The sequence below is a fragment of the Roseovarius sp. MBR-51 genome (assembly GCF_053628575.1).
Genome location: NZ_JBRJGQ010000019.1, coordinates 1 through 57,671 on the forward strand (window position 1 = coordinate 1; position 57,671 = coordinate 57,671).

Genomic DNA, 57,671 nt, shown 5'->3' on the forward strand with positions numbered 1-57,671 from the left:
GAAACCCATCTGCGTCATTGCTGCATCCCCTATATGCCGGTTCACCAAGTCACGATATCGCAGCGCCAAGGTCAGGGCAATTTTTAGAGATGCCCAAGTGACGATACGCGATTGAGCAGGTCACCGCCTACCTCATGTCAGCACGACCTGTTAGGCGACTTCTCGCCGAGCCGGACGATCCTCCACAATTCGAACAAATTCTCAGAATACTACCTAAGGGTGCGTGACGTGCCCGTTCGAACCGACCGCGCATTGTGGAGGGCATAGAGAATTTGATGAGAGTATGTAGAGGCGAGGCATCATATGAAAATCATAGCAGTAGACGATGATCTTGTATCGCTGAACTTGCTGCGCGATTGTCTTCAAAGCGAGCGATACCACGACGTAACCTTGAAGCCTTCTGCGTTGGACGCGCTGGCAACTCTTCAAAAAGAAGAAATCCCTTTCGACTGCATCCTCCTTGATATCGAGATGCCGGAGCTAAGCGGAATAGACTTATGCAGAGAAATTAGAGGCCTTGCGGCATACCATAGCGCACCCATCATAATGATTACCAGGCGCAGAGACCACTCGTCTATCTCGCAGGCTTTTGCGAATGGTGCCACTGACTACATCAAAAAGCCCTTTGATGCATTCGAGGTGGTAACACGGATCAATGTCGCGGAACGTCTTGTCCAAGAGCGGCAGGCTGCGATGGATAGCTACACTGCCGTGAGAAACGTGTTGGGTTATACGCCGCCGGTCTTATCCGCCAAGCAAGTAAAGAAGAATGACGCGTTCATTGCATCAGGAGCTATGCAAATCAAACTCGACGGGCTCTTACCCCTGTCGGTGTTCAAGAATTACCTCGAGCAGGTCGCTGAAACTGAAGTAGGCGACACGCATCTCTTTGCCGTCAGGATCCAGAGCATAGATAGGATCTTTGCAAGTATGGACGCAGCTGATTTCTTGGAATTCCTCGAAGCGTTTATATGCGCGGTTAAAAGCACGTTTGGCGCTGAAGGTACGTTTCTTTCTCATGTTGGGAATGGGACCATGCTATGCGCGATGAAGACCGATGGTGGGTTTGCACCCGAGGAAGCGCAGCTATCCATATTTATGACGCTGAAAGACAATTATCCTCGGAAGTGGGATCTCGATTTCATGCCTGATGATATAGTTTCTGGCCATCCGATTGGCTTGAGCAAGACGCAAAAGCTAAATTTCAAGAGAGCTATGAAAGCTGCTATAGCGCGACTCGATCAGCACCAAGGGGACAAGATCAACTTGTACCCCTCCAAGCGCGTGGGTTAAAAGTCTTATACTTGTCCAGATACTTTCAGGCAACGTTTCCGGAAATGGGCTCAATCTATCATTTGGCCATCATTCATCGCTTCGATATGCGTCAACGGCCATAAGTTTATGCAAGCATGGATTCGTCGTTGAGAACCAGAAACATTAAAACCAACAAGTGGTCTGCGTGTTCGCGCATTTCACGAATGGCTTCTGATCCGCTGGTGCTAAGTGAGGCGACAAAATCATCAATCTCAGCTGCGACATGCCCAAGATCTGGAAATCCAAGGGTGGCTGCCGTTCCAGCAATCTTGTGGCAAATGCGACCGATGTCGCGGCAGGTCTGAGAGTGATCGGCTACCTCATCCAATTGATCGCGAAGCATTTCCACATCACGATACTGGTTTTCCAACTCATTAAGAAAATGCGTCCTAACCTTTTCCAGCCGAATCGAGATGTTCTGTTGGATCATGTTTTATTCCTAGAGCTTAATTCAACCAATGCCGAGCAGACGCTTGAGTTTGCTGGACGGAGCGCGATCCTGTGGAACTGGACATAGCGCCCGTGCCTCTGCGGATTGCAGTGCTTGAAAAAGTGCGTCTGATATGTCCCGCGAAGCCGTGAGTTCGAGCGAAATACTTTCCCCAACGACTGGCGTCTGCGAGATCGCCCGACCGTCGCAGAAATGAAGGTCCATTTCTCGGACAGTTCGGCTAAGCCGCGTTTCGAATGATTCTGGAGCGAAGTTGGAGGCATTGGTGAGCACGCAAACAAAACGACCCTCTCCAGCATGGCTTGCAAAGAATACCTCCGGTTTCAAGCATTCTGAGATAGCTTCAGCAAAGTCACTTACCGCTGCTTCAAATTCAAACACACTGCTTGCGCGAAACGCCTGAGCCATATCAGGTACCACAACGCCAAAAGTGATCATGTCGTATAAAGAGACACGTGAAATCTGTAGAAGATAGTTTTCCAACGCTAGGAAGTCGATAAAACCGTCAATCCCACGCAGGGAGAGCCGTTTCTCAAGGTCTGCCGCAGTAACTGTTGATGCTGGCGAATTCAATTGAGGAGTGGGATTGCGTTCCTCGAGACTACGGTGCTCTGAGAGAAGCGATTGGATAAGCCGCAATCTGGAATGGATTTCCAACACGTCGAACGGCTTGGTTATGTAATCGCTGGCACCTGCATAGAACGCTCTGTCTATGTAGCTGCGGTCGGACATCGCCGTGATCATCAGTATCGGGCTGTTGCGATATTCATCGATCCGGCGAATTTGCGTAGCTAACTCAATCCCATCGACCTCTGGCATCTGGATATCAAGGAGGAAGCAATCGAACGGAACATTGACTCGATCGATCTCGGCTAATGCTTCGGTCGCAGAATTGCATACCGTCAGGTTACCAAAGCCAGCGGCGCGGAGCACCTCGGTCAGAAGCTCCAAGATGATCGGGTCGTCATCTACTGCGAGAATTTTCATCTTATTCCCTTGAACAAGAGACCAGTTTGGGATGCGATACGCGGCAGCGTCACCTACGAGAATGTTCTAAGAACCGGGCAAAACTAAGGCGGTAACTGTATGTAATTCGCGCAACCCTAGGTTTTTTGAAGGCTTTAGCCTTATGATCAGCGAGCAAGGTCGAAGAAAAGTCTACTGCCTCGCCGAGAGTCTAGGCGATGCTATACTTGGTTCAGTTCCTTTGAACAGGTCCGCGCCCTTGTGTACCTGATCGCGACCAACGCCACTTTCGCTTTGACTGTCGGGCTTTGGTTCCGGCGCTGTCGCATCGTCAAGGTCTTCTACGTGCTCGCTTCATCATGCAACGGTTGCGTTGACAATCCACTTATCCCAGCCGTTCGGATTTCCAGAACCAACTTTCTCAATTTTGTCCCACGAGGGCTGACGCCAGACTCGGGTCAATGTCGTGCATGTCCATCAGCCGTTGCAGATCGGCATCCGTTCTGGTCAGCACCCTGATCTCAGCAACGATGGCCGCATCCCGGTCATTGGTCACTGTCAGCTCTGACGCCATGTCAGAAAGAGTTATGATCGTTTGGCATGAAATTTCGCCGGTGCCCTCTTCGACTAATCTGGTCAGCTCCTTTTGGGAAACGTCGCGCCTCGTTCCGACCCGAATGCCGCGTTGCATAATGAAATCGCGGGCCTGAATGATCAGCCGCGTCCTGGCCAAATCCGACAGCTACCAAGGACCACACAGAAAAACAATTATCGTCCGATTACTGCCCCAATCTCGCCAGATGTGTAAGATAGGCAACGTGATGTAAGCGGTACGAAGCCCCATGCTTTTTTGACGGTTGGGAGACTATCCTTGGAAAATTTATTTGACAGAATAAAGTTAAAATTAAGAAAGATTTACGGTCTGCCTATCGCGTCAATTGCAATCGGTTTGGTTGCGGTGGGGCTCCTATTCTTCGTTAATGACGGGCTTTACTGGGGTTTTTCAGGTCCTCATTTCGCAATTGCCAGCTTGTCTTTTTTGCTGTTGGGCACCCTTGGCCTAGCCCTCTATCGTGGTAATCAGTTGCTGGAGCTGCATGCCGAGCTCGTGCAGAAACAGGGACAGGAAATCGAACTGATATATACAGCCCTGAACCGGCACGCTTTGGTCAGCCTGACAGATTCCAGAGGCGTGATTACGTCGGTGAACGAGAATTTTTCTGGACGCTACGGTTATTCGACTTCGGAACTTGTCGGAAAACCGATCTCCATCATCTATCCCGATGGCGCGTCGGATGCCGTATATAGAGCGGCGCGCAAGTCATTGGAAACAGGCGATATCTGGTCAGGTGAGAACGAAGAGATAGCAGCCGATGGCTCCAGAATCTACACACGGTGCACGCTCGTGCCGGTGATGGATGATCATGGGCACCTCGTCCGCACGGTGGAAATCCGCACCGATAACACCGATTTCCATCGCGCCGAACAGGCGCGGTTTCTGAAGTCCTTGTTCGATCACCTTCAGGACGAGGTCTATATTTTTCGTGTCGAGAGCCTAGAGATGGTCTACGCCAACCACGCGGCCCTTGGGGCCAGCGGTTGGAAAGCAAAAGATCTGGTCGACAAGACCGTTCTCGACGCTGATCCCAACATGAATGAAAAGCATTTCCGAGTTCATGTTGCTCCTCTGTTCTCGGGCGAGAAAGAGGTGGTAAGCATTGACGTGCGGCGCGGCGAGACCAGCGGCGAGATCAGCACCCGGATTGTCCGCGGCGAAGACGGCGATATGCTGTTCGTGTCGGTCCTGCGCGACTCGACTAAACGCAAGCAGATTGAGCGTGCAAAGATGGAGTCGGTATCCATCGTCAGCCATGAACTGCGCACCCCGTTAACGTCAATACATGGATCGCTGAGGCTGTTAAATTCCGGTACACTAGGAACCTTTGACCCCAAGGCACAATCGGTTCTGGATATCGCAGTGCGCAATACTGACCGGCTATTGCTGGTGGTCGATGACATCCTTGATCTTGAAAAGTTCCGTGCAGGCAAGATGCCGATTGAAAAGGTTCATGTCGACCTTGTGTCTCTTGTCGCCGAGGCTGTCGAGATTAACAAGGGCTATGGTAGCGAGCTACATGTGAGTTTCGCTTTTGAGACCGAACTGGAAACAGCGCCGATCTTTGTTGCGCCAGAGCGCATGATGCAAGTACTCGCAAATCTTCTATCGAACGCGGCCAAGTATTCCCCGACCTACGGCACCGTAAGGGTCGGGTTGCGTGAAGATGGCAGGTTCTGGCGGATTTCGGTGGCCGATGATGGCCCCGGCATTCCAGAAGAATTGCGTGCGAGCGTGTTCGAGAGCTTTTCAAAGCTGCCGAGTCCCGATGGCGTGGCTCGCAAGGGAACCGGTCTGGGCATGACGATTTCCCAGAAGATTGTCCAAGCCCATGATGGCGAAATTGGCTTCGATAGCGAGGTAGGCAATGGATCGACCTTCTTTATCAGGCTGCCAATGGACCCGGCCCACGCGGCGGATGCCGAAGACGATGTCAGGTGCTGATGGACTCGCTGAACGGGACATCGAGGGCAGCGGTGGCGGCGCGGCCTTCCCTTGTTTCGCAGTTCATTCTTCCTTAGTCCATTGACCAGCCGCCGTCCTCTACAGCTACGGCCGCGAAGGATGGCAACGGCGAAATGACGATATCCGTTGGGCAAGATCTGCTACTGAGTACTTTCGTTGATCGACTTCATCGCGCCTTATGGAAATATGTTCACTAATCTATTCCGAACGCGAATAACTCTTACGGCTTCGGCAGTGCAGATCCGCACACCATTCTTTGCCAACGGCGTATTCTACATTCATTGGCTTTCCCTATCCGGTGCGAGAATACGGGTTCGGTGACACGAAGTTTATCACAAGACATCTCCGCAATTTTCCTCGACAAAATCAAGTGCTCAGCTGTCAACGTCAGAATGGAACTGGTCCAAAGAGAAACGCAAAATGTTGCTCGCAACGAGATTTTCGCATCACTCCTTTAGTGTACTCTTTCACTGCCATTCTCTTTGCGTTCTGCAAGGTGTCAAGCTTGATCCGGTCGAAGGTCATAGCTTCCCTTCAGCGACCCATTTCTCCAAAAGATCACGGCCTACTTCAAAATGCATACTGTCCTCGCGGCCGAACGCTGCACCCCAATACCAGCCTTCGTTGCGAAAGAAATCGGCGAGGATCGTCAGGCCCAGTTGGGTCTTACCATCGCCCAGCGTATCAAGGCTGCCATCAATGTTCAGATCGACGGATAGGCCGAAGGCATGTGTAGACGTGCTGTTCCGCGCCCCCCTTATGTGGCGAACGCAAAGTGCGCCAGCGGTGTTGATCCGGTCATAGAGATCCTTGTCAGCGGCTTTGATCTTGTCAAAAATTACGGCAAGTGAATCAATTGCAGGCTGCAACATGGTCACCCTGATCGGGCCAACCTCCGCCGTCACGAGCTTGCTCGCCAGCCGCTCGTTGGTCATGCTTTGGCATTTGTCCGTCAGGCCCTCGCGGGGCTTTCCGAAAATCCCTTCGAGGAATCGGGGGGAAGCGATGTTGACCCCCTTGTTCAACTCGCGCCGGTTCGCAATCAGCACCACTTGGGCATAGGCGTCAATGATCTGGTTCGGCCCGTCGGTAGGAAAGGCGGTCTGCTCCTGGCCCTGCAATGGCGCAAAAGAAACCGGGGCGCGGTCGGCGATCGCGGCGATCTGCTTCTCTAGTTGTTGCAACTGTTCAGTCAGCGCGTCGATCTGAGCGCGCAGGCCTTCAATCTCGATCCGAGCGCCGCTGTCAACGGCAGGACCCGAGAACGTGGCGTCGCCGTCCGCTTCGTAGCGTATTTCGGCGTCCGACCGGAACTGGATCCAGATCAGAACGGCTACCCCGAAAAGGATCAGCACCATGACGCTGACGATTGCGGGAATGATGCGCTTGTCCATGTAAATGCCTGCACGACCTGAATAAGACAACATTGGGTCACAGCCGGTCTCAAGTCAATAAAGCGACCTATCAATGACGTTGTTTCAGTCCCGGAGCTGGTGTACCCTTCGGTTGTCCGATATTGGAAGGTTCATCAATGTATAGACAGATTTTCTTATTTCTGAGCTTGGCTGTGACTGGAGTCGCGGCACTGAGCGGGATCGCATACGCACAAGCAAACGATGCGAGTAACCTGTCTGCGGAACAGCTGGAAGAGTTTTTCAACAAGCAAAAGACCCGCGGACTGGTGCTTGCCCCGACAAACGCGCAAGATAATACTGGGGTGGGCGACACCCCCACCACTCCGAGTGCGACGCAAACCTATGTAGAGCTTGCCCCGGACGAGCAAGTAAGCATCCAGATCAGTTTCGATTTCGACAGTTCAGCCCTACGCGCGGACCAGAAGCCTAAGCTGGCGACGCTTTGCAAAGTAATGCAGACCGCCGACATTGGGTCCTTCCGGATTGTCGGTCACACGGATTCCAGCGGATCGGCGAGCTACAACGAACGACTGTCCCTGCTGCGGGCACAGGAAGTTAAGCGCCACCTGGAGACCGACTGCGGGATTAAACCCGAGCGGCTGGAAGCGGTCGGCGTAGGGGAGGCGTTTCTGCTCGACAAGGCGGATCCGAAATCCGATGCAAACCGGCGGGTCGAATTTCAGGCGCTCAGCTAAGGTGGTTACTCGCCCCTTGACCGTTGGCGGTGCGGCATGACTTCGATACAGCCCGGAGATATTTTTAGTCCAGGCGATCTGCTGAACAACACCTACCGGATTGAGGCAATCCTCGGACGTGGTGGCACCTCAGAGGTGTATAAAGCACGATCCGAGATCTCCGGCCGGGTGATGGCGGTAAAGGCTCTTCGCGCTGAATTTGCTAGCAACGAGGATTTCCTTGTGCTGATGACCCGCGAGGAAGACGTGCGGGAGATTCAGCACGATGCGGTCGTGCGGTATTTCGACACCCAGCGGATGCCCGACGGCGTGGTTTATCTAGTGATGGATTACGTGGATGGCCCCGGCCTTGACCGCAAACTGGCAGATGGCGGCATGCCGGCAAGTGACCTGTTGGTGGTGGGCCGACGCGTGTGTGAAGGCCTGATCGCAGCGCATGCGCGCAATATCGTGCACCGCGACCTATCACCCGACAACATCATCCTGCGAAATAACAAGGCAGATCAGGCCGTGATCATCGATTTCGGCATCGCCAAGGACACCAATCCAGGCGCGCAGACCATCGTGGGCAACGAATTCGCTGGAAAATACGCCTATGCGGCGCCCGAACAACTGAGTGGCACAACCGATGCCCGTTCGGACATCTATTCTCTGGGAGCACTGTTACTATCCACCTTCCGTGGCAAGAAGCCAGATATCGGGGCGAACCCGATGGAAGTAGTGAAGAAAAAGGCCGAGCCGCTGGACTTGGAAGGCGTGCCTGAGCCGCTGCGCCGGCTGATCGCTAGGATGTGTGAACCGAACCCCGACCTGCGATTCCAATCGGCCGAGGCGCTTCTGGAAGCGTTCAAGGATCCCGACAGCATGAAAGAGGACGATCTGGCCTCGGTGATGCTGGACGATGCGACCGTGATTGCCCCGGTCACGGCCCGCGTCGCGCCCGCCCCACCTGCCCAGGGTCCGATCTCGGAAGCACCTCGGGACGCCGCGCCCAAACGGCAGTCACTGCTGCCGATTCTGGCATTCGTCGCCCTCTTGGCGATCGGTGCAGGGGCCTATTTTGGTGGGGTTTTCGACGGGTTGACCGGGCCGCGCTTTCCTGTAGCCGATCCCTATTCGATGATTATAGAAAAGAGCCCGACTGGAAATGCACAGGCGGTAGGGTACGTGCCGTCAAAAGAGGTCGAAGCAGCCTTGACGAAACGGATGGAGGGGTTGGGAGGTTCTGCGCAGCTGACGCTTGCCAGCGGTGACATTTCGCCGACTTGGGGTATGGGGCTGTTACAGATGTTCGAGACCCTCCTGCCGTTAGAGGAGTTTCGCATCGCGGTGTCCGACGATCAGGTGAATGTGAGCGGACTTGCCGCGAACAGGTCCGATCAAGCTACGGTGCAGGCAGGCTTTGCCAATGGCTTTCCAGAAGGCTTCAATGGAACCGCCGAGATCGGCCTCGGACCACGATTTCTGCTGCCCAAAGACGTGCACCCGTTGTTGGAAGAGCACGCCGATTGCGGCCCTCTGCAGCTCATGGCACCGCCACCGATAGGGTACGGGCTTGAAGATAGGGTGATCGTCAATGGCAGGTTCGCCAACGAAACCAGTCGTTCGGCGCTGCAAGCGGCCATTTCCGATATTGCAGGTGATAGGCCGGTACGTGTGGAGGGTGAGGTGTTGAACGCCAGTCTGTGCCGGATCGACGGGGTTTTGCCCACGGCTGGTCCGGGCGGTTTCGACATCCGCCTCGGATATGGAGATCGCGAAGGCGACAACCTTGCCGGGCGCTATCGGGTCGGGGAGAATCCGACAATCGACGTCAGCCTTCCCGACGAGCTGACAGAGGGTTACCTTTGGGTCTCGGTGGTGGATGTGCAGGGCGTCGTATTCCACCTGCTGCCAAACCGGACCCGCCCGGACAACAGCTTGACGGCTTTGCGTGCAGAGGCGGCGGATGGCTTCGTGCGTGTCGCTTTTGGCCTGGAAGACGCGCAGGCAAGCGGGAAGTTGGCCTTCACCGTCGATGGCTCGGTGCTGGGTAAATCCAAGATCATCGCGCTACATTCCGATGGTTCCCTGTTCGACGACCTGCGCCCGACGACGGAGTCCGTGGAAAGTTATGCCGAAGCGCTGATCGCGGCCCGCGAGGCTAGCGACGTCACCGTGACCTCACTGGATTCAGCGATACTAACCACGGAAGAGTGACGGAAAAGTTGCGTGGGCAAAACGCCTTCGGGTCTTCGGAGACATTGGTGAGAGAGGGATTTTGCATTAAAGTCCTACTCTTACATCGCCCGCGCTTTAACTGCGACTTACTCGGAAGTGTTAAAGGACTTCCAGAACTCGTCCGGTGAGCAGTGGTCGCAGATCTCGGCGATTGCGTCGAACATGTCGGCGAAGATGCCTGCGCCGATCCGGATCTGATGTTGTTTGAGCTTGGAGAATGTCATCCGAACGGGCCTGAGGTCTGGCCTCTAGGAGAGCAAGAATAGTGATCAGCATTCTGTCCACCGCGTTGTTTCTTCCACATCGGCTTATATGTGTAGAGAGACCTATCAGATTGACCAAGGTTTGGGGCGAGATGCATTAGATCACGTCAATCACTATGATCGAAATATTGTCGGCCCCGCCGCCATCTAGAGCGATCTGCTGCAGTGCGTCGGCAACCGTCTCTATCGGTTCGCGAGATAGGACGCGTTCCAGAGTGTCGAAGGTCGCGTATTTCGTCAGCCCGTCTGAACACAGCAAGAACCGGTCACCGGGCAGGATTTCGCCACGGATCTTTTCAAGTTCGAGCGTATCACCGACGCCGACTGCACGGGTGATAGCGTTCGATTGCGGGTGCTTCTCGGCTTGGTCCCAAGTCATCTGCCCCGCCAACACGAAAGCCGCAACCATGGAGTGATCGGTGGTCAACATCTCGATCCGCTTGTTTTGCAAGCGATACAGGCGGCTGTCGCCCGCCCAGAAGGCCGCAAAGTGGTTATTCGCGATGGCCAGAGTCACGACTGTGGCCCCGATCGTGCCACTGCCTCGGGCCTCTGCTTCTGCTCGGATCGCGTCATGGGCACCGTTGATCGCGTCGCGCAGGGCACGGATCAGCTCCTGGGATGGCAGGTCTGGGTGTATCATCGCAATTCGGTCCACGACCACCTGCGAGGCGAAATCACCCGCGTCGTGGCCGCCCATGCCATCCGAGACGGCCCAGAGCAGCTGATCCGGCAAGGCTAAGATGCTGTCCTCGTTGACCTTGCGTTTGTGGCCGACGTGTGTGGTCGCGGAATAGCGGACGTGTGTCATGCAGAAACCGCCAGCCCGCCGGAGTGCCAGAATGGTGCGGACAAGTCGAACAGTGCAGTCAATTCGGCACCTGCTGGCAGGCCGGGAATCGCCATCAGCCTGTGGTCGCCGCCCAGACAGGTTGACCAGAACGCGCTGTCGCCGTGTCTACGGGAGATCACTTTGGCGGCGATGATCTCTGCAACCGGCAAGGCCGTCACATAGGGCGTCCCGCTAAGCGATTCGACGGCAGGCTCAATTAATGTGACGTCTTTCAGTGCCGCTATAAGGCTGTCGCGGCTGAAATCATCCTCCAACGCCGCCAGCGCGATGTCCTCCAGCGCCTCGAAAACGGTGCCGTTTGCGAAATGAACCAAGGCTGTGGCCGAGGTCGCGTGGGCACAAGCCAAGGTCAGAGGATATTGCCGTCCCACCCGATCGACTGACGGCATCATGATACCCGAAACCGCAGTTGGCCCTGCAACCTGAGGCGGTAGGGTAAACCGCCATATCCGTGCCGACATGTAGGCTGTATCCCAGCCTTGCCCCAGCTTGTCTCGAACTGAAACGATGCTGCGCTGAAGCCAGTCGTCCCAAGGGCTGAGAAACGACGCCGGAAGATCGAGCCGCAGAAAATCTCCCATGCTGGGGATCTTGCCGAAGGCGCCGAAACCCTGCCCCATCAGAACGAGCTCGGGCAGCTGAATTGGCCGAGTGCCGGGAGGGCAAAGGGGTTCAGCACCGATCCAGACTGTAGCTGGAAAATCGAAATTCGCCCACCCACGTTAAAGATCACGCGGTTGCGGTCCGAAACGTTGGTACGCCTGATCTCCGCGGCGCTCAGCAGTCGAAACCAAGCCCAAGGACCGTCTCGGGTTATCGCGTTGGACGTGTTGTTTACCACGGGCTGAAAGATCACCCGCGCCGCCCCGACAGAGCCGGGCCAGGTGATCGCCACAGGTTTGGGCGCGTTATTGTGAGCAAAGACGATCTCTTGCCCGTCGATGTCCAGCGTAACCTCCTGCGCCGATGGATCCAGCGCTTCGGGTGTGATTTGGAACCTTACTGCGGGCTGATCCCCTCCTGTGAAAAAGGCGTCGCGGATTTCGGTGGCATGTTGAAACTGCTGCAAAACGGCCTGGGAAATCCCCAGATCTGCATCGTTGACCTTTTTCCAAGCCCAAGGCCGTGCGCGCGTGTCGACATATTCACGCAGGTTCTCGGTGAAAAAGCTGTCGATCATACCGTTCGGCGCAAAGAGCTTTGCAAAGTCGGCCATTGCAACGTCAGCCTTCGCCTGCCGGTCGAAAGGATAACGTCCGCCAAGTGCCTGAGTACAGAAAGGCAGCACTTGCGACTGCCATTTGGCATTGATCGAGGCCCGCGTACCGTCGGCCGTGATCCCCGACGAACCGCTGGTTATCTGGGTCGACCAACGCTGGATCGGTCCCGGTAGACGATTGGCCAATTCCTGGAACCGCACGATGGCTGTCGCGTCGCCCGTCGTCGCCCCGACACCGCCCGCGAAGCTGAGCTTGTTGAGCTCTTGGTACACTTCTGTCAGGCGTCCCGTCAGCTCCGACAGTTGAGAGGGCTGCCCGTTCTTGTCCTCAACCAGCTCATGCAGCCAACTAAACCTATCCTCGACATAGGCGCCGGGTTGTTTGGGCGCAGGACCCTGCTCGGTCTGCACATTGCTGCGCAGCGCCTGCAGAAACAGTTGGCTGCGGCTAGACAGCGACGATTGCAATTCGATCTCTCCAATTTCGGAGACCCCAGCAGCAAGGCCATCGGTGCTGGCATTGCTGCGTTCTTCGGTCAGCTTGGTTTCGTCCGAGATCGCATTGAGAATGTTCACCAAGGGCGAGGTTGGCCCTGACAGGACGTTGGTGACTTCGACCGCGTGGCTGAGGCTTTCCATCGGGATGATGTCGATATCGCCGAGAATTTGGTCATACCGCGTGATATAGTCGTTGTAGTACAGATCAAGGACGTCGCGGCTCATCGCGATCAGAGCCGCTTCCGATTGCTCGGTTTCGCCGCGAGGGCCAAGCACCCAGCTCTCGCTCTGAATGCGCTGAGCTACGCCAAGAGCTTCATCCAGAAAGACGGAATTGAATCCGTCGTAAGTGAATATTCCCTCCACCCCTTCATTGAGGGGTTTGCCGGAGGATCGCACGATCACCCGGCTGATTGCAGGCCCGCCCACATCGGTCAGCCGCCAGTCTGCCAGTTCCTTCGCGCGGGGGGAATTGATGATCCCATTATAGACCCTCTGCGCAAGCGGCATCTCCGACAGCAGCCCCTGGATTTGCTCGACCAACGGACCGTTTAGGCTGATCGTGTCCATTGGGTTGTCAAGCAAAGCGGCAAGGTGCACGGTCAGGTCCCCGCGAAGGGCTTCGCGGGCGGGGCCTTCGAATGCGACAGACCAGTCAAGCGCCATCCATTCCTTGACCAGATCTTGGTTCATAGGACCTTGCTGGCCCAGCATCAGATAGATCTTGAGCACCTCGTATAGGAAATCAGAATTGTTCATGTTGGCCTGCATCTGGTCTTCGAGACGCAGTAGCAAGCGGGGCAGAAAATGTTCGTTCAGTGCGGCGCGATAGCTTTGCGCGGCCTGGTTGCCGATTATCTTGCCTTGATAGAGTCCATAGGTCAGCGCGCGCGGCGGGGCGGGATCCAGCACAGCAGGATTGGTGGGCATGTCGCGCAGCACATTGAGCGCGGGTACGACGCTCACCAGATCGGAATCCTCGATTGGGCTGCCGGGGACTTGCGCCACGGCAGCGCGGTAGTCTTCGATCGATCTGCCGGTCTGCGCCAACAGCTCAGTATTACCCAAATAACTCCGGATCCAGAGCGCGGACAAGCCGATGCCGCCTACAAGGGCGGCGGCGATTGCGGCGCGTTTGGTCCACCGATAGCGCCGTTCGACCTTGTCATCCGCCGAGACAAGCCCCGCCTCGGGAAAAATGACGCCCTCGAACAGGCGGGTCAGGAAAAAGCTGCGCCCCGTGCCGCGCCCTGTCCCGATGGCCTGTCGCCCAATTCCAAATGTCCGCGCCATTCCCATCATAAGCCGGTCGATCGGCGTGCCCTCTTGGGTTCCGGAAGTAAAATAGATACCGCGAAGCAGATGCCGTTTTTCAAACCGGCTGTCCTGAAACACCTCCTCTAGGAAGGACTTCGCGGTGGCCCGCACCGAGGCGACCTGTGAAGTGAAGCTGGCGACAAGCGCGCGGCGCTGGTGGTCGGTCTCCTGTTGCATCCGCTCCAGCGACTGGGCGTTGAGCTGCGCTAGCAACTGACCAAACTCGTCGTCAAAAGCCGCGACAGGCGATACTTCGGCCTTCGCCCTTTTGGAAACGGGCAGAGTAAAGCCCCAGACCTGCTCACGTTCTTCCTTTCCGAGATCATCAAAGAACTCGGTGAAGCCCGCAATAAGGTCCGATTTGGTGAACAGAACATAAACCGGGAACCGCACGCCGAGTTTCTCACGCAATTCGTGCAACCGTCGACGGATCGCAGCGGCGTGGCTTTTCTGGGTTTCCTCATCCTGAAGGCTGAGGTCCGCCAGAGAGATGGCGACGATCGCACCGTTTATAGGCTGACGCTTGCGATGTCTTTTTAGCAGCTTCAAAAAGCCGTTCCAGCCAGCGTTGTCCTCCTCTGCTGCGCTGTCCTGAGTTGTGTATCGCCCGGCGGTGTCAATCAGTACCGCATTATTGGTGAACCACCAGTCGCAATTCCGGGTACCACCGACGCCGCCGATGGCCTGCTTGCCCAGCGTATCGGCCAACGGAAACTGCAGCCCAGAGTTTACGATCGCCGTTGTCTTGCCCGCACCGGGCGGTCCGATCATAACGTACCAAGGGAGTTGATACAGTGACTTTCGCCCCAGCTTGGATTTGCGCAGGGCGGCTATCGCCTCCTTCAGTTTGCCTTTCAGCTCGCTCAACTCAGCCTTTACCAGTTCGTCATCCTCGTTCTCGACCTCAGCGGCGGACTCGACGATATCCTCTTCCATTTTGCGCGCTCTACGCGACCGGCGGAGCAGGATTAGCAGAATGGTGAAAAGACCAAGGAAAACGATGATGCCAATTGTGATAAGTCGCGCGAATAGGGTCACGAAGGGTGCGGTTTCCCCAAAGCTCAGAATCGGCCCGAGAAACCAGATCATCAGGCTGAAGGCGAGGGACACCAAGACCACGATCGAAATGGCCGATCCCAGCAAATGGAACATGCGGCGGATAAAAATCATGTGGATTTCCTGATCAGGACAACTTCGATACGTCGGTTCTTGGCACGGCCCTCCGAGGTGCCGTTATCGGCAATCGGATCCTTGTCGGCATGGCCTTCCGCTTTCAAGCGGGCTTTGTCGTCGATCTGCGTGGACAGGGTGCGCATGACACTTTCAGCGCGCGCCAGCGACAGGTGCATGTTGGTGGGAAAGCGCGACGACTTGATCGGGACATTGTCAGAATGGCCGACGATAATGATCGGACCCTCTGCATCGTTCAGGGCGCTGGCGACGCGCGAAAGCGGCGTATCAAACGACGGTTGCAACTGGTCTGAACCTGAGCCGAACATACCCGAACCGGTCAGGCGCACAGTGATCGTAGATTGGTCCTGAAACACTTCTACGATCCCTTCCCGGATCTCGGCCTCAAGGAAGCCCTTGACCCGTTCGATCTGTCCGTCGTTGGGCGGCGGCGGCGGCGGCGGCGGCGGGGCGCGGCGAAGCAGCTCTGCCACCTGCCCGGTATCGAGTACAGAAAGCTGGCCCAATACTCGATCGGTAGAGCGGTTGAGCAGCCAGCTCAGCGTCATGAAGGCGGCAGTCAGCAGGATCGCGACTGTCGCCGAGGTGATCCAGACCGGCTTCCACAACGAAAGCACTTTGTGCGGTTGATCTATTCCCTTCCAGTGCGGGGACAGGTCCTTTTCGATAACGCCACGCTGGCCCCGGATAATCCGGGCGAGTCCTGCGCGAATCTGAAGATGCTTGTCTGATCCTTGCTGCTCGACCCGCAGACGCCCCTCGAACCCAAGAGCCAGACACATGTAGAGGAATTCCAGCAGGTCAATGTTCTTTCCTGGTTCCTTTTCCAGCCGTGCGAGCAGGTCATAGAACCGGTCGCCGCCAACTGTCTCCTTGTGGAACGTGCCCACCATGGATTGCTGCGCCCAGATAGATTGTCCGCCCCAAGGCGTGTTCAGCACGACATCATCGAGCGTGGCACAAATCGCGTAGCGGGCAATCTTGACGTCCTGCGCATCAACCCCGTTTTGCAGCGCGCGGGCTTCGAACCCTCGCACTTCCGCCACTACAGAGCGGCGCAATTTTTCCGGGTCCATGTGCTGCGCGCGATTCCGAATGCGGCTGACGAGGCTGAAGAGCGTGGCAGCAGCGGCATTGATCCGGTTCATACCGGTCATCCCTTGATCCATAGAAGGCTCGGTGTTGCCGCCTTTTGCTGTGGGGATGCCGGTAGCCTGACCGGTAGGGGCAGATCCCAGATCCGGCGTCGCTTGTGGCTGCGCCTGCGGGGTTACGGTAGCGGGTCGGCGCCCGCCGGGATTCGGTTTGATAACCGTACGGTCGGCATCATCCGGTTCTGCAAAGGGGTCGTTGTCAGACATGTCTCGGCGCTTCCCTTTTTGCGGTTATCCTTGCCGGATCGCCCATAGCTCCATGCTCAGCCCCGGGAAATCCCCTGATACATGAACTGCGATCCCGCCGGACGTTGACATCTTTCCCCAATGTGGGCTGTCACCATCCAGTTCAAAATACACCACTCCAGTGTGATAAGGAATCTGACGCGGTGCCACCGGCAGCGGACGCAGCGGAATCCCAGGCAGCGCGGAATTCACTAACTGACGGATTTCCTCGACTGGGCCGATCTTTGCCTGGTTCTGGAAGTGTCGGCGGATGTTTTCGGCTGGGATGTCAGCCTTGACCGCAAGCACAAAACCGGCTGTGGACAGCAGTTTTCGGTCACTGATCACGCCGACACTGATGCCATATTTCCGAGGATCCAGTGGAATCGAGATCGCAGTCTGTTCCAGCACCGAGGACAGGTACTGCCGCAACGCTTTGATCACTGGTCTGAACGTGGCGGTAAGATCGTCGTGCTTGTAGGCCGGAAATTTCGGAGTTGTCTTTTCCACGGCCATGAATGTCGCCAGTTCCCCGGCGAGGGCGAGACAGGTCTCGTAAAGTCTTTCCGGATGGAGGTTTTCAATCTGCGACATGTGGTGAATCACTGGCCGCATACGGTTGACGCACATCAAGAGCAGGAAATCAGAAATCTCAGCCACGCCTTTCGTTCCGCCACCATCGCTGAGCCGTCCGGCAAGCGCGGTCGTCCGATGACCCAATAAACCGTCTAACTCGCGCACGAAATCGGCTAGTGGCCCCGCCGCACGCAGGTCTAGGCAGGACGGAATGAACGCCTTGTCGAGCACAATCTCTTGATCCGGCTTAACCTCGATAATCTTGGCAATTGGAATGCACAGCCGATCAGCGAGATCATCGACGGCTAAGGCGAACTGCAATCGTAGCTTTCCTACCCCCATGGTCACAGCCTTTTTGCCGGTCGAGGTCACATCGGTAATCTCAAACTCTGCTGGGCGCAGCCGTGCCGCCGACAGTTCGGCGCCGGTCATATCGACCTCCTGCGCGCCTTGGCGGCGTTGCGGCACGGTCAGGTAGACCACACAATCCTTGATCGTATCGGGCACGTCCAGCGCCGGCGGGTGATCCTCAAAGGCAGGAGCGCGAAAGACAGTACCATCCTGGGTCAGCCCTGAACACGACTTGATCGCGAACTGGCCAACTTTAAGCACCTCTTCGTCGATATCTAGGTGGCTGAAGCCCCAAACATACGGCGAAACCCGCCGGGCGAGCCCCGACACGAGGCTTTCAGTATAGCGATCCGCCTGCTGAAAGTGATGCGGCTGCAAAAAAAGCCCTTCGGTCCATAGTACCTTACTTTCCCAAGACATCAGACAGCGTTCCTTGTTGGTTCTTTGGTCATTTCAATTTATCCAACTGCGCCTTGTAGGCGCGGGCGAACTCCTTGGCGAAAAGCTCGTGGAAATCGTTCTCCGCCTGATCCGATATCTCGGCATACATGTTTTCATAAATCTCCCAATAACGGGCCTTGCGGCTTTTCAGCAGGTTGGAAAACCCGCCCGAGACGGCGATCTTTTCCTCAAGCACCTTGGGGTCGAGCCGCGCCAAAATACCCTTTAGCGCAGCTTCCATTCCGGTGATCATCGCCACTTCGTGCGCCTTGATGTCCTGCAAGGCCTGAGTAGTCGCCTCTGTTGCGTCGAGATATCCCTTGGACTTCGGCTTGACCAAAGCCTCGATCGCCTGTTCGGGGCTGATCGAGAACTTCAACGGGTTATTCCCGCCCGCCTGTATCATCGTTTGCTCAATGCGAAATTCAGACTTGATTGAGGTTCGCGTCATCAGGATCTCGCGTATCCCTTCGATCATCAGGCGCAAGACGTGGCCCATGCGTGCCAGGGTCGGCGTCAGGTCGGCCTCCGACAATTGCATCTCCTCCGCACCGAGCGACTTGAAAAACGCGCGCGCTGCGACGCTATCGCTAGGCAAAGGCGCCGGGATAGTGGCCAGTTTTGGAATTGGTGGCAAGGGCACGGACGGCGCTGAATCGTCCCGCTGTATAGGAGCGTCCGGCGGGGTCGCAAATGTGGGTTCGGTTGGTGTGCCTACACCTTTGTCAGCTTCTTCGGCGCCGAAAGCGTCGGGCACGAAGACCCCTCCGTCGGCCGCACCCCTGTCGCCCGGAGCTGCGAATGGGTTAGATTCATCGCCCGCCACATAGGCCGGCTGGCTTGGTTCACCGCCCTTGTTCGAAGACGGCACAAGAAAGTCGTCGTCCCAGTCGTCTGGGATCGATGAAGTGATAGTGCTATGTCGAGGTGCAGTGAAACCGTCCTGCGCAGAAGGGTGGTGCTGCGCGGCACTCGCCCCTTGGCCCGCGTAGGGCGCGGGTGCAGGCGGCAGCAGATCGTCGTCGCTCAGCGGTGGCAACAGGTCATTGCCGCCGTCTTCGTCACGATCAACGCTGCCGGGCCCGACCAAGCCGTCGCGCCCGCCGAGCAGATCGTCGAGGAAATCGCCACCGTCTCCGGGCGCATCAAGCAGATCGTCGGTGCTTGGTGCGCTGTCGGCTATGCCGTGCGACACGGGTCCATCCTGTAACGGATCTGCGATCTGGCTTTCCGATCCCGCAGTCACGATATTAACCAGAATTTCATAAGGGCCGACCGACAGGATGTCGCCATCGTTCAAAGGCGTAGGCGTCGCGCCAAGCGGCAGCTTGCCATAGTTTAGAAATGTGCCGTTGGTCGAGATATCCACCACGACTAAATTGCCGTTGTGATCCTCGATTGCACAATGCCGCTTGGACAGCACCCTGTCAGGGTCCGGCAGCACCAGATCGTTCTCGTCTCCCCGTCCGACGGTCAGGCTTGGTCCACGCATCGCAACGGGCTGTCCATTGCCGGGGATGCTGCCTGTCGACTGAAACTTCAGCAAAACCGCCATCTATCGGTTATCCTCCTGTGAAAACGGTGAACTCACCCAAGTTGACGACACCCCCCAGCGCGCACATGTCGCCGATGCGGATCGCTGGAAGCTTTTGAATGAGAACGGTCATTGAACCCTTAGCCAGCGGATGCGGCGACGGCACGGGTCCCGCCGGCGTGGCCGTTGCGCCCATCACCATGTCGGTAACTCGCGCTGCGGGCCGTTTGGCGACAAGCACGGTCAGCGCGCAGACCGGCATGATCGGCATTGGAGACCCCAGCGTGCAAACACCGATATGCGTATCACCGACACGGGCCTGTGGGGGTCCGGGCATCAGTCGCCTCCTTCCAATGCAACAGGCTCGGGGGGCGGCGGCTCTGTGATCTTGTCGACCTTGCCATTCCCGCCGCGGGCCACGTTGACCGCCCTGTCGATGATAAGCTGCAATTGCAAGAGCGGGACCTGGGCGGTGCCAAGCGTCGTCATGTTCATGCCAAGGGCACAGGCCGCAACCGCGCCCGGTGGGGCTGCCATTTTTGACAGATCGCCAATGCCCAGGCTGCCCCCGGCGTAAAGAGCGGCGGTTGCGACCAGCACAGTGTCGTCATCCGGATCGGCTGTATCGAGTGCAATCTGCACCTTCTCGCGGTTGGCATCATTTGGTTCAAACACCCATGCCTCCGACGCTTTGAGGCTAGGCGTGACAGGGTTGTCACCGCAGATATCGCGCGCGGCAAGACAAGCCCACCAGACCGCCTCGCGGTCCGGCAGGGCCGCAGACAGCATCCGCAAGACGCAGACCCAAGCCCTTTGCGCTCCCAGCTCTTCCAAAACAGCCTCGACCGGGGCACTGGCGGGTGTCTTGAGCTTTGTATCCAGCTTGATGCGCTTTGCGGCGAGCAGACGCATCGCGGGCTCACGCGGCACTTTCTTAAGATCTGAAAACCGTTTTTTCATGAACGTGCCCTCAATTGATCATCGTGATCCCGCCCTTAAGGACAAGCAGGCCGTCCCCTTTGACGGTCGTCATGGGCGCCTTGGCTTCCATCATAGCGGTGCCCTCGATCTTTATAATCATGCCCTTTATGGTCACGCCGGTCTGATCGATCTTGATTGAGCTGCTGCCGACTTTCAATTCGATTTCCTGCATCGCCTCTTCCTTGATCGACCCCAGCGCTGTCTTGAGGCTGTAGTTTCCCATACTTACCGTCACTGCCTCGTTGCCCTTGGCCACCTTTCGGGTAAGGTTGCCGGTATCGACATTCTGCACAAAGTTTCCGGTTTTGACCTGCTGCTTCGTGTCACCGGTGATAGTTTGCGTCGCTTTTCCCTCGATCGTCTCGGTATGGTCGGTCTTGATAAAGACCTCCTGGTTTCCGGTCTCGACCTTGAACACGTGATCACCGGTCTTGATGGTTTCGGTCTTGTGGCGGTGGATCGTCTGGGTCAGGTCGCCCTTATCCTTATGCTCCAAGCCGATTGTCACGGTCGCGTTGTTCTTGATCGTCTGGATATAATCCCTCTCGGACTGGAAGCGGACGAATTCCGCTTCCTTTTTGTCCTCAAAGATCAACTCGTTGAAGGTTTGCGCGCTACCATCCTTGGTCGAGCGTGTGACGATTCCGCTCTGCGTCTCGTTGGCCGGCAGTTCGTATGGAGGCATTGTATCTGCATTGTACAACATTCCGGTGCAGATCGGCCTGTCCGGGTCGCCTTCCTCAAATTGGATCGCGACCTCCTGCCCTATCCGCGGGATAGAGATCATGCCCCAGTTCTTGCCTGTCCAAGGCATCACGCAGCGCACCCAGCACGTGGTGTTCTCATCCTTCTTGCCCACCCTGTCCCAATGGAACTGCACCTTTATGCGTCCATACTTGTCCGTATAGATTTCCTCGCCCGCTGGGCCGGTCACGACTGCGGTCTGCAACCCGGGAATGCGCGGCCAACGGGTTTCTTGCGGCGCGCGAAACGGCTCTGATTTGGGGATGACATCAAAGGTGATCCGGTAGGTGTCCTTGTTGTCCTCGTCGACCGGGATCGTAGTGTCGAACAATGGCTTCTTGGTTTCCTGATCCTCATAGTCGGTTTCAATCTGCAACCGATGCTCTGCTCGGACTACAAGATACTCGATATTGACGCTCGTGCGTGTATGGCCCTTGAGCTTGAAGGTTTGACCGGCACCCAGCGTCCGAACGTTGCCTGCCCCGCGCGCCAATTTATGCTGGACCGCCTCGGCCTGCATCCGGACCTTGGCAAAATTGGCTGGCTGATTGCCTAGGCGCATGTGCCCGGGATAGCGGTAGTGTTCGTATTTCTTGTGCGAGTGCTTACCTTTTTCGATTGACGAGACCGCCTGCAATTCGGCGCGCGGTTTTTCAAAATCGTAGTCCTTCAGGGTTACTTTGCCAGTCACGACGCTGGTGTTGTGCGCCCAGTCGAAGATGTGATCGGATTTCCGACGGTACTCGGACTCCTTGAAATAGAAATCTAGGTCTGGCCCTGTGGTATTGGGCTTGTGCGCCGCGATTCCGTCGGCCAGCACCATTTTCAGCTCTTTGTTCCCTTGCCCAGCCTGTACGAAGAAATAATAGATCCCTTCTTCTTCCATCAACCGGCTGATGAAGTCGAAATCGGTTTCATGATACTGCACGCAGTAGATGCGTTTGTCGTAGGTCTCTGTCAGTTTATTGATCTGCCCGGTGAAACCATACTCGTCCAGAACGAGTTTGATGATTTCGGGTACGGTCTTGTCCTGAAAAATCCGGCTTTCGTAGGTTCGATCCAAGAACCAAAGCCACGGTCGCACTTCCGCCACGAAATGCATCATCCCCTGGTACACGCCCACATACTCGACCGCTGTACACGTGCCGGTGAAGTACCGGCTCTCATCCTTGTCGTCCTTCAACCCAAGATGAATCGTCTTGCCCAGCATGTCCTGCAGATCAAGCTCAACGTTGGAGGACACAAATTCAACTGTCGTCTCCGTAAGAAAGCTCAGCCCCTCGATCACCCGCGCGTTCTTGAGGTTGACCGGTTTGCATGTATAGTCCCCCTCCATCCAGACAAGCCGGTTTTCAAGATCGATCTCTGTATTTGCCATGTGATCAGTCCCTGGCCCAAAGTGGGGCGCTATGCTTCCGTTTCTATCAGACTGCTGGTTTCGCGCAGTCGGTTGATGATGCCGGGGTGAATGCCCCACAACGCGCCAACATTGAACTGGTCCCCCAACAAGCGTTTCGATTCAAAAATGTCCTCAAAATAGACGCAAAGGATAGGCTTGGGAAACTCACCATCTGCGAGCAGGATCTGGTCCAGATACGTATCGCCCTTCAACAGGTAATACGACTTTCGCGCGATCGCTACGATAATGATCGGCGGCTCTTCGGGTTCGGGTGGCCCAAGCAACGCATTCATCATAATCCCTCCAGCATGGCGGCGAGCTCCGGATCCATATCACCGTCATTGCCTGTGTCGTCCCCAGCGTCAGCTCCGATATGGTCGAATCCCGCAAGTAAATCGTCAAGCGAGTAATCTTCTGACTCCTCTAAAACCGGCAGTTCCATTTCTATATCCCCTGCCGGTGCATCCGGAGCGGCGCGCGGTGCCGGTATCGCTCCCGACCAAGGGCCCGAGATCTCTTCACCGTCGAGCGCGCGGAACGACCCAAGCCTGATTTCGTCGCGGCCCTTGACCCAGATCACGGGCATGAAGCCCCGAGCCAAGGTATGCTGCGCCAGATCAGTCGTCAGGTTCCGTTCGGTACAGGGAAGTGCCACCTGGTCGCCAAACCGGTCCGTGACGAAATGAAACGGAATGTCCCCCAGCGACATGAAACTGCCCAAATCCATCGCTGCACCGTCTTTCTTGTACGTCGCAGCCAACAAAATGGCCACCAAAACCGCCGGGTTCGCCCACAACATGCCTTTCAGCCCCTCAACCTGACTGAATTCTTCAAACGCAAAGGAGTCGATGGGGTCAGTTTTCCCACCGTAGGGTCGGCGCAAAAGGAAACGTGGCGAAGCTAGTCCCAGATAGGCAGCCTCGCGACGCGCACGCAGATTGTCCCATGACTTCGCCACCAGAGGGTGGCGGTCCTGCTTGTCCACATCCAGATATGCGGGGGTGACGGCGGTAAAAAATGGTGCGTCCACATGGGCTGCGACCTGGCCGATCCGGGCCAGTAACTCCGCATGGGGGGGCGTTTCTTCGAATGTGTAAAGCCCGAACAGCGCCGAAAATCCGCCAGCGCCGTCCTCGGGATCCAAAACGTCTGTAAGCAGCCGGAAGATACCGCTTTCTGCCAGATCCTCTGACGCCGCGAGATCGGCGGCAAGTTCTTCGGCTGAGACATCATAGAGAACGATCTGCAGATCGCTGTTCGTCTCGATCCGACGCGCCAGCAGGTCGAGTGAACGCCACTGCGCCTCCACCGCCTGAAAATCCGGATGGTGCAGCACCAGCCGCATCGCCGTGCTCAGCGCCTGATCTACCGCGTCTGCAAGCGCCCCGGCCCCGGCATCGGGTGCCTTGACGACATGCGGGCCTACAATCTGTGCGATCAGGTCATCCGCCGGTCCCGTCTTGGACAACCTGCCGGACGTGTCGCCGATCAGCGACTGGAAATCACTCAGCTTCATATGCGCCGGGATCGATGTGGCCCCGGACCGCTTGGGCAGACGGATAGGCGTGGCATAAGCCTCTGACCAGTCCTTAAGCCGCTGGGCCGCTTTGTCGACCATTGAGCCCATGCCAAGTTGCTGGCGGAGCCCAGAAATCTCGCCGAAAATCCCGAGCTGTTCGTAAATTGCATCTGGGTGCAAATCATCTATCTCGGACAGTTCTACCGAGACACTGCCGCCATTCTTACCGATGGGTAGACTCAGAGTAGTGGCAAAGCCTTCGATCACCTCGTCCAGAGTATCGACATCCAGAATGACGGGCTGGCGCGCTGCCATCGCATCGCCGGTTTCGATGGCACCGCGTGCCGCACGGCCGGTGAAGTCGCCGAAGAAGGCCATCCTGAACCCGTTCCGGTTCAACGCATCGCGTTCGGGCCGCGCGGAGCTAATGGTGCCGAACGGCGACTTCGGCGGCGGGCTATCCGCTGTCGCATTGCCTAAGTCTGTCCGGGGATGGTCCTCCGCATCCCCATCCAGATCTGCCAACATGGCGTCCAGATTGTCCAGCTCGTTATCTGCAACCGTCGGAGGAGTTTCTGCTACAGCTAAGACTTCCAGATCGTCGAGCAAATCGTCCAGAGTATCCGATACTTCACCTGCGGTCTCATCATGCCCCGGCTCCGCAAATTCCATCCCTGCCGACAGCCCATCAAGATCGTTAGCCGTTGACTCGTCTTCGTTACCTGCCTCAGCCTGCATCAGAAAGCCTTCCAGGTCATCGGTCTTGGTAGCCATTATTTCCGCATCCGCAGAGCCTTCCAGGTCGGATAGAAGGTCAGCAAGATCGTCCGACACCTCTGTATCAATCAGATCCGGCTCTGGCGTCTCCATATCTGCCAGCAAAACGCCAAGGCCGTCGGGTGTGGCGGGGACTGAACCCTCGCCCGAAGAGCCGCCAAAGTCGGACAGCAAAGCGTCGAAGTCATCCAGATCTTGCACTTGCGCGTCCATGTTTTCGGCAACTGCCTCAGGCTCCGCCAGCAACGCATCAAGATCGTTGTTGTCGGTGGGCGTCGTCGCCTCCACGGCCGAGCTCTCCAGAACGGCCAACATATCATCGAGATCGTCCAACGCCATTGCAGGGTCCGCCATGTCGGTCGCGGCAAGGATGTCGTCGGGTGAAAGCACATTGGGGGCGGGATCCGTGTTGTAGCGAAGGCCCGCGAGAATGTCCGGCGTGTCCTCTTTGACCTCGGTTTCGGGGGTCGCCTTGATCCCTGAAAGTACCGCATCGGACGACGGCGTCGACATCTCATCTATTTCGGGCAGTTCAAGCGCATCGAGGATGTCGTCGATCACATCCTCCTGTGCGGCCGATGCGACGGAGGCGATCCCAGACAGCACATTGCCGGTGTCGTTTCCTGCGGTCTCACGCTCTACTATGGGTTCTATGGCCGAGAAGATACTATCGAGATCGTCTTCCGGCGCCATCTCAGCCACCCGATCGATGGCAGAAAGTACGTCCACCGCACTGTCTTCTCTAACCTCTTTCGCAACGGTTGCAGGCGCAATGCCCGACAACACGGCAACGGTCTGAGACTCCGGTTCCGTCTCCGGCACGCGGGCGATGGCGGACAGAATATCGTTGCTGGTCGCTTGCAGCGGCGGTGCATCTTCCGCGTTGCCTGCAAGGGCCGATAACACGTCTGCCGTCAGATCCATATCCTCCGGCGTTTCGATCCGGGTAATGCCGGACAAAACATCGCCGGCGGTGTCCGTCTCAGACGTTTGAGTCATCTCAGCCACACGCAATCCGGTCAATGCTGCCGATACGTCGTCCTGCTCTTCCGGCTCGGGCGCAGGCCCCAGGGAGTTGAGCGCATCCATCACGGATGTGTCCGGCGGTACCGCCGCCGGGGCCTGCGCCGCCAAATTCGCCAGGGTGTCGTCAGGGGTGTCTTCGGGTGCATCCAATGCAGAAATCGGCGCCCGCAGCGACTCAAGCACGGCATGCCTGTCGTCCGCCGATGTCCCGGTGCCAGTCAGCGCCTGCAACAGACCGGGCTGCGCGAGCAGCTGCTCGATCAGAGCCTCTGCACCGGCCTTGCCGTCCATATAAGCCATCAGATCTGTCAGCTGCCTACGCGCCTCCAGCAGCGGGCGAAGCGGATCGAACCTCTCGGCAATTCCTTGCGGCGTGAAATCGGACATCTTTTTGAAAGTCAGATCGACCGCGAGCGATCCCTCACCGGTTAGGCTGTTCGGCACGCTAAATTGTGCCCTAGGTGCCATCGCCTGCATCCGGTCATCGAAATTGTCGACGTCGATTTCCAGAAAGCTGCGATCAGCCACGGGAGGTTGCTCCGACGTGCCCGACAGATCCGACAGCACGCCCATTACAAAGGGAAGTTGTACCTTCTTCTCGGCACCGTAAAGCTCCACGTCATATTCGATCTGCACCCGCGGCGCGCGGTTGCGTGCGATAAATTTCTGACTGTCGCTCATTCCTCACCTCCACGCGCCTTGCGCAGTTCATCCCGCAACGCTCGGATTTCCTCGTGCAAAGCGTTCACCTGCTCGCCGACTTGATCGGTCTCTTTGCGCACCAAAGTGCGCAGCGTCTCGAACTCCGCCTCGGTCTCCTCTTCCACCGCTGATTGCATTGTGTTGACCAGCAGACCGATAAACAGATTGAGGACTGAAAAAGCGGTGATCACGATAAAGGGCACAAAAAAGGCCCAAGCCATCGGATAGACCTCCATTACCGGTCGAACAATTCCCATCGACCAGCTTTCCAGAGTCATGATTTGGAATAGAGAATACAGACTTCGCCCTAGCGTACCAAACCATTCGTCAAACGAGTTGCCGTACATGATCGTCGCCATCACAGCAAAGACGTAGAACACGATCGAGATCATGATGATGACTGCACCCATGCCTGGCAGCGCATCCAACAAAGCCTGAACCACCGCGCGCATCTGCGGAATCACCGACAACAGGCGCATCGCGCGGATCACCCGCAGCCCACGCAGCGCCGACATGCTGTCGGTCTGCGGCAATAGTCCGATGCTCACCACGCAGAAATCGAAGATGTTCCACGAATTTCGAAAGAACTTCAGCCCGTAGGCATAGAGCTTGATCAGCAACTCCAACACGAAGATGACCAGCACCACCCTGTCAATCGTATACAGTAAATCACCAACATGTGCCTGCATATAGTCCGATGTGCTCAACCCCAGGGTGATAGCGTTAAAGATGATGACGCCCATGATGAAAGTCTGCACCGAGGGCCGCTCGACGAACCTGCGCAATCGGGCGCGGAAGTAGGGATCCCGCTCCTTACCCAAAGTCGTTCCATCACATGTCCCCTCGACGGCGCCGGGCACCTCAGACTGCTCATGGATCGACGCGTGGCCCGACATTACTTTACCTTTCTAGCCGCTTCGTTGAATTTCTTGCTGACAATCTTGACTGACTTTACCGCATCAGCCACCGCCTTGTCCTTGTTCTTATGTTCGTTGCCGAAACGCGTCGCCCAGTTCTTGGCCGCGGAACCAGTCGACTTTCCGCCCTTGACGAACGCAATTGTCTCGTCAAGGGCTTTCTCATAGGTGTCGATAGTGCCAGACAGCTTGACCAGCGACGCATTAACCTTGCCCGACTTCGAGATCATCTTACCGATGTCCTGCAACGCCGGGTCGGCTTTGGTGTCGGTCGCCATCTTCGCACCCTTGGTCAGCAGGAAATTGGCCACGTCCTTGGTGGACTTGGCAGTGCCGTCGTACTCCTTCCTGACTTTGTCCAGAGTTGCGGCGGACTTCTTGAACGCCTCTTGCGCTGCCTCATCGCCTGACTTCTCAATCTCCACGCCAAGCGTGTAGACGGCTTTCACTACCTGGCTGGTCAGTTTCGAGAACATGCCAGACGTGTTGAGCGTATCGAATTTCTTCAGCGCTTCCTTGCCCGCAGCCAGTGCATTCTTGTTGTCACCCTTGTCGCTCTCGACTTCCTCGAGCGCGACCGAAACCTTGTCCTCTATCTGACCGGATATTTTCTTGAACAGCTTTTTTACCTGCGCCTCGGCATCATTGAGCGCCTTCTTCTCGTCTGGCGTCTCGTCCTTGTCGTTGCGCTGGAATTTGGCCTTCTTGCGCTCTTTGGGTCGGGCATTCAGGATATCCTTTTCCAACGTACCCAGAACGGTCGCGAAAAGTGACAGCTCATAGCGGGCGACGGCATAGATTCCGTCCTCGATCACTTTCTTCTTCCACTTTCGCGGATCAAGCTCCATCGTCCGCTTGAAAGTCAGATCGGTCACCGCACTCTCGGCGCCGGGCCGCGCCCGGAACCAGTCAGGGGGCTTCTTGGTCTTAGTCTCTCCGAACGGATTGATCTTGCGCTCGACGCTGATCTTGGTCTTTCCAACATCTGCCATTGTGCTCACATCCTCTTTATAGGGGCTTGCCTAATTGGGCAGAACCACAAATCAGGCCACGTCGAAGAAAGTGCCGTCGATGGCCTTACTGCTGATCTTATCAAAGGCATAACCGCCCACCGCGCCACCTAGGCCCATGCCGAGATCCTTGGCCGTCGTCGCGACCGAATTTCCATCAATGGGGGCTAGGGCCAGCGAGGCGAACTTGAGTCCCTCACGAAACACTTTAAGCGCCCTCGGGTCCTTCATCGACAGTTGCTTGACCCTGATCTTGAGCGTCTTGACCGGCACCTTCCACTTGACCGTTTCGCCATACATCTTCTGCACATCGCCGATCGCATCCATGACTTTGACGTAATTGGCCCCCAGCGCATCATCGAGCTGTTTTTCGATCACCTTGCGCTGCGCAGTCTTGTTGGGTGCGGGGTGGCTCTTCAACCGATTATCCACATCTCTCATGAACTCTTTTTTCATCTTGTCCTGTTGCGCGAGGATTTTGTTTAGCACCTTGCTCAGCTCATGCACCTTGACCACGATCTGCGCGTATTTGGCGCTCAGCGTGTCAGCGGCTCCCTCAGTGGACTTGATCGTGGGCTGCGATATGCCGACGAATTCGTTAAAGACCGCGCCTGATATCTCGTTCGCCGCATAAACCCCAGACTTCTTTGCTGCCGTTTCCACAACCTTGAGGTTCAGCTCGACCACCTTCTTGGCGGCATCAATGGAAATTGCAATCTTGCCGATCTCGGTCGCCAGAGTGACGCCGGACTTTAGGAAACCGATGATGCCCAGTGCGGCTCCGGCCCCACCCGAGAAAGGCGAGGTCGCCATCGCCGCAATCGACACCGCCAGCCCCGCAAGTGTGCCCACGATGGTGGTGGCGATCTTGATTCTGAACTTCGACCATTCCTTCCTTTTCTTCAGCAGGCTGGCCCAAGCCTTTGCGACTTGGATCTCCGCCGCTTTCTCGGCCACCTTGACGTCGTTCTTTATCGCATTGTTCAACCCGTCGAGCTGCTTTTTCAGATCGGACTTGCTTGCCCCTATGGAGACCATCTCAAGGAAACCCTTGTCGAACACCTTGCATTTCTGTTCGATCGTCTTGACCGTCTGGTCATAGACCTCCATCGCCGCATTCTGGAATTCTTGGATCAACAGCGGGTCCTTCTCCGCCCCCTTCTCCATCTTGTTGTCCAGTTCAACCACTACCTTGAAGTTAAGCGCAGGGGGTTTTACCATCCTAAGCCCCGAGACACTGATCTCGACGTTCTTCTTATCCATTACTATATGCTTGGTCATGAGCCGTCCTCCATGCTCACTGCGTCCTGAGGATCAATCGAAGCCGTAGATGAATTTGCCGTCAACAACGTCGATGGCTACCTTATCAACCTTGTTGCCCTCCATCATCCGGCGCAGGAACTCGGCCGAGATTTCAGGCAGCATTGTGTTGGTCACGATCGCGTCGATCATCCGACCTCCGCTCTCCAGTTCCTGACACCGGTTAACGATCTCCTCCACCACCGCATCGGAATACTCGAACGGCACACCATGCGCCGCCGTCACACGCTTTTTGATCCGATCCAATTGAAGCTTGGTGATTTCCGCGATCATGTGCGGGCTTAGCGGGTAATAGGGGATCGCCACCAAACGCCCCAGCAGCGCTGGGGGGAACACCTTGAGCAGAGGCTCGCGCAGGGCCTTGGCCATGCCTTCTGGTTCTGGCAACAACTCGGGGTCCGAACACAGATCCATGATCAGCTCGGTGCCCGCGTTAGATGTCAGCAAGATCAGCGTGTTTTTGAAGTCGATCACGCGGCCTTCGCCGTCCTCCATCACACCCTTGTCAAAGACCTGGAAGAATATCTCGTGCACGTCGGGATGTGCCTTCTCGACTTCATCCAACAGCACCACCGAATAAGGCTTGCGCCGCACGGCCTCGGTCAACACTCCACCCTCGCCATAGCCGACATAGCCCGGAGGCGCGCCTTTTAGCGACGACACAGTATGCGCCTCCTGATACTCCGACATATTGATGGTGATCACATTCTGTTCGCCGCCATATAGAACCTCGGCCAGCGCCAGCGCGGTTTCGGTCTTGCCGACGCCGCTGGTGCCCGCCAGCAAGAACACCCCGATCGGCTTGCTGGGATTGTCGAGTCCGGCACGGCTGGTCTGGATTCGCTTGGCGATCATCTTCATCGCGTGATCCTGACCGATGACCCGGCGCGCCAGATGTTGCTCCAGATTGAGGATTGTCTCGATCTCATCCTTGAGCATGCGTCCCACCGGAATGCCGGTCCAGTCGCCGACGACACTCGCAACCGCCTGATGGTCCACGATGGGCAGGATCAGGGGGCTGTCGCCCTGCTGCGCCACCAACTCCGCGTTCTTTGCCCTGAGCAGCGCCATCATCTCGGCGCGTTTCACGTCGCTCATTGGCGTGAGGTTCGCCTCTCCCAACGCGGCCTGCGTCGCCGCTTCGCCCTCTGGCGTTTCGGTTTCCTCCACCGGATGACCCGTACCCCGCAACTGCGCGCGCAGGTCGATGATCTCGGCCACCAAGGCCTTTTCGGCGTCCCAGTTGGCATTCAAACCGGTCAACCGCGCCTCTTCCTCCTGTTTGGCTGCTGTCACTGCAGCGCGGCGTTCGTCCACATCGAAGCCGGCGCTTTCATCGCGCGCGATGATGTCCAGCTCCGTGCTCAGCGCCTCGATGCGGCGGCGACTGTCATCGACCTGCGCGGGCACCGCATGCTGACTGACAGCGACCCGCGCACAGGCGGTGTCGAGCAGGCTGACCGACTTGTCCGGCAATTGCCGCGCTGGAATATATCGCGCGGACAAGGTCACCGCGGCCTCGATCCCCTCGTCCAGAACTTGCACATTGTGGTGCTTTTCCAACATCCCGGCGATACCACGCATCATCATGATCGCCTTTGGGATGCTCGGCTCTTCGACGTGAACGACCTGGAAGCGGCGGGTCAGCGCCGGGTCCTTTTCAATGTATTTCTTGTACTCGGCCCAGGTCGTCGCCCCAATGGTCCGCAGCGTGCCCCGCGCCAGCGCCGGCTTTAGCAGGTTTGCAGCGTCGCCGGTTCCGGCAGCTCCGCCCGCTCCCACAAGCGTATGGGTCTCATCCACGAACATCACGATGGGCGTGGGAGAATCCTGCACCTCGTCGATCACCTGCCGCAGCCGGTTCTCAAATTCGCCTTTCATGCTGGCACCCGCCTGCAACAGGCCGACATCCAACACCAAAAGCCGCACATCCTTTAGCGCCGGTGGCACATCGCCCCGTGCGATGCGCAATGCGAAACCCTCGACCACGGCGGTTTTGCCCACCCCCGCCTCGCCGGTCAGGATCGGGTTATTCTGCCGCCGCCGCATCAACACGTCGACAATCTGCCTGATCTCCTCGTCCCGGCCCACGATCGGGTCGATGTCGCCATTGCGCGCCTGTTCGGTAAGGTCGGTACAGAACTGGTCCAGCGCCTCCTGCTTGCCCATCTGCGAGGGTGCCATCGCGCCGGACGCCTCGCCCGGCTCGGCGCCGCCGCCGGTGACCGACCCGTCCTGCGGGCGCATCCGGTCTTCAGGCGAGCCGTCAGTTATCTTGTGGAAGTTATCGGCCAGCTCGTTGGATTTAACCCCGGCGAGCGTCGGTGACATACTGACAAGGATGTTGAGCAGGTTTGGCGTTTCCAACATTCCGAGCAGGATGTGCCCAGTCCGCACCTGGTTCGAGGAATACAGAAGCGACCCCCAGACCCAGGCCCGTTCCATCGCATCCTCCAGATGCGACGACAGATCCGATACCGAGCTTGCCCCGCGCGGCAAGTTGTCCAGCGCCTTGGTGATCTCGGTCGCGATCTTGCCCATGTCCAGATTGAAATGGTCAATGATCCGGTGCAGGTCACTGTCCTGGTTGTTCAGGATCTGGTGGATCCAATGCACAATCTCGACATAAGGGTTGCCGCGCATCTTGCAGAACACCGTCGCCCCTTCGATAGCCCTGTACCCAAGGCTGTTCAGCTTGCCGAACAGCGCAACGCGGCTGATTTCCGTCATTTCATGTCCTTCCTGTCATTGTCGCCAGATGTATCTGGGCGTTCGGCTCCAGAAACAGGCTATCGGCATCTTTCTTGATCTTGTTCTCTCCGATCCAGCTGGTCTGACCCAGCCGCACCGTCTCGCCCAGCTTGGCGCGCGGTATTTCGTCGGCGCGCAGCACGAGATTCACATCCCAGTCCATCGCATCACCCGCGTAATTGCGCACGATGGCGCGCAGCCGCGGCAGAGACTCGCCGCCCGGCAGTAAGCGAATGTAATCGGATAGACTCAGTGGCCCCAGTCGCAGCCGGAACTTAGCCGAACGTGTCCAGACCCGCTCTCCAATCGAGGTTGTGCGCCCCAGCGCCGCTGGCACTCCCATTCGCCAGCGGTCATCTGGCTCCAGATACAGCCAGCAGCCGACAAACTCCTGCACCTGGACCTTGGTGCCAAAGAACGCCTCGACGATTGACCGCAAGCCCTCGGCGTTCTTCGGCCCTTGCGCGAGCAGCCCGGCAAAATGACGCTTGGCCAAGTCTGGCAGGTCGTCCGATTTGCGTAAATGGGTGCCGTGATAACCCGCTATGGCGGCGATCTTTCGTTCAATCCCGTCGTTGTTGCCGCGGTCGAAGCTCGGCGCGGGTTGTCCAGAACGCCAGGCACGGTAAAGCAATGTCATCAGCCGATGAGTCAGGATGTTCGCAAATTCCACGAAGGTCGGATCTCGATGATGGCGCAGCCGGGCGCGGGCATGTTCCGTCAAGTGCAGCGGTAGCGGCCCTTGCGGGCCGAACAGGCCGAAGAAGCGGTTGGTCAAACGCCCCGGCTTGCCGCCACGGGGCGGCGTGAACTCGGCCACAGTCGAAGGCGGAAACGACAGCTCAGCCTCTTGACCAAAACGCACCTTGTCCTCACGCGGGCGGCGCGCCTCCCCGAATCGGGGCGCGTCCGGAAACGCCGCTTCCAGTATCCGGAAAGCATGGAATATATGATGTTTTTCAGGGTCCTGACTCAGCCGCTCCAGATGCGTCAGAGGATTCGTCCCAGACCTGTCCGGGGGCGCCATCGGGTAATCTCTCCGCGCTGCTGGGTGACAAGCACCGTTTCTGTGAAACTGTTAATAGACACATACTTACGAAAAAACCGCTCAAGCACGGCGCCCAACAAATAGACGCTGGTGCCTTCAAAAAAACTTTCGTCGAAGGTGATGGAAATCTCCAAACCGCGTACTGCCGTAGACAGTACCTCGTCCGACATGCGCCGCACGATGGGCCGGGTCGACACGCCAGTCAGCCCTTCAAGTTGCTTTTCAAGGACTTTGTTGCCCGACGGCGCGTATATTCCAATCAACTCACGCAGGGTCGCACCGCCGTCGTCCTTGCCGGTTTCGGCGATAGACAAATAGTTGAGGCTCAGATGCGAAATCAGACGCCACGCCGTATCCCCTTGGGCCAGTGTCGGGCGCGGGCGCGTTGGGCTGACCGGCGTGGTGACATGCACCACCGGTCCGCCTTCGGGCAGGTGGAAAACGTCCTTTGATCCAGTCGGCAACAATAACGGTAGGTCGCGGTTCGTGACCATCGCCTGAACCGCCAGTTGATCCAGGCTGGCCGAAAACGGGGCCTGCGAGCTGTCCACAAGTGAAAGATACAGCTCGGATCCCAGATAGGATGTTCGCACTCCCTTGAGCCGCTCACGTTCGGCACGTTGCCGCATCTTGCGTGACTGCGTGTAATAGGCCGTGTGCCGCTCTCCAGCGGCGGTCAGGTCGTCAGCAGAATAGAATGGGCGGAACGGGACGTCCTGATCGCCCTCCCCCGAAATCCCGGCCACGCTCTCAATCGAGAATATCTCGAAATCGAGCGGCGCGGTACGATCAGCGACAACATGGTGATCAACGTCCGCCCCCGATACATGAACCCTATCGCAGCGCTTGTGGAACAGGTTGATTGCCGGCGTCGCATGCAGTGTGAATGCCTCGGGCGTTACACCGGACGCAATGTCCGGCGCGCCATCTCGCAAGAGGATATAAATGTCAACTTCGTGCCCCTTGGCGCGGCCGATGGCCATGCTCAGCCCCTGCAACTCCACAAAATGGAACCGCTCCGGCATCGCAAAATACTCCTGCAACAGGCGGTAGCCGTCGAATGACCGCTGCGGCGTGGGCAACAGCGCCTCTTCGGGTTCGTAGCCGCGCGGCACCACGCGACCGTTCGGCAGTTCGGCGATCCAATCGTTCCGCCGGTCGGTGGACCGGCCCACCATTCCCGTTACCTGCGTGCCGAGAAGCTCGTGCAGCTCCCAGTTCTTTCCCTCCTGGCCGTTTAGGAACAGAACCAAATTGTCCAGCGACAGATCGGCAATCGGCAGCTTGCCAAACCTGCTCAGCCGCAGCCTTATTCCCGCTCGCGCCTCGGTATCGCGCGATATGCCTGCCGCAGCAAGCTCCCCGCGACCGTCGATATATTCAGCTTGCGTGATGGTGATCGGCCACAGCGTCACATCGCTGGAGCTGCGAAAGACGCAGGGAGTGTGGTCATCCTCACCGAGGGTGCTGCGCATGACGGAATGGCGCGGAATCAAATAACCATCGGCAAGTGCGGCGTTCTGCATGTCGGGCTCGAATGCGGCCACCATCATCGAGGGTAACGGCGCTAAGTAGTGCGGATAGATGATTTCCAATAGATGCGAGGTCAGCGTCGGATATTGCAGTTCCAACTCCAGATGAACACGCGCAGACAAGAATGCAACGCCCTCAAGCAACCGTTCCACGTAGGGATCGACAACTTCGACACCGTCCATACCCAGCCGGGCCGCGATCTTGGGGAAAGCTTCCGCGAACTCGGCGCCCATATCGCGCATGAAGGCCAGTTCACCTTCGTAATGTTTCAACAGGCGTGTATCCATGGGAGGTCAGGCGATCCTTTCCAACTCAAGCTCTCCAGTCGTCACATCAACTTGGCTGCGCAGGTAAAGCTCCATTGGCATAGGTTGAGCCCACATGTCGGCGCGTATATCGAATGTCACGATACTGTCGCCGCTTTCTTGGCCGACGCGCAGCGCGACCGCGACGGAATCGGGATGTATCCGGGTCTCGAAGGTGCGTATTGCGCCAACGATGGATTTGCGGATCAGCTCCGCACGCTCGGCAGTGGAATAATCACCAGCCACTTCGCGGATACCGAAATTCAGCACGGATCGCGCCACATTGGGATATTTGCCCGCGTCGATCATGGTGCTGTTGTCCGAAGTATTCAGCAGCCAAGCCAGATCGCGCTGAATGATCTCGCGCAACTTGCGCAGGTCAATCACTCGATCCTCGCGCCGCTCGGTCTTTTCCGACGGTCCCTGATCAGTCAGCCGGTCCAGAAGCGACGGTTGTAGACGTTCGGATATCGTCCGGTCAGACATCTGCAAGCTCCCCGGCATCGCTCACTGGGTCCATCTCGAGCAGACGTAGATCCATCAACGCAGTGTCTCCTAGATCCGTGGTTATCAACCGCTGGCCAAGTCCCGCAAAGGTGTCGTGACCGAGATCGACCCATTCCGTCGCACGCGCTAGTTTTATAGCTGCTCCGTCGGCGGCAACGGTCCCGGCATAGCGGGTCGGAATCAGGGCGACGAATTCTCCTCCGTTGGTCAAGGTGATCGTACAGGGCGTCCAGACCACATCACGCAAATCTGCAGGGTCTTCGAATTCAGCCTTTGAGATCGACGTGAACGGCATCCAGTAATATTTACCGTTCACGATGATCTCCAGTAGTGGGCCAAGCCGCATGTCGGCATCCGCGACCCACGCGAACGACTGCCCATCAACCTTACCCGATACCGTCGGCGCGGCGTCGAATGCGCGCGCCCGGATCTCGGCAGCCTTGCCCGTATTGCCTGCGGCAGTTGCCTTCAACGCTTCGACGATCAGTGCCGTCCATTCCTGCGGTTCGCCAAAAATTAGCGGTGCCTTCTCGCCCGCAAACACCTTCTCGCGGTACACTTCGCAAATGATGGCTTCGCGGTAAGTTTGCGCCATAGGTGTAGCGGTCGGATCCAGTTCAGCCGAGATTTTGAGCTGCGCAATCGCGCGCTTCCAGTCACCGCGCACACAAAGAAGCTGAAAAAGGAAAATGCGCAGCGCGGGATTAGCTGCATCTCCGCGCACGGCTTCTTGCAACGCGACAAGCGCTCCATCCAGATCACCGGTTTCTAACAGATCCTCGGCTATCATCGCGTTCTCCCTGGAAAATAACCTAGTAAAGGCTGGCTCGATTGTGGGCCAGCCTTTACGCATTTCTGCAAGGCAAAAGGGTCACACGGTAAGCTCGGCCTTGTTCTTGACGCGGCTCCACATCGCATCGCTGTGCTTTTTCATCGTACCTTTGATGTCCTGCTGGCTGTATTCGACTTTCATCGCGCCATATTGCATGACCAGGGTCTCTTCACAGATGTCGTCGCCGTCCGAACCCGACCAGCTAATGTCTTGGATCATAACAAGTTTGAAGTCGAACTTCAGGAAGGTCGCGCCAGATTTACCAGCAGTGCCACCCGAGCGGCGCAGCACGATGTGAACGTCCTGAATGTGGCCACCTTCGCAAAGGCGGGTAAACAAGCCGCAGGACGCCGTGTCTGTCTTCTTTGTGACAGTCAATTCCTTGAACGTGGCCTTACCAGCCCCACCACCGGACGAAATAGACCCAATGTTGATGTTGTTCTCGGCCCCGATTTCGAAACTTAGGATTTCGAAGGCCTTTTCTTTGGCCATATCATCATCTTGAGTTTCACCTTGGAGCTTGGATTCACCGGGCATGTACATAAATGCGTCGAATGACATTTTTGGTTTTCCTCATTGTTGGTGCTTCTAAGAAATTAGATTGCCGAGAGAAGCAGTGATAACGTCAGGCCTTTTCGCTCGGCAGCTTCGAAACCAATCGAAGGGAAACAGACAGGCCCTCCAACTGATAGTGCGGTCGAAGAAAGAACTTCGACGTATAGTACCCGGGGTTACCCTCCACTTCCTCAATCACAACTTCTGCCGCAGCAAGGGGATGCTGCGCCTTTACGGATTCGGGTGAGCTTTCCGGATTGAAATCAACATACTGGTTAATCCATTTCTGCAGCCATTCCTGCATATCGTCGCGACTTTTGTAGCTGCCCACCTTGTCCCGCACGATGCATTTGAGGTAATGGGCAAAGCGGCAAGTGGCGAACAAATACGGCAGCCTCGCCGCTAGGTTTGCGTTTGCAGTCGCGTCGTCGTCGTCGTACTCTGCTGGCTTGTGCAGCGACTGCGCCCCGATAAAGGCCGCAAGGTCAGAATTCTTGCGGTGGATCAGGGGCATCATGCCGTTTTTGGCAAGCTCGCCCTCGCGCCGATCGGAGATTGCGATTTCAGTCGGACATTTCTGATCTACACCGCCATCATCGGTCGGAAAGGTATGCGAAGGCAGATTGGTCAGCGCACCGCCACTTTCGATGCCTCGAATACGGCTGCACCATCCGTATTCCTTGAACGAACGGTTGATGTTGACCGCCATGCCGTAGGCAGCGTTGACCCAACCGTATTTGGTGCTGTCGGACCCGTCCGTGTCCTCCTCGAAGGCAAAATCCTCGACGGGGTCAGTTTTTGCACCATATGGCAGTCGGCCCAAGAAACGCGGCATAGCGAGACCCACATACTTGGAATCCTCACTTTCGCGCAGGGATCGCCACGACGCATATTCTGGCGTCTGGAAGATCTTGGTCAGGTCGCGCGGATTGGCCAACTCGGACCAGCTATCCATCTGGAAGAGCGTTGGATTGGCACCGGTGATTAGCGGCGCATGCGCGGCAGCGGCGATCTTGGACATCTCGCCGAGCAGCTCCACGTCGGGCGGGCTGTGGTCGAAATGGTAATCTGCCACCAGCGCGCCGAAAGGCTCGCCGCCGAACTGGCCGAATTCCTCTTCGTAAACCTTCTTGAAGATCGGCGACTGGTCCCATGCGGTGCCCTTGAACTTGCGCAGGGTCTTGTGCATGTCCTTCTTCGAGATGTTCATCACCCGGATCTTTAGCATCTCGTCGGTCTCGGTGTTGTTGACGAGATAATGGAGACCGCGCCAGGCGCTTTCAAGTTGCTGAAAATCGGCGTGGTGCAGGATCAGGTTGACCTGTTCGGTCAATTTCTTGTCGATCTGCGCGACGATGCTTTCAATGGTTCGCAGCGCGTCGTCCGAAACCAAGCTAGTGTTGGCCAACGCCTGTTCCGCAAGGGTCTTGACCGCCTGTTCGACCGCCGTCTTTGCTTGATCGGACTTGGGGCGGAACTCCTTTTTCAGCAAATTCTCGAAATCGGACGAACCAAAAGCCGTAGATTTGGCGCCGCCTGCTGCTTCTGTTTCTGTCTCGGCCATCTGTTACTCCTGGTCCGTGCTGTCGGTTTTGGGGGCTGGCTGAGCGGCAAGGGTCTTGAGCAGAGCCGGATCCTGCATGATCTTTGCGATCAGGTCCTCGGCACCGGACTTGCCGTCCATATAGGTCATCAGGTTACTCAGCTGCATGCGAGCATCCAGCAATTCTTTTAGGGGTTCGACCTTGGCAGCAATTGCCGCAGGGCTGAAATCGTTCATGCTGTCAAAGGTGATATCGACCGCCATGTTTCCTTCACCAGTCAGCGTGTTGGGCACCGTGAACGCCGCACGCGGCGCCATCGACTTCATCCGGTCGTCGAAATTATCGACGTCGATCTCAAGGAACTTCCGGTCTGCCACAACAGGCTGCGCGACCTCGGACTTGCCGGCCAGATCGGACATTACGCCCATAACAAAAGGCAGCTGCACCTTCTTCTCGGAACCGTAAAGCTCCACATCATATTCGATCTGCACGCGAGGCGCGCGGTTGCGGGCTATGAATTTCTGTGAACTTCCGGCCATCGCCTTTATCTCCTTCAAATCTCGTTATGGTTGGACTGTATCGCCTTGGAATTGTAGCGTCATCAAATCATCACTCATCTTGCTCGATTCCGCCAATCATGTTGACATGTTCCAGCCCTGTTGGCGCCATGTCCCGCATGATCGTTAGGAAATCCGCATTTACCAGCTTCTTGGCGCGCCTCAGAAGAATCGGCAGTGGGCTCGACGGTTCCTTGCGCTCGTAATAGCTGATGATACGGTCGAGTGCGTTTTCCACGTCAACGGGTGAATTGATGGCCCCGCTACCTCCGCTAGCGGTACGCGCTTCGGGGACTGTGTCAGCTAGATCGTTATCGGCCGCATCCAATTCTGCATCCACCGGTTCGCCGATGGCATTGCGCAGATGTTTATTGATCTTTTTGAGGAGCTTCAGCACTGGATCAAGATCCGGACCCTGCCCGGGCGTCTGCGTGTCGAAGATGTCGCTGATCGCTGTCACGTCCGCCATCGCCGTTGCGGCCGCCTCCGCAATTCGTCGCAGAGTGTCCTCGTCCGTGTCTTGGAACGCGGCAGCAATGGCGGAGGCGTCGGGCACATTTTCCATGTCGGCAGGCCGCGTTATATCGCCATCGGCCACTGCAATATGGCGCAGTGAAATCATTCCAAACGTCCGACTTGCTGTCAGCGGCGCCTTGCGCAGTCCCCGCAGTATGCGGTCGTCATCGGCTAAAGCCAGAACCGCATTCACCCGCATTGTAGGATCGTCATCGTCCTCCGCATCAAGCTGCGGATGACACGTCTCCCAGTAATCCTCGAGGCAACGGCGGATATAGGTAGTTCCGTCAGAAAATCCTGGCAATCCGTTCAGCCGCAGCTGCGCTTCCGCCAGAAAAACCCCCGCCCGCAAATCGTGGCTACGTGCGATTATCGCAAGCGCCAGCCTTGACACTTCCTTGTAGTCAGGATCGTCACCTGGAACGAACTCATTCCCGACCTGCTTCTCCTCGCCGGGCGTCGCCGCGATCTCCATCTCGGTGAATTCAGGATCGTATTCAAGGTCTTCGCCGCTGGGAGGATATTCTCCATGCTCCTGAAGAAGCGCATCAACATCCATAGAATTTCCTTAAGGACAGGCGTGTTGGTCGTGGCTCGGCGAAAATGCGCCATAACTTGGAAGCTGGTTTATCCGAGCTAACTTTAGCATAATTTCTATATTTGGCTAGGAAAACTCTCATTACGTCGACGGACGGATTTAGCTGCCGCTTGAGCTTGTCTTGACCCGCAGGCGGTAAAGCGATTTCATCGGGGGTGCAGACCCTCGAAAAGGAACTCCCATGCCCCGGTTCACCAGATTTACAGCGCGCTGCGCCACGGCTTTCACCGTTGCCGCGACCGTCTTGCCAATGCCCGCCACCGCGCAGGAGCGAGGTCTTACCGTTGAGCTGAACAAGTTCGAACCTGCGGAAGACGGTGGCTGCCGAGCCTTCTTTCTTTTCCGCAACGAAACCGGCATGGCGTTCGACGGCTTCGCGATGTCTCTTGCCATTCTCGATGGTCAGGGCGTGATCGACAGGCTGCTGAACATCGACGCGGCTCCGTTGCCGGTCGCGCGCACCACCCTTAAACTTTTCGAGATCCCGCAGATCGCCTGCAGCGACATCTCGGAAATCCTGCTGCATGCCATCGACAGCTGCCAACCGCAAAACGAGGACAACATCGATTGCTTTCCTCTCGTCAAGTTGGTCAGCCGCACCACCGCACCGCTGGTGAAATGAATGAACGCGGCCCTGTCCATAGTCGGCACCGGCGGACCGATAATCGTAATTCTGGCACTGATGTCGCTGCTGTCCGTCGCCCTGATCGTGGTCAAGGTATTGCAACTGGCGCACGTCCGGTCGGTCGGCACGGCACGGCACGATGCGCTCGAAAACTGGTCCAAGGGAGACCGCGAGGCAGCCATCGCCAACCTCGCAAAAGGCACCTCCCCCGCCGACCGCATCCTGCATTATGCACTGAACGCGGCGCTGCGAAAAATGCCCCGTAAGCCGCTTGAGGCCGAACTTGTGCGCCGTGGCAATGCAGAGGTCGAGGTGATGTCCCGCCACATCCGACTGCTAGAGCTCGTGGCAATGGTGTCGCCGCTGCTGGGGCTGCTGGGCACCGTGCTGGGAATGATCCAGTCCTTTCAAGAACTCGAGCTGGCGCAAGGCGCGGCCAATGCATCAGTGCTGGCAGGCGGCATCTGGCAGGCGCTTCTGACCACCGCTGCGGGCCTTGTTGTGGCGATTCCGGCGGCCATTGCCGCGACCCTGCTGACCACCCGCGTTGACGCAGCCGCCCACGACATTGAATCCGCCGCAGGTGAATTCTTCCTGCTGGAGGACACCGGGACGGTACCTTGATGGCGGCCACCTCTCACCTTGGAGCTCTCCTGTGCAGCTGACCCGCAAGGCGACACAGCGCCAGCTAATCTCGCTGGTGCCAATGATCGACGTCCTGCTAATACTGCTGGTATTCTTCATGGTAACGTCGACCTATCTAAATCTCAACACGGTCCCTATCGTCGACAGGGCCGAGCAATCCGAGTCCCAAGGGGCAAGCAACGGCACAACGCTACTAGTCCGCATCGACGCAGACGGCGCGACTCATATAAGGGGTCAGCTCCACGCGCCCGATGAGCTTGTAGAACTGGTTCGGTCCGGTCTGGCGGAGAACCCCCTGCTGTCGGTCGTGCTTCTGCCCTCCTCACGCGCGACAACGCAGGCACTGGTCGGCACCATGGACATGCTTACGACGGCGGGCGCTACACGCCTGCGCCTGATGCGACTGGAGGGGCAGCAATGAAACTGTCCCGTCCGCAGCGCCGCACCCCACCCGAAACCATCATCGCGCTTATTGACGTGGTTTTCTTCCTGCTGGTCTTCTTTATGCTGATTGGGCGCATGGATGCCACCGCCCCGTTCGAGGTTCGGCCTGCCACCGCCTTCACGGGATCGCACATGCCTGCAGGCGGGGCGACCGTATCGGTCGCTCCCGCGGGAACACTGGCGCTCGATGGCAAAGAAGCAATCGCGTCCGCCGTGCTCACTATCCTTTCAGAACAGCTCGAGACCGAACCCGACCTGCTGGTGCGGATCAACGCCCATCGCGACGTGGTCATGGCCGACCTGCTGCCACTGGTGGCAGAGATCGAAGCTCTCGGCGCGCGCGATATTGTCCTAGTCGTCACGCCAGAGATCCAATGACAGGCCGCGCCGCCCTATGGGCCGTCGGGCTCGCCGGCTCCGCGCTGATGCATCTCGCGGCGGGCAGTCTCTATCTTGTTACCCGCGCATTTGATGATGTCCCTGATCAGCCCGGACCGGAATCGCGCCTACATATGGACACGGTCACCGCACCAACCCAAACCGCACAGGAGCATGAGCCGCAATCCGATGCGGCGCGAGAGGCCAAGGCAGACGGCACCGATCTGAATGCCGGGACCGTGCCGCAGTCCGAGGCATTCTCTGTCACGCCTCGCGCTGCACCACTCGTAGCACAAGCCGCACCGGCACAGACTTTGTCGCAGGCATCGCCGCAAACCGCAGTTCTGTCCGCAGCCCCCGCCGCGGCGCAGATCGCTGCAACGATCCATCCGGCCGGTACAACCGTCCGCAACAGCCCCGCTCTGTCCGAACAAATCGCTAAACCCACACTGATCGAATCAGTCGGTGTGGAACCGTCAGAGCTGATCCAAGTCCGCCTCGCGCCCGGCCGGATCGCCACGGACGCACGTGCCGCCGCTACACCGCACACCGACTCGCTCTCTCCCAGCCAACTCGTCGCAGCCCCCGCAGTCTCAGCGACACCAGCTGCCCTGTCCGTCTCGACACGACAGCCAAAAGTTGATGCCGCTGTTCATAAAGCGGCGACAGGAACACCCGCGCGTGAAGCTCTCGGTGACATCACTCCGGCCATAGAACCACCCCTACCCGTCACCCGGTCTAAGGCCGAGCTTGCCTGGCGCTTCGGCGACAGGCTGGTGACCGATCCACAGGCCCTCGCCACGATTCAAGCATTCATGGCTCCCAGTGCGCTGGAGGATGCGACCACATTGCGCGACGATCTATCAGCACTGCTGACCGACCTTGACTGCGCGCGCGTCTCCGGTACCTTCGTGCCAGAGACGGGAACGCTTGAACTACGCGGTCACATCCCAGATCCGTCCCTTGCCGGTCCCCTACTCGATGCTCTGCGATCACAGGTCGGCGGCGACATTCCAGTAGCCGCGAACCTGCAGCACCTGCCCGCTCCCCAATGCCGTGCACTTTCCGGCATTGCTAGTCTGGGGCTACCTCAATCGACCGACCAATTCACCGACTCGCGGCTCATTGGTGACACCGCGCAGGCGCAGGACTACCTGTTTTCCGAAGGCAAGGTTCTGCGTTTCGATCTGCAGGCTCCGGAGTATCCCGCGCACGTCTATGTCGATTATTTCGACGCCGCGGGGCAGGTCATCCACCTGATGCCAAACCTCACCGATGGCAACGGCCCTTTTGCTGCGACCTCGATCTTGCAGGTGGTGCCCACCCAACCTGGCAGCGACGCTCCGATCTTGATTGGTCCGCCGTTCGGTCAGGAAATCGCCGTCGCCTTCGCCGCTTCGGCCCCCCTCTACGACACACCGCGCCCGACAGTCGAACCAGCGGCAGACTATCTCGGCTGGCTGCGTGACAGGGTGGCCGCAGCCGAAGCCGCCGATCCAAATTTCAAAGGCGAATGGGTGTATTTCTTCGTAACAACCCGTCCCGCCACACCATAGAACCCATATGCATCAAGCAGGTCGATCGCTATTTGCAGTCGTTCTCAGCCCAGAGTCGAAGATGGCGCTTAAGGCTGCCGCCGAACGGATGTTCCTTGCGAAGCGCCCGCGCCCCGCCCTCCTTGATGTACGTGGCCGCTTGGGTACACAGCGTATCGCGCGTCCACTGGTGGCAGGTACTGCAGGATCTGTCCTTCCAAGCCGCGTCGGGCAGCCCATCGATCGGCGGGAAAAGCGGCGAAAGCTCGATTATTTCCAGGATCGTCTTACCGACGATCTCTGACGGGCCGTCAGTCAGCGGTTGGTTGAAAAACGTTGGATCCAACCGTGGTTGAGCAGAGGTCGGTTCTACCAACTCCTCAGGAGCAGGCGCAGCCGCCACTCGCGAGGTCGCCGCCTGGGTTTCCTTGCCCTCCAGCCCGGCGATCTCAATCCGCACCAATTCCTTGAACGTGCCGTCGGGATAAGCGTCGAGATAGGACTGATAGTCTTCCTTCAGGCCCGACACTCGCGCCTTTTCCAGGATCTGCACTTCAGTTTCGGCGGGGGCCGTGGACACGAAGGGCGTATCTGGCTCCGGTGTTGCAGAGACTGGCTGCGTGGGCTTTCCCCCTTTTAGCTCCAGCTCCAGCACATCCGATAGCATCGCTCGGGCCTCGTCTTGGTAAAGCCCCCGTGGATAGGATCGCAGAAACAACATGATCTGAACTGGGTCTCGGCTTTTGGCCACCGAATTCCACAACTGCTGTTCGGCCATTTCCTCTGCCGACAATTGCTTGCCCGGGCGGAACACGAACTCGCGGGTCAGCGACGACGTATCCCAAGGCGTCTGCGCGCCGCCAGTCTGGGCTATAACCTTCACCCGCACATCCTTGAACACACGCTCGATAGGTGCGTCCTCGATCTGGATCGCCTCTGCAAGCGCATGACTGAAGGGGCTATTCTGGCCCGTGCCGTCCATCGCAACCCTACCCGGTGCTGTTGCATAGGCAAGATAAGTGCCTGTCGGGGCCTTCATCTCGGCCAGGCCATTATCGTCAAGATCCCGGATGTTCTCGAACGGATTGTTTCGACAAGCATCTAGGATCACGATGTTGGTCCGGTTACGTGCCGATGCCATCTGCCGCAGCACGCTCGACGCATCCATCGCCACCAGGTCCAGATCCGCCGCATCGGTCAGGCCAGCATCCACTGGCAACAGGTAGTTCGTCCCAAAACTCTGTACCCCGTGACCTGCATAGTAGAATAGGCCCACGGTCTCGGGTCCCCCATCGCGCAAAGCCCGCCCGAAGTCCGCAATTGCCCTACGCATGTCAATCTGCGTCGCGTCTTGCAGCAGCGTCACGCTGAAGCCAGCATCGCGGATGGACTGTGTAATCAGTTGCGCATCATTGATCGCATTGTCGAGCGGCGACACCTGCGTATAACTGCTGTTGCCGATGACCAGCGCAATCCGTTCCTGCGGTAGAGAATTCTGCGCCTGTCCAACAGTTGCACCGAACAGTGAAACTGTCACGATCAGCACCCAAAGCCGTATCATAAATCCATTCCTTCGCTAGGCTCTCCACCACCTTAAAGCAATCGCTTGACATGGCAATCGGTCCCCACAGGCAGACACAAGAGTGTTGCTTTTGATCAGCCTTGGCGCGATAGTTTGGCCATCTCCACTGCCAAGGAGCATTTTATGCTATATTTTAGACGCTTCTCGTCCGCGGTGCTTCTATCCACGTTATTTTCTATTAGCGCGGCTGCACAGCAGGCAACGTTCGGCGACGGGTGGTTGCTCGAAGGCGACGCATCCTCTTTGCAATTTCAGTCGATCAAGAACGGCTCAGCAATCGAAACCTCTTCCTTCGCCACGATGACAGGCACAATCGACCCCAACGGGAACGCGTCTCTGAAGGTTCTGCTCGACAGCGTCGATACCAAAGTCGATTTGCGCAACGTGCGCATGCGTTTTTTGTTCTTCGAAACGTTTCAGTACCCCGAGGCGACAGTGACTGCGCGGATCGACCCCGCACTTATCGCCGACCTGCCGCAGGTGAAGCGCAAGACCGTCACTCTACCCTTCACACTAGCGCTGCACGGCGTCACCAAGTCGTTTGACGCAGATCTCGTCCTGACCCTAGTAGGAGACGATCTCGTTGCTGTTTCAACGGAGCAGCCCGTGCCGCTGGCGGTGGCCGATTTCAACCTCACCGAAGGGCTGCAAAAACTTGAAGAAGCCGCAAATGTCACCATCGTGCCCTCGACGACAGTCAGCTTTGATCTCATATTCAGCAAGGCCACCGGGAGCGAAGGTGCGGTTACGACAGGGGAAATCACCACGCCGACCGACAAGCCAGCCGCTGCCGCCCTAGAGGCCGAGGGCGATTTTTCGATCGAGGCATGCGTAGGCCGGTTCGATATCCTGTCGCGTACCGGCAATATCTACTTCAAGCCCGCTTCGGCCCAACTCGACGGGGCATCGGGCCCGCTGCTCGACGCAGTGGCACAGATCGTGACCCGTTGCCCGGATCTTACTATTCAGATCGATGGACATACCGACAGCTTCGGCAGCGCTGCCGCTAATCAAACTCTGTCGGAACGCCGCGCACAATCCGTCGTTGACTATCTGGCGACCCGCGACGTCAGCCCTTCGCGACTTATTGCCTTCGGCTATGGCGAGACACGGCCAGTGGCGGACAACTCTACCGAACAGGGCCGCCGTGAAAATCGCCGCATCGAATTCTCTATATCGGACTGAGATTCGTATCACACGTCGAACACAGCCTCCGCGGGGGGCCACAACATATGCGAGGATGCCGCCATGGGAATGTCAACCGAAAACCTTGATGAAATGCAGGCACTGCTGAAGAAGGCGCGTCAAAAGGATCTAGCTTTCGGCCTGTGCCTCGGCAAGAAACCCGAAGACAACGTGTTCTTCCTCGACCTTAAGAAATCTGGCGAAGTCATGATGCGCAAGGCCAAGGCCGAGGGCGAAACCGGCAAGGTTACATACGGCACCGTGGGGGTGAAAGGCAAGATCGCGACGCTAATGGTCGAAGGCAATATGCTTCCCGGCCTTGCCAAGAACATGAAGATGTTCATGACTAAGAGCGGCATCAAGATGAAGGTGGTCATCACCGACCCGAATGGTCAGGTGCTTGAATCCGATGGCGACGAGGACGAGGACGACAACGAGGCGGCCACAGACGCCAGTTCGGCGGACCAGAACGCCGACGACAGTCAAAACCGTGACGCGTCGGCCGACGACGGAAATAACGGCAGTAATGACGACAACAATCCCGCCGCCGGCCAATGGGGCCAAGTCGCTGCGGCACTCGCACCGCTGGCCGCAAAGTTCGAGGGGTCCTCCGACCCGCGGGCCGCACAAATCGCCAAGGTTTGGGCCGGGGCCGAAGCCGCCGCTGGTAACGGCGATTACAAATCCGCCATGGGCGTCGCCGCGAAGCTCAAACCGCTGCTTGTTGCTGGCCCTGCAGCGGGCAACGAGGCAAAGACCCCTGGCGACACCAACTCCGACAGTACTACCCCCGATGCAGAAAGCCCCGACCGCAAGAAGTGGAAGGCTGTCCAAAGCCCGTTGGAGGAGCTTTATACAAAGGCCCTGGGCAACAACCCGGCCAACCGCAGCAAGCTGGAAGCGGCTTGGGGCATGGCCGCGGAGAAAGCCGAAGCCGGTGATTACACCACCGCACTGGCCATCGCCGCCAAGCTCAAGCCGCATCTGGAAGCAGCCGCAGCCACTGCCGCAAGCGGCCAGCAGGACGAAATACCCAAAGACGTTATTCCGTTCCAGAAATCCCGTGTGCTTTGGGTAAACACCCGCCGAAAGATGCTGACCGAGATCGAGAAACTGGAACAAGCCATAATCGATGTGTGTGCAAACGATCCCGAACTGGCCCCGATCGCCGATGAGGCACGTGGCCTGAACAAGCGACTTCAGGTCTTCGACGGCGAACTCGAAGATTTGCTCGACCAGATCACCAATACGCCCGAAGGACCCGACCGAACCAAGCTCAAGGGCGATGCTAATGCCAAGATCCGCGAATTCCAAGCAGCCCTACAGGACGATTTTTTCAAGGACGTGGATGCAGACAACGGATTTGTAAACGTTGCCGTAACCGCCACGGCGACCCAATCCTTGCAAGCCATCGCAAACGTACTCGCCAGGTAGTCCCGGACCTTCACGGTCAGCAACCTTTGACACGGAACTCTGAACCATGCCCTTTTCCGATCTTTCCCCCGCAAGCCAGAAATTTCTCAAGAAACATTTCAAGTCGGGGGGGCTGTTCCGTTCAGGCACCTCTCAGGCCGAAAAGGATGATATGGCCGACACGCTGATCGCCTTCCAGACCGAGCGCGCCCGCCTTGCGCAACGCATCCAGGCGATTCCGCCCTTCGTGGACGGTGGCGTTCTTACGTCCGACATCCAGCGCGTCACCGATATGGTCGAGAAGGACAAGAAAAACTTCAACGCCGCTCAAGCAACGAAGATCCTCGCCGCGCTCGACCTCAAGATCACCAACACTTCTGATACTTGGATCGCCAAGCAGAAGGCTGAGGCCAAGACCGCGCTTGACACCAGCAAGACCTACCACGGCGTTGCGCTCAAGATCCCTACTCACGAAGCCCGCTTTCTGACCATCGACACTGACGCAGGCAAATCCCCGCCCGACTATGGCGCGATCAAAGCGTCGCGTGATTTCATCGTCAACGGGCGCGCCGATCTCAAGGTGATCTCGGACAATTACAAGAGCGACTACGATGCCGTCACTAAGATGATCAAAGATGATTGCACCGACCGACTACCGAGCATCACCGATCCCGTCGTTTCGGAAGAACGTTCGGCGATTCTGACCAAGATCGCGCTGGCGAAGCAAAAACTCGAGGAAAACAGCGCCTGGCTCGCCGCACGCCTGTCATCCGCAATCTATCACGAGATCACCGGAGCCGCGAAAATCATCCAGCAAAAGAACGACTACGCCGCGGTCAAGCAGACCGCAATGACCGAGTTCAAGAAGCTGACAACGGCCCTCAACCCAGGTGCCGACGCCGAGTATCCGCTGATCAATGCCGACATCGAGCTGGCTGCCGAGGAGGAAGCCAGACGCGATTACTACAACGCCACCCTGATCATGAAATCGATGCCTGATCGCATCAAAACCCTACTTAACCTGTGCAGCGCTTATGAGGAATTCGAGGCGGCCCTGATCCCGGCCAATACGGCAATCGAACAACTGAGAAAACATCACCTCGCCGAATACGTGCAGGCTGATATCAGGGCGATTGAGGCCTTCCGCGACGCCTGCATCAATCAGGCAAGCGAACTAAAATACGGTGCCGCCACCTCACGCCTCGAAATGGTACCGCAGCGCTGCACCGACGCGGTGACCGAGGCGGAGAAAGCCGCGCCTTTTGCTGCGCTGCTCAAGGATGCGCCGAGTGGCGATCTGTCAAAGCTGCTAAAGGACGTCCAATCCAGCCATAAGGCGCTTGTCGATCACAAACGCGCTGCGCAGATCGACGAACCTATCAAGACCCTGGAGATTTCGATCGAAACTGCCGAGACCGCGATCAAAAATGGTGACGAATCGAACGCCCGCGCGGCCCTCAGCCGGGGGGCCGATACCGCCACCTTCGCTTACCGGCTTGCCCAGAACGTTGATCAGATCTACTCCCGCGCCGATGCTTTGGGCGAACGTGTGTCCGGGCTTGAGGCCACACACGAACAGGCTGGCTACATCAAGGACCGGCTCGCCGCCGTAACGAAATTGGTCGAGGATGCCCGCAAGGCCGCGCTCGCAGATGACGAAACCGCACTCGCACTCCTAATCGATGGCGAAACCAAGGTAGAGATTGCCCGCAAGCTGGCCGATGCCGAAGATGTATTCCGCATCCGCCTCGCTGACACTCAAAAGGCCGCGACTGAGCTAGCCAAGACCAATTACCCCGACAAAGCCAAAACCGAGCCAAAAATTAACGAGTACCTGACCAAGGCTCAGGAGCATTCGGTCAAGTTCGACCAGATCAGGGCCAACGGATCGCTCTCCGCCGCCGAAGCACTGCTCGCGGTGGCGAAACTGGCGGCCTTGGCAGACACCAACGGCGACCTGAGTGAGGCGGACATCCGCGCCCTGATTGCCCTGCCGGACGGTCAGCGGCAGCTCGACGCAATGGTGGCGAGCCTGCCCGACAACGCCTCGCAAAAGGTCATGTCCACCCTGCTGTCGGTCCGCTTCAACATGGACGTGAAGCTATTCACCAGCAAGGCGACACGCACCGAGGACGGCAGCGGGGCCAAGACCGGTCCGGCGCTCGATGCCCCCGTGCCGAACCTCAAGGCCTATTACGAGATGCTCGCCTCGGTTCCCGAGACGAACACCAAGCTCAACCCCAGCCTCGCCCGCTTTGACCGGATCGAGGATGAAAGCGGCTCCTATTACGAACCCTCCAACGGCGCCGTGGTTATGGCCTGCTTCAACGATTTCAATCTGGACGGCAACGCCTTGGGCGACCCCGACCAACTCGACGCCATCGACGACGAATGCAAACCCGTGCCGGATACCGAAGTGCCCAATCCAACCTACGGCAAATGGACAACGCTTCACGAAATCGGTCATGCAGTTGACGATCGCAAGGGCTTCATGCGCTCGAAGGGCGCGAGTGCGGAATTCGGCGGCTGGCGCGAACATGGTGGCGATACCTCGCAGATCAGTGCCGAAGTCGCGGACGAGTTCGATTTTGATGCGCATTTTGTCGAACGCAAGATGGCGGGCGGCAACCCTGACCTGCCGCCGCCGCCCGATGGCGTCACGCAAGGTGAATGGGAAACTCGACGGGACAATTTCCTCGACTGGCTGGGCGCCGTGCGCACCACCACCGATATCTGGGACAGTGCCACCAATTCCAACGCCCGCCATATGTCAAAGACCGGCCGGATGATCCACGAGGCCTATCCCAACCATTGGGTCTCCTACGATCTGTCGGCGCGCCGCAAGGGCATCACGGGCTACCAGTTTCGCGCTCCCGGTGAATGGTTCTCGGAACTATACGCAGCTTATCATACCAAGAAACTCAAGCCCTCCCACCCGGCGCAGACGTGGCTCAGCAAGCTTTGAACGCCCCTGCCCTCGCAGCCAAACGAAAGGACCCTACGGATGTCCCTATTTACAGTTGAACAAGCCCCTTGCCCGAACTGCGGCACTATCGCCGAGATGGAGATATTTTCCAGTGTCAACGGCGACCGCCGCGTCGACCTGACCGAGGCGATCCTCACAGGCACGATCCAGTCGCACACCTGCAAGAAATGCGAGACCGCATTCCGGGTTGAACCCTCAATCAACTATCTCTCAGTCGGCGAGGGGCTGTGGATAATGGCCCGCCCGCTGTCTGCCATGGCCCATTGGAAGGAAGAGGAAGAGGCTGCCAACACCGCCTTTGAGGACGCATATGGATCAGGCGCGCCCGACGCTGCGAAGGAGATAGGCGAACTGCTCACCGTGCGTCTCAGCTTTGGCTGGCCTGCCTTCCGCGAAAAAGTTCTGATAGCGCAGTACGGGCTGCGGGATGTATCGGTCGAGTTGATGAAGCTTGCGATCCTGCGCAACCGTCCCGCCAATCCCCTGGCACCGGGCGTCGAACTGCGGCTCGTGAACCTTCGCGGCGACCAATTAGAAATGGCCTGGATCGACGCCATTTCCAATACGCCGTTGGACTTGTTCACGGCGCAAAGATCGCTTTATGACGAGGTCGCCGGTGGTGAAGCTTGGGCAAAACTGGCCGCCGAACTCTCGGCGGGCAGCTTTGTCGACATCCAGCGCCTCACCATCGTGCCGAAGCCAATGGAACCAGCAAGATGAAGCTGTAAATCGGGGGCGTAAAACTAGTAAACGTGTCTGAGCAGGCAGACGGATTTTTAGCCTATGGTTAGACCATGACAGCGGGGACAGAGGCAGAGTTCAACCAAACGAACTTCGACCGCATTAATTAATGCGGCACCAGACTGCGTCTTGGCGTCAGTATTCTTCACGAAGTTGGCGGCAGGCGGCCTACAAGCGTCGAATTTCCGGATTCGGTGCACTCGGAGTTTTCGCTGGCATCCTACTCTCAATCTGTGGGGTGTCGCTCACCCCAGTCCAAGAAAAGTGGATATAGGAGCGGTCTCAGTTCACCAGCACATCCACATTGAACCCGCCATCACGCCAGCGGTGCAGCGCGGCGGTAAAGCTCGGCCCCGGCAGACCGTCGACTGCTGCGGCGTAAAAGCCAGCTGCCTTCAGACGGCTCTGCACTGCACGGATCGTGTCGTCGGACCATTGGTCCGTCGCTTCGGTCAACTGCGCAACCAACGCACCCCGGTCTGACGCGACACCGCGCAAAAGTAAGTTCGCCGCCTCGTCTGGGTCCTTCTGCACGCCGCGCCCCTCATCAAGAAGGATCGCCGCGGCGCGGTAGCCCTCAGTCTCACCTTCATCCGCGGCACGCCGGAAATATTTCAGCGCTTCGCCGGGTTCATCGACCACGCCGTCCTGAGCCAGAACGCCAAGGTTGAAAACCGCCTTGGGTGATCCGCTCTTTGCTGCCGCGCGCAGTAGCTGGATTGCCCGTTCCTCGTCCTTTGGCGCCATCTGCCCTTCGAAAAGAATGATCGCCAAGTTTATCATGGCATCTGGGCTGCCGCCCTCCGCCGCGCGCTGGTACAGCGCCAACGCCGCTTCTGGATCCTGCGGCAAACCATTGCCGGATTCCGTAAGTTGTGCCAGACTAACCATGGCGCGCAGATCGCCCCGGTCCGCCGCACTCTTATACAAGGTCACTGCCCGCTCGATATCGCCCGAGGCCGCGACAGCACGAGCATAAAGGGCGGTATAGTGCGGCAACTCGGGAAACTGCGCCGAAGCCGCGGCACAAGCCTGGATCGCCGTCAGAGCGTTCTGCTGCAACCGATCGAAAGGCATCCCTGAGTGCACTGCCGTTGCGTCGCGCGGATGGGTTGCCAGCCGTTCGCAGACACCACCCGGCGTGCTGTCCTCCTGCGGAGGAATCAGCGTCAGCAAGCGCTGCGCCTCGGCGACGTCGGCACCGTTCGGATACCGGTCGAGGTAATATTCAAGCAACGGCCGCATCCGGCTGCGCCGCGCCAACTGCCAAAGCCTCTCCGCCTCTGCCTCAGCGTTACGAATGCCCAGCGTGCGTGTCTGTGTCCCGGTTTGCAAAAACGCCAGCACATCGTCCACATGCGCGCCCTGCGGATAGCGCTCGGCGTAAAGCTGCATCAGGTTAGGATCCTGCTCGCTCGCCGCGACCTGCCAGAGCATCGTTTCCTCTGACGCGGTCACGGGGCTGTTGTCGAACCGGAAAGACTGGGTCAGCGATGAGTTTTCCCACGGAATCTGCCGCCCGCCAGTGGCCGACAATACGTCGCGCCGGACCGCAATCATCAGATCCTGAATGTCCTGCCCTGGCGTATAGATATGGCTAAGCACCGCCTCGGTAAAGAAACTGTTCCGCCCGGTGCCGTCATAGGCCACGTTGTCGGGCTGAGTGGCATAGACGAACATGAAATCCGCCGCCGTGCTGACCCGTGCCAAACCGCTTTCGACACGCATCTCGACACCGAACGGATTGTCGCGGCAAGCGTCGAGGAACACCAGCTTCAAACCATCGGACTTCTGCATCGCCGTCAGGACATCTGTCAGCGCCACGGTCTGTTCGCCGAGGTCGTCGACCGATTGCAAATCGGCATCGACCGGCACGAGGTAATTCTGCCCACTGACCTGAAAGCCATGCCCGGCGTAATAAAACAGTACCACATCCGCCGTCGCAGCGCGTTCGGCAAAAATAGCCGTGCCCTCACGCATCTCTTCCATATTAGTGTCGGACCCGAGGATCACGTCGAACCCCAGCCCCTCCAGCGCCACCGACACGTCCAGCGCATCGTTGATCGGATTATCGAGCGGGCTGACATTGGCATAGGCGGAGTTGCCAACAACAAAAGCCAGACGCGTCTCAGCCAGTCCACATGTCGCGGTCAGCACCAAGATCAAGACAACCCAAAATCCGCGCAACACTTTTCTGGGACTCCTTTTTTACAGGCCGACGGCCCGGCTCATTTTGATGCCGACATTGTCCATCGCACCCGCCACCCGCGTGACCGTTGCCCGCTGCACCGTCGCAAGTTCGGGATCCTCAACGCGCACTAGCGCGATCGACTTGCGGATCTCGGTTGCGGCATCTGCAAGGGCATCGCGCGCTTCGCTCACGGCGTCACGGCGGATCGCCTCACGCTCGGCATCCGTGGTCGCACCCGCCAACCGCTGCTGCGCCCGCACCCGCGCCTGATCGACCCGGACCCGTGCATCCTGCACGATCCGCGCGACGTTTTGCATGCCAGGCGGCAGGTCGCTCGAGATCGCATCCAGCTCATTTGCGAATTCATTGAGAGAGTCAGACATGCAGGCCAAGTACCGGCTGACATCGCCACTGCTCTGCCCGCAGGAATCTGCCGCAATCTCCAGCGACTCAGAAAGCGCGTCTACCTTCTCGAACGTGGCCTCGGCGGCCCCTAGCAGAGCGGCACCCCCGATGTCTGTCCCCCCAGGCCCGTCGTTACCACCAATTCCAAAGTCGCCGCCGATCGTGTCGTTCGGGTTCGGCAGCGGAAATCCGACAAACACTGGTGGCACGGGCACGTCGTTCCCCACCGCAGGTGTCACGGTAAGTGCACCCTCTTCCAGCGTCACGTCGTAATTTTCTAGCCCGTTGCCCTCCACGGCCGAAATCTCGATCGGGAACGGGCTGTCCGCCACCACTGCCGACGTCGCCGCTCCCTCACTGTTCAGCTCCGCAAAATCGACACTGTCGCCCTCCACCGCAAGTCCGATGACGGTGAATTCCGTCCCACCAAATGTCAGCAATGTCCCAAACACTTTAACCGCGTCATTGGCGGTGATTGTTAGGGGAGCGGGCTGTACCGTCAGCGCGCCGCTCTCAAACGTGATATCGTAGTTATCAATGCCCTCGCCCACCGCATCACCGATTGCAATGGAATATGGGGAGCCGCCGTTCACGACCGCCTCCTGCGCTGCACCATCACTGCTCAGTGTCGCAGTCTCTACCGTGTCGTCGAAGAAGAGCTGCCCGCCGACGGTAAACTCCGTGCCGTCGAACGCCAGCAATGTGCCATATGTCTTGACCGCGTCATTGGCGGTGACAGTCAGGGGCGAGGGATTCACCGTGAGCGCGCCGTCCTCAAACATGATGTCGTAATTGGCAATGCCCTCGCCGACAGCATCACTGATCGCGATGGCATAGGGGGTGCCACCGTTCACGGCCGCCTCCGCTGCCGCACCATCACTGGTCAGCGTCGCAATCTCGACCGTGTCGTCAAAAAAGAGCTGCCCGCCGACGGTGAACTCCGTCCCGTCAAACGCCAGCAGCGTGCCATAGGTCTTAGCCGCGTCATTGGCAGTGATCGTCAGGGGCGCGGGATTCACCGTGAGCCCGCCGTCCTCAAACGTGATGTCGTAATTGGCAAGACCCTCGCCGACGGCATCACTGATCGCGATGGCATAGGGGGTGCCGCCGTTCACTGTCGCCTCTCCAGCCGCGCCATCACTGCTCAGTGTCGTAGAATCTACCGTGTCGTCAAAGAAAAGCTGCCCGCCGACAGTGAACTCCGTCCCGTCAAACGCCAGCAGCGTCCCATAGGTCTTGGCCGCATCATTGGCACTAATCGTCAGCGGCGCAGGGGTGATCTCAGCGTCGCCCAACCTGTCCACGACACGGTAAATCACCCCCAGATCCGATGTGACACTGGCGGTATCGAGCGTGAAGGTCGTGGTGCCTACGTTCTCGTCGGCGAAGGTCAGAGGCGCACCCGCTTGATCGGCGTTCAATGTGTCCGCAGGCTCGTCGAACACATAAAGGTCAGGCCCGCCATTGATCGTGCCGGAGGATACTGCAGTCGTCGTGCTGCCATAGGTCAGCGTCAGCGGGTCCGGCGTCACCAGGATCACCGGGCTAGTGGTGTAGTTGACCGGATAGAACCCGGTATCCCCCGGCGCCCAGACATTCGTGAAATCCCATCCCTGCACCCCACCCAGTGAAATAAACGTTTCGGTGTCTTGGAATTGCGCGGTGCTCAGACCGGTTCCGGCCGCGGAAGCGGCGAGGCCTGAGGTTTGGATATCCCAGAAGTTCGTGTCGGCGCTGGCAAATCCGCTTTGATCAGTCGCGGCAAACCCGCCTACCGTAGCAATAGAATCACCGGTGACGGTCACCGTTCCAGTCGAATAGCTGCGGAAGATATCGCCATTGATCTCGCCGACGAAACCGCCTGCATAGACTTCGGACATTGCCGTTTCACTCGTCACTGTGACGTTGCCCCGTGCATAGCTATCGTTGATCGTCCCACCGACGTTGGAATTTTCCACGCCAGCGAATCCGCCTACATAAAATTCCGCTCCACCGAATTCGTCGGTGACGGTCACATTCCCCAAGGCATGTGACCGGTTGATTGTGCCAAAATTGTTGTGCCCGACAAAACCTCCGGCAAAGATTTGGCCCCCGAAGGCCTCGGAACCGTCTGCCGTGACCGCCACATCCGCGATGCTGTCCTCAATCAGACCAAAATTTTCCCCAACCAGACCGCCGACCGCTTCGCCGGTGCCTGACGATGTTCCGGTTGCGCGCACATTGCGGATCGTGCCCTCGTTGAAGGCTGCGAGCAAACCGCCCGATGCACCGATCATGTTGAAGCCTTCCAGCGTCAGGTTCTCCACGACGGCATCGGTGGACAGGAAGCTGAACAGCCCGTAAGAGGCCAGCCCCTCGCCACTGTCAGGCGCGCTGAAGACATTCGATATGCTAAAGCCCTGGCCGTCCAAGTCGAACGTGCCATCGGAAAGGAAGAGCGGGCTGAAACCCTCGGTCCAGGTTGCGGTGCTGCTGCCGTCGATGTCATTGGCCAGCGCCACGAAACCATTGCTGATCCCGTTCGGGACAAGACCCTGAAAGCCGTAGATATCCGCCACGAGCAACGGATCGCCCAAGACCCCCGTTCCGCCAACGAACCGTGAAAAGGAGGCACCGAAGTTGATGACGAAATCGTCGGCCGAGAAGGCGGGAAGTGTCGCAGTGTTCTGTGTCCAGGCACCCGAAACCAGGGTGAAGGACCCGACATTGATCGCGCCTCCCGCCCCGGTGGCGATCTGGTTCACCGCGTCAAGCCGCAATCCACCGGACGCGCCGTTGATCGCGCCGTTCAGTGCGATATTGCCTCCCGTCCCGCTGGTCGTCCCATCGTCATCCGCGATCAAGGTTAGCGTCGTCGCTGCAGTCCAGTCGACATCGGCGTTGACCGTGATATCGCCCGAGCCTGTGCCAGACCCACTTGTATTCAGTATCACATCTCCGAACGCAAGGTTGGCCTCAAGCATGTTTTCGCCGCCGGCACCCGGATCAACCACGATATCCGTGGGGTCCAGCAGTAGCATGCCCCACTTGCCCAAGGGTGCCCTCTGATCCGCTAACCCAGTATAGTTCAGGGTCAGCTTGCTCGAGACTTCGACAAAACCGCCATCGCCACCCTGAGCGCCACCCCGTGCCGAAA

Annotated in this window: 44 protein-coding genes (1 of these 44 running past the window's edge); 13 read left to right on the forward strand and 31 right to left on the reverse strand. The window is 57.9% G+C overall.

The features are described 5' to 3' along the window. The first annotated feature begins 303 nt into the window (after nucleotides 1-303). Nucleotides 304-1,293 (forward strand): response regulator, encoded by a 990-nt coding sequence (locus ACSSVY_RS19755; protein WP_454271521.1) that lies wholly within the window; start codon nucleotides 304-306, stop codon nucleotides 1,291-1,293. Between the two features lie 106 nt (nucleotides 1,294-1,399). Here the strand turns inward: ACSSVY_RS19755 and ACSSVY_RS19760 are convergent, their stop codons facing one another. The 3 genes from ACSSVY_RS19760 to ACSSVY_RS19770 form a co-directional block, all read right to left on the reverse strand. Beyond that, entirely contained in the window at nucleotides 1,400-1,744 is a 345-nt protein-coding gene (locus tag ACSSVY_RS19760; RefSeq protein ID WP_454271523.1) for an Hpt domain-containing protein, read from the reverse strand. Nucleotides 1,745-1,765: 21 nt separating this feature from the next. Next, the gene (locus ACSSVY_RS19765; RefSeq protein ID WP_454271525.1) at nucleotides 1,766-2,752 is read right to left on the reverse strand and encodes a response regulator; all 987 of its coding nucleotides are present in this window, start codon (nucleotides 2,750-2,752) and stop codon (nucleotides 1,766-1,768) included. Nucleotides 2,753-3,152: 400 nt separating this feature from the next. Next, nucleotides 3,153-3,305 carry a hypothetical protein gene (locus ACSSVY_RS19770; protein ID WP_454271527.1) on the reverse strand — a complete coding sequence of 51 codons (153 nt, stop codon included), beginning with the start codon at nucleotides 3,303-3,305 and terminating at the stop codon, nucleotides 3,153-3,155. 297 nt (nucleotides 3,306-3,602) lie between these two features. Here ACSSVY_RS19770 and ACSSVY_RS19775 point away from each other — a divergent pair, with 297 nt between their 5' ends. Beyond that, the gene (locus tag ACSSVY_RS19775) at nucleotides 3,603-5,291 is read left to right on the forward strand and encodes a PAS domain-containing sensor histidine kinase (RefSeq protein ID WP_454271528.1); all 1,689 of its coding nucleotides are present in this window, start codon (nucleotides 3,603-3,605) and stop codon (nucleotides 5,289-5,291) included. 542 nt (nucleotides 5,292-5,833) lie between these two features. Here the strand turns inward: ACSSVY_RS19775 and ACSSVY_RS19780 are convergent. Next, the gene (locus tag ACSSVY_RS19780; protein WP_454271530.1) at nucleotides 5,834-6,706 is read right to left on the reverse strand and encodes a M15 family metallopeptidase; all 873 of its coding nucleotides are present in this window, start codon (nucleotides 6,704-6,706) and stop codon (nucleotides 5,834-5,836) included. Between the two features lie 137 nt (nucleotides 6,707-6,843). Between ACSSVY_RS19780 and ACSSVY_RS19785 the strand changes: the two genes are divergently transcribed. Both ACSSVY_RS19785 and ACSSVY_RS19790 read left to right on the forward strand, forming a co-directional pair. Further along, nucleotides 6,844-7,422, forward strand: a complete 579-nt coding sequence (locus ACSSVY_RS19785; RefSeq protein WP_454271532.1) for an OmpA family protein — start codon at nucleotides 6,844-6,846, stop codon at nucleotides 7,420-7,422. 36 nt (nucleotides 7,423-7,458) lie between these two features. Next, the gene (locus ACSSVY_RS19790; RefSeq protein WP_454271534.1) at nucleotides 7,459-9,621 is read left to right on the forward strand and encodes a serine/threonine protein kinase; all 2,163 of its coding nucleotides are present in this window, start codon (nucleotides 7,459-7,461) and stop codon (nucleotides 9,619-9,621) included. Between the two features lie 107 nt (nucleotides 9,622-9,728). Here the strand turns inward: ACSSVY_RS19790 and ACSSVY_RS19795 are convergent, their stop codons facing one another. The 24 genes from ACSSVY_RS19795 to tssA all read right to left on the reverse strand — a co-directional run bounded on the left by ACSSVY_RS19795 (nucleotide 9,729) and on the right by tssA (nucleotide 40,366). Continuing rightward, on the reverse strand, nucleotides 9,729-9,866 hold the full coding sequence (locus ACSSVY_RS19795; protein ID WP_454271535.1) for a hypothetical protein: 138 nt from the start codon (nucleotides 9,864-9,866) through the stop codon (nucleotides 9,729-9,731). 136 nt (nucleotides 9,867-10,002) lie between these two features. After that, complete coding sequence (locus ACSSVY_RS19800) at nucleotides 10,003-10,716, reverse strand: PP2C family protein-serine/threonine phosphatase (RefSeq protein ID WP_454271537.1); 714 nt, start codon at nucleotides 10,714-10,716, stop codon at nucleotides 10,003-10,005. After that, nucleotides 10,713-11,378, reverse strand: a complete 666-nt coding sequence (gene tagF, locus ACSSVY_RS19805) for a type VI secretion system-associated protein TagF (protein ID WP_454271539.1) — start codon at nucleotides 11,376-11,378, stop codon at nucleotides 10,713-10,715. Before tagF ends, ACSSVY_RS19800 begins: the two co-directional genes overlap by 4 nt. Next, nucleotides 11,378-14,962, reverse strand: coding sequence for a type VI secretion system membrane subunit TssM (gene tssM / locus ACSSVY_RS19810; RefSeq protein ID WP_454271541.1), 3,585 nt, complete (start codon nucleotides 14,960-14,962; stop codon nucleotides 11,378-11,380). The genes tagF and tssM overlap by 1 nt, the downstream gene beginning before the upstream one ends. After that, nucleotides 14,959-16,344 (reverse strand): type IVB secretion system protein IcmH/DotU, encoded by a 1,386-nt coding sequence (gene icmH / locus ACSSVY_RS19815; protein ID WP_454271542.1) that lies wholly within the window; start codon nucleotides 16,342-16,344, stop codon nucleotides 14,959-14,961. The genes tssM and icmH overlap by 4 nt, the downstream gene beginning before the upstream one ends. Before the next feature lie 24 nt (nucleotides 16,345-16,368). Next, the gene (gene tssK, locus ACSSVY_RS19820; RefSeq protein ID WP_454271543.1) at nucleotides 16,369-17,709 is read right to left on the reverse strand and encodes a type VI secretion system baseplate subunit TssK; all 1,341 of its coding nucleotides are present in this window, start codon (nucleotides 17,707-17,709) and stop codon (nucleotides 16,369-16,371) included. A 28-nt stretch (nucleotides 17,710-17,737) separates the two neighbouring features. Then, nucleotides 17,738-19,285 (reverse strand): type VI secretion system-associated FHA domain protein TagH, encoded by a 1,548-nt coding sequence (gene tagH / locus ACSSVY_RS19825; protein WP_454271545.1) that lies wholly within the window; start codon nucleotides 19,283-19,285, stop codon nucleotides 17,738-17,740. 7 nt (nucleotides 19,286-19,292) lie between these two features. Then, nucleotides 19,293-19,601: a PAAR domain-containing protein gene (locus ACSSVY_RS19830; RefSeq protein ID WP_157046506.1), complete on the reverse strand. Its 309-nt coding sequence runs from the start codon at nucleotides 19,599-19,601 to the stop codon at nucleotides 19,293-19,295. Beyond that, nucleotides 19,601-20,224 (reverse strand): DUF6931 family protein, encoded by a 624-nt coding sequence (locus ACSSVY_RS19835; RefSeq protein ID WP_454271547.1) that lies wholly within the window; start codon nucleotides 20,222-20,224, stop codon nucleotides 19,601-19,603. Before ACSSVY_RS19835 ends, ACSSVY_RS19830 begins: the two co-directional genes overlap by 1 nt. A gap of 10 nt (nucleotides 20,225-20,234) precedes the next feature. Then, nucleotides 20,235-22,367 carry a type VI secretion system Vgr family protein gene (locus ACSSVY_RS19840; RefSeq protein ID WP_454271549.1) on the reverse strand — a complete coding sequence of 711 codons (2,133 nt, stop codon included), beginning with the start codon at nucleotides 22,365-22,367 and terminating at the stop codon, nucleotides 20,235-20,237. 29 nt (nucleotides 22,368-22,396) lie between these two features. Further along, nucleotides 22,397-22,684, reverse strand: a complete 288-nt coding sequence (locus ACSSVY_RS19845; RefSeq protein ID WP_454271550.1) for a hypothetical protein — start codon at nucleotides 22,682-22,684, stop codon at nucleotides 22,397-22,399. Continuing rightward, on the reverse strand, nucleotides 22,681-26,391 hold the full coding sequence (gene tssB, locus ACSSVY_RS19850) for a type VI secretion system contractile sheath small subunit (protein ID WP_454271552.1): 3,711 nt from the start codon (nucleotides 26,389-26,391) through the stop codon (nucleotides 22,681-22,683). The genes ACSSVY_RS19845 and tssB (ACSSVY_RS19850) overlap by 4 nt, the downstream gene beginning before the upstream one ends. Beyond that, nucleotides 26,388-27,308, reverse strand: coding sequence for an ion transporter (locus ACSSVY_RS19855; RefSeq protein WP_454271553.1), 921 nt, complete (start codon nucleotides 27,306-27,308; stop codon nucleotides 26,388-26,390). The genes tssB (ACSSVY_RS19850) and ACSSVY_RS19855 overlap by 4 nt, the downstream gene beginning before the upstream one ends. Next, a complete protein-coding gene (locus tag ACSSVY_RS19860) occupies nucleotides 27,308-28,321 on the reverse strand; it encodes a hypothetical protein (RefSeq protein WP_454271554.1) in 1,014 nt (337 codons plus the stop codon). Before ACSSVY_RS19860 ends, ACSSVY_RS19855 begins: the two co-directional genes overlap by 1 nt. Nucleotides 28,322-28,372: 51 nt before the next feature. Next, nucleotides 28,373-29,620 (reverse strand): hypothetical protein, encoded by a 1,248-nt coding sequence (locus ACSSVY_RS19865; protein ID WP_454271556.1) that lies wholly within the window; start codon nucleotides 29,618-29,620, stop codon nucleotides 28,373-28,375. Between the two features lie 33 nt (nucleotides 29,621-29,653). Beyond that, complete coding sequence (gene tssH / locus ACSSVY_RS19870; RefSeq protein ID WP_454271558.1) at nucleotides 29,654-32,389, reverse strand: type VI secretion system ATPase TssH; 2,736 nt, start codon at nucleotides 32,387-32,389, stop codon at nucleotides 29,654-29,656. Between the two features lies 1 nt (nucleotide 32,390). Beyond that, nucleotides 32,391-33,437 (reverse strand): type VI secretion system baseplate subunit TssG, encoded by a 1,047-nt coding sequence (gene tssG, locus ACSSVY_RS19875; protein ID WP_454271560.1) that lies wholly within the window; start codon nucleotides 33,435-33,437, stop codon nucleotides 32,391-32,393. Beyond that, the gene (gene tssF / locus ACSSVY_RS19880; RefSeq protein WP_454271562.1) at nucleotides 33,401-35,278 is read right to left on the reverse strand and encodes a type VI secretion system baseplate subunit TssF; all 1,878 of its coding nucleotides are present in this window, start codon (nucleotides 35,276-35,278) and stop codon (nucleotides 33,401-33,403) included. Before tssF ends, tssG begins: the two co-directional genes overlap by 37 nt. Nucleotides 35,279-35,284: 6 nt before the next feature. Next, entirely contained in the window at nucleotides 35,285-35,782 is a 498-nt protein-coding gene (gene tssE / locus ACSSVY_RS19885) for a type VI secretion system baseplate subunit TssE (protein ID WP_454271564.1), read from the reverse strand. Then, nucleotides 35,775-36,593 (reverse strand): type VI secretion system accessory protein TagJ, encoded by an 819-nt coding sequence (locus ACSSVY_RS19890; protein ID WP_454271566.1) that lies wholly within the window; start codon nucleotides 36,591-36,593, stop codon nucleotides 35,775-35,777. Before ACSSVY_RS19890 ends, tssE begins: the two co-directional genes overlap by 8 nt. An 81-nt stretch (nucleotides 36,594-36,674) precedes the next feature. After that, the gene (locus tag ACSSVY_RS19895) at nucleotides 36,675-37,196 is read right to left on the reverse strand and encodes a type VI secretion system tube protein Hcp (RefSeq protein ID WP_454271568.1); all 522 of its coding nucleotides are present in this window, start codon (nucleotides 37,194-37,196) and stop codon (nucleotides 36,675-36,677) included. A 64-nt stretch (nucleotides 37,197-37,260) separates the two neighbouring features. Further along, the gene (gene tssC / locus ACSSVY_RS19900; RefSeq protein ID WP_009815964.1) at nucleotides 37,261-38,754 is read right to left on the reverse strand and encodes a type VI secretion system contractile sheath large subunit; all 1,494 of its coding nucleotides are present in this window, start codon (nucleotides 38,752-38,754) and stop codon (nucleotides 37,261-37,263) included. Between the two features lie 3 nt (nucleotides 38,755-38,757). Continuing rightward, the gene (gene tssB, locus ACSSVY_RS19905) at nucleotides 38,758-39,273 is read right to left on the reverse strand and encodes a type VI secretion system contractile sheath small subunit (RefSeq protein WP_040650290.1); all 516 of its coding nucleotides are present in this window, start codon (nucleotides 39,271-39,273) and stop codon (nucleotides 38,758-38,760) included. A 70-nt stretch (nucleotides 39,274-39,343) separates the two neighbouring features. Beyond that, on the reverse strand, nucleotides 39,344-40,366 hold the full coding sequence (gene tssA, locus ACSSVY_RS19910) for a type VI secretion system protein TssA (RefSeq protein ID WP_454271570.1): 1,023 nt from the start codon (nucleotides 40,364-40,366) through the stop codon (nucleotides 39,344-39,346). A 220-nt stretch (nucleotides 40,367-40,586) separates the two neighbouring features. On the opposite strand from tssA, the gene ACSSVY_RS19915 reads away from it, so the two are divergent. The 5 genes from ACSSVY_RS19915 to ACSSVY_RS19935 are packed head-to-tail and all read left to right on the forward strand — an operon-like array spanning nucleotide 40,587 to nucleotide 44,053. Then, on the forward strand, nucleotides 40,587-41,027 hold the full coding sequence (locus ACSSVY_RS19915) for a hypothetical protein (protein WP_454271572.1): 441 nt from the start codon (nucleotides 40,587-40,589) through the stop codon (nucleotides 41,025-41,027). After that, complete coding sequence (locus tag ACSSVY_RS19920) at nucleotides 41,028-41,654, forward strand: MotA/TolQ/ExbB proton channel family protein (RefSeq protein ID WP_454271574.1); 627 nt, start codon at nucleotides 41,028-41,030, stop codon at nucleotides 41,652-41,654. Nucleotides 41,655-41,685: 31 nt separating this feature from the next. Then, on the forward strand, nucleotides 41,686-42,096 hold the full coding sequence (locus ACSSVY_RS19925; protein WP_454271576.1) for an ExbD/TolR family protein: 411 nt from the start codon (nucleotides 41,686-41,688) through the stop codon (nucleotides 42,094-42,096). Then, nucleotides 42,093-42,497, forward strand: a complete 405-nt coding sequence (locus tag ACSSVY_RS19930; RefSeq protein WP_454271577.1) for an ExbD/TolR family protein — start codon at nucleotides 42,093-42,095, stop codon at nucleotides 42,495-42,497. Before ACSSVY_RS19925 ends, ACSSVY_RS19930 begins: the two co-directional genes overlap by 4 nt. Then, nucleotides 42,494-44,053, forward strand: a complete 1,560-nt coding sequence (locus ACSSVY_RS19935; RefSeq protein ID WP_454271579.1) for a DUF4384 domain-containing protein — start codon at nucleotides 42,494-42,496, stop codon at nucleotides 44,051-44,053. Before ACSSVY_RS19930 ends, ACSSVY_RS19935 begins: the two co-directional genes overlap by 4 nt. Before the next feature lie 28 nt (nucleotides 44,054-44,081). On the opposite strand, the gene ACSSVY_RS19940 is transcribed toward ACSSVY_RS19935, so the two are convergent. Continuing rightward, nucleotides 44,082-45,593, reverse strand: a complete 1,512-nt coding sequence (locus ACSSVY_RS19940; protein WP_454271581.1) for a caspase family protein — start codon at nucleotides 45,591-45,593, stop codon at nucleotides 44,082-44,084. Between the two features lie 144 nt (nucleotides 45,594-45,737). Between ACSSVY_RS19940 and ACSSVY_RS19945 the strand changes: the two genes are divergently transcribed. The 4 genes from ACSSVY_RS19945 to ACSSVY_RS19960 all read left to right on the forward strand — a co-directional run bounded on the left by ACSSVY_RS19945 (nucleotide 45,738) and on the right by ACSSVY_RS19960 (nucleotide 51,918). Continuing rightward, a complete protein-coding gene (locus tag ACSSVY_RS19945) occupies nucleotides 45,738-46,799 on the forward strand; it encodes an OmpA family protein (RefSeq protein ID WP_454271583.1) in 1,062 nt (353 codons plus the stop codon). Between the two features lie 63 nt (nucleotides 46,800-46,862). Continuing rightward, nucleotides 46,863-48,233, forward strand: a complete 1,371-nt coding sequence (locus tag ACSSVY_RS19950; protein WP_454271585.1) for a hypothetical protein — start codon at nucleotides 46,863-46,865, stop codon at nucleotides 48,231-48,233. A gap of 151 nt (nucleotides 48,234-48,384) precedes the next feature. Then, complete coding sequence (locus ACSSVY_RS19955) at nucleotides 48,385-51,177, forward strand: hypothetical protein (RefSeq protein WP_454271586.1); 2,793 nt, start codon at nucleotides 48,385-48,387, stop codon at nucleotides 51,175-51,177. Nucleotides 51,178-51,216: 39 nt separating this feature from the next. Continuing rightward, nucleotides 51,217-51,918 carry a CpXC domain-containing protein gene (locus ACSSVY_RS19960; protein WP_454271588.1) on the forward strand — a complete coding sequence of 234 codons (702 nt, stop codon included), beginning with the start codon at nucleotides 51,217-51,219 and terminating at the stop codon, nucleotides 51,916-51,918. 303 nt (nucleotides 51,919-52,221) lie between these two features. Here the strand turns inward: ACSSVY_RS19960 and ACSSVY_RS19965 are convergent, their stop codons facing one another. Continuing rightward, nucleotides 52,222-54,129, reverse strand: a complete 1,908-nt coding sequence (locus ACSSVY_RS19965) for a caspase family protein (protein ID WP_454271590.1) — start codon at nucleotides 54,127-54,129, stop codon at nucleotides 52,222-52,224. 18 nt (nucleotides 54,130-54,147) lie between these two features. Next, nucleotides 54,148-57,671 carry the 3' portion of a two-partner secretion domain-containing protein gene (locus tag ACSSVY_RS19970; RefSeq protein ID WP_454271591.1) on the reverse strand. 1,213 nt of this gene lie beyond the right edge of the window, so 3,524 of the gene's 4,737 nt are visible here — the last part of the coding sequence; its start codon lies off the right edge, out of view; the stop codon is at nucleotides 54,148-54,150.

What these genes read in the sequence shown, in the direction of transcription:
- ACSSVY_RS19755 (WP_454271521.1), top strand. Translation starts at nt 304, where the DNA reads ATGAAAATCATAGCAGTAGACGATGATCTTGTATCGCTGAACTTGCTG.
- ACSSVY_RS19760 (WP_454271523.1), bottom strand. Translation starts at nt 1,744, where the DNA reads ATGATCCAACAGAACATCTCGATTCGGCTGGAAAAGGTTAGGACGCAT.
- ACSSVY_RS19765 (WP_454271525.1), bottom strand. Translation starts at nt 2,752, where the DNA reads ATGAAAATTCTCGCAGTAGATGACGACCCGATCATCTTGGAGCTTCTG.
- ACSSVY_RS19770 (WP_454271527.1), bottom strand. Translation starts at nt 3,305, where the DNA reads ATGGCGTCAGAGCTGACAGTGACCAATGACCGGGATGCGGCCATCGTT.
- ACSSVY_RS19780 (WP_454271530.1), bottom strand. Translation starts at nt 6,706, where the DNA reads ATGGACAAGCGCATCATTCCCGCAATCGTCAGCGTCATGGTGCTGATC.
- ACSSVY_RS19785 (WP_454271532.1), top strand. Translation starts at nt 6,844, where the DNA reads ATGTATAGACAGATTTTCTTATTTCTGAGCTTGGCTGTGACTGGAGTC.
- ACSSVY_RS19790 (WP_454271534.1), top strand. Translation starts at nt 7,459, where the DNA reads ATGACTTCGATACAGCCCGGAGATATTTTTAGTCCAGGCGATCTGCTG.
- ACSSVY_RS19795 (WP_454271535.1), bottom strand. Translation starts at nt 9,866, where the DNA reads ATGACATTCTCCAAGCTCAAACAACATCAGATCCGGATCGGCGCAGGC.
- ACSSVY_RS19800 (WP_454271537.1), bottom strand. Translation starts at nt 10,716, where the DNA reads ATGACACACGTCCGCTATTCCGCGACCACACACGTCGGCCACAAACGC.
- tagF (WP_454271539.1), bottom strand. Translation starts at nt 11,378, where the DNA reads ATGGGGCAGGGTTTCGGCGCCTTCGGCAAGATCCCCAGCATGGGAGAT.
- tssM (WP_454271541.1), bottom strand. Translation starts at nt 14,962, where the DNA reads ATGATTTTTATCCGCCGCATGTTCCATTTGCTGGGATCGGCCATTTCG.
- icmH (WP_454271542.1), bottom strand. Translation starts at nt 16,344, where the DNA reads ATGTCTGACAACGACCCCTTTGCAGAACCGGATGATGCCGACCGTACG.
- tssK (WP_454271543.1), bottom strand. Translation starts at nt 17,709, where the DNA reads ATGTCTTGGGAAAGTAAGGTACTATGGACCGAAGGGCTTTTTTTGCAG.
- tagH (WP_454271545.1), bottom strand. Translation starts at nt 19,285, where the DNA reads ATGGCGGTTTTGCTGAAGTTTCAGTCGACAGGCAGCATCCCCGGCAAT.
- ACSSVY_RS19830 (WP_157046506.1), bottom strand. Translation starts at nt 19,601, where the DNA reads ATGCCCGGACCCCCACAGGCCCGTGTCGGTGATACGCATATCGGTGTT.
- ACSSVY_RS19835 (WP_454271547.1), bottom strand. Translation starts at nt 20,224, where the DNA reads ATGAAAAAACGGTTTTCAGATCTTAAGAAAGTGCCGCGTGAGCCCGCG.
- ACSSVY_RS19840 (WP_454271549.1), bottom strand. Translation starts at nt 22,367, where the DNA reads ATGGCAAATACAGAGATCGATCTTGAAAACCGGCTTGTCTGGATGGAG.
- ACSSVY_RS19845 (WP_454271550.1), bottom strand. Translation starts at nt 22,684, where the DNA reads ATGATGAATGCGTTGCTTGGGCCACCCGAACCCGAAGAGCCGCCGATC.
- tssB (WP_454271552.1), bottom strand. Translation starts at nt 26,391, where the DNA reads ATGAGCGACAGTCAGAAATTTATCGCACGCAACCGCGCGCCGCGGGTG.
- ACSSVY_RS19855 (WP_454271553.1), bottom strand. Translation starts at nt 27,308, where the DNA reads ATGTCGGGCCACGCGTCGATCCATGAGCAGTCTGAGGTGCCCGGCGCC.
- ACSSVY_RS19860 (WP_454271554.1), bottom strand. Translation starts at nt 28,321, where the DNA reads ATGGCAGATGTTGGAAAGACCAAGATCAGCGTCGAGCGCAAGATCAAT.
- ACSSVY_RS19865 (WP_454271556.1), bottom strand. Translation starts at nt 29,620, where the DNA reads ATGACCAAGCATATAGTAATGGATAAGAAGAACGTCGAGATCAGTGTC.
- tssH (WP_454271558.1), bottom strand. Translation starts at nt 32,389, where the DNA reads ATGACGGAAATCAGCCGCGTTGCGCTGTTCGGCAAGCTGAACAGCCTT.
- tssG (WP_454271560.1), bottom strand. Translation starts at nt 33,437, where the DNA reads ATGGCGCCCCCGGACAGGTCTGGGACGAATCCTCTGACGCATCTGGAG.
- tssF (WP_454271562.1), bottom strand. Translation starts at nt 35,278, where the DNA reads ATGGATACACGCCTGTTGAAACATTACGAAGGTGAACTGGCCTTCATG.
- tssE (WP_454271564.1), bottom strand. Translation starts at nt 35,782, where the DNA reads ATGTCTGACCGGACGATATCCGAACGTCTACAACCGTCGCTTCTGGAC.
- ACSSVY_RS19890 (WP_454271566.1), bottom strand. Translation starts at nt 36,593, where the DNA reads ATGATAGCCGAGGATCTGTTAGAAACCGGTGATCTGGATGGAGCGCTT.
- ACSSVY_RS19895 (WP_454271568.1), bottom strand. Translation starts at nt 37,196, where the DNA reads ATGTCATTCGACGCATTTATGTACATGCCCGGTGAATCCAAGCTCCAA.
- tssC (WP_009815964.1), bottom strand. Translation starts at nt 38,754, where the DNA reads ATGGCCGAGACAGAAACAGAAGCAGCAGGCGGCGCCAAATCTACGGCT.
- tssB (WP_040650290.1), bottom strand. Translation starts at nt 39,273, where the DNA reads ATGGCCGGAAGTTCACAGAAATTCATAGCCCGCAACCGCGCGCCTCGC.
- tssA (WP_454271570.1), bottom strand. Translation starts at nt 40,366, where the DNA reads ATGGATGTTGATGCGCTTCTTCAGGAGCATGGAGAATATCCTCCCAGC.
- ACSSVY_RS19915 (WP_454271572.1), top strand. Translation starts at nt 40,587, where the DNA reads ATGCCCCGGTTCACCAGATTTACAGCGCGCTGCGCCACGGCTTTCACC.
- ACSSVY_RS19920 (WP_454271574.1), top strand. Translation starts at nt 41,028, where the DNA reads ATGAACGCGGCCCTGTCCATAGTCGGCACCGGCGGACCGATAATCGTA.
- ACSSVY_RS19930 (WP_454271577.1), top strand. Translation starts at nt 42,093, where the DNA reads ATGAAACTGTCCCGTCCGCAGCGCCGCACCCCACCCGAAACCATCATC.
- ACSSVY_RS19935 (WP_454271579.1), top strand. Translation starts at nt 42,494, where the DNA reads ATGACAGGCCGCGCCGCCCTATGGGCCGTCGGGCTCGCCGGCTCCGCG.
- ACSSVY_RS19940 (WP_454271581.1), bottom strand. Translation starts at nt 45,593, where the DNA reads ATGATACGGCTTTGGGTGCTGATCGTGACAGTTTCACTGTTCGGTGCA.
- ACSSVY_RS19945 (WP_454271583.1), top strand. Translation starts at nt 45,738, where the DNA reads ATGCTATATTTTAGACGCTTCTCGTCCGCGGTGCTTCTATCCACGTTA.
- ACSSVY_RS19950 (WP_454271585.1), top strand. Translation starts at nt 46,863, where the DNA reads ATGGGAATGTCAACCGAAAACCTTGATGAAATGCAGGCACTGCTGAAG.
- ACSSVY_RS19955 (WP_454271586.1), top strand. Translation starts at nt 48,385, where the DNA reads ATGGCCGACACGCTGATCGCCTTCCAGACCGAGCGCGCCCGCCTTGCG.
- ACSSVY_RS19960 (WP_454271588.1), top strand. Translation starts at nt 51,217, where the DNA reads ATGTCCCTATTTACAGTTGAACAAGCCCCTTGCCCGAACTGCGGCACT.